General features: G+C 40.4%; 47 protein-coding genes and 1 riboswitch (2 of these 48 cut by a window edge). Of the genes, 33 read left to right on the plus strand and 14 right to left on the minus strand.

All coding sequences use genetic code 11. The features are described 5' to 3' along the window. Positions 1–1,029, minus strand: partial view of an MFS transporter gene (locus tag DX933_RS13900; protein ID WP_190279530.1) — the 5' portion only. Its footprint begins 237 nt before the window's first position; 1,029 of the gene's 1,266 nt are visible here — the first part of the coding sequence; it begins with the start codon at positions 1,027–1,029; its stop codon lies beyond the left edge, outside the window. A gap of 411 nt (positions 1,030–1,440) precedes the next feature. Between DX933_RS13900 and DX933_RS13905 the strand changes: the two genes are divergently transcribed. From DX933_RS13905 to opp4C, 19 genes are all read left to right on the plus strand, one after another. Further along, positions 1,441–1,632, plus strand: coding sequence for a DUF4177 domain-containing protein (locus tag DX933_RS13905; protein ID WP_123317035.1), 192 nt, complete (start codon positions 1,441–1,443; stop codon positions 1,630–1,632). 341 nt (positions 1,633–1,973) lie between these two features. Continuing rightward, positions 1,974–2,888: a DUF1002 domain-containing protein gene (locus DX933_RS13910; RefSeq protein WP_123317036.1), complete on the plus strand. Its 915-nt coding sequence runs from the start codon at positions 1,974–1,976 to the stop codon at positions 2,886–2,888. Between the two features lie 193 nt (positions 2,889–3,081). Further along, positions 3,082–4,617 carry an MFS transporter gene (locus DX933_RS13915; protein WP_123317037.1) on the plus strand — a complete coding sequence of 512 codons (1,536 nt, stop codon included), beginning with the start codon at positions 3,082–3,084 and terminating at the stop codon, positions 4,615–4,617. 360 nt (positions 4,618–4,977) lie between these two features. Further along, on the plus strand, positions 4,978–6,633 hold the full coding sequence (locus DX933_RS13920; protein ID WP_123317038.1) for a peptide ABC transporter substrate-binding protein: 1,656 nt from the start codon (positions 4,978–4,980) through the stop codon (positions 6,631–6,633). A gap of 369 nt (positions 6,634–7,002) precedes the next feature. Further along, a complete protein-coding gene (locus tag DX933_RS13925) occupies positions 7,003–7,938 on the plus strand; it encodes an ABC transporter permease (protein ID WP_123317039.1) in 936 nt (311 codons plus the stop codon). Next, complete coding sequence (locus tag DX933_RS13930) at positions 7,938–8,858, plus strand: ABC transporter permease (protein WP_123317040.1); 921 nt, start codon at positions 7,938–7,940, stop codon at positions 8,856–8,858. Before DX933_RS13925 ends, DX933_RS13930 begins: the two co-directional genes overlap by 1 nt. 53 nt (positions 8,859–8,911) lie before the next feature. Next, the gene (locus DX933_RS13935) at positions 8,912–9,940 is read left to right on the plus strand and encodes an ABC transporter ATP-binding protein (protein WP_123317041.1); all 1,029 of its coding nucleotides are present in this window, start codon (positions 8,912–8,914) and stop codon (positions 9,938–9,940) included. Next, a complete protein-coding gene (locus DX933_RS13940) occupies positions 9,933–10,937 on the plus strand; it encodes an ABC transporter ATP-binding protein (protein WP_123317042.1) in 1,005 nt (334 codons plus the stop codon). The genes DX933_RS13935 and DX933_RS13940 overlap by 8 nt, the downstream gene beginning before the upstream one ends. 748 nt (positions 10,938–11,685) lie before the next feature. After that, positions 11,686–13,377 (plus strand): peptide ABC transporter substrate-binding protein, encoded by a 1,692-nt coding sequence (locus tag DX933_RS13945; protein WP_123317043.1) that lies wholly within the window; start codon positions 11,686–11,688, stop codon positions 13,375–13,377. A gap of 274 nt (positions 13,378–13,651) precedes the next feature. Then, positions 13,652–13,810 carry a hypothetical protein gene (locus DX933_RS18500; RefSeq protein ID WP_190279531.1) on the plus strand — a complete coding sequence of 53 codons (159 nt, stop codon included), beginning with the start codon at positions 13,652–13,654 and terminating at the stop codon, positions 13,808–13,810. A gap of 35 nt (positions 13,811–13,845) precedes the next feature. Continuing rightward, complete coding sequence (locus DX933_RS13950) at positions 13,846–14,778, plus strand: ABC transporter permease (RefSeq protein ID WP_123317044.1); 933 nt, start codon at positions 13,846–13,848, stop codon at positions 14,776–14,778. 3 nt (positions 14,779–14,781) lie between these two features. Beyond that, a complete protein-coding gene (locus DX933_RS13955) occupies positions 14,782–15,702 on the plus strand; it encodes an ABC transporter permease (RefSeq protein ID WP_123317045.1) in 921 nt (306 codons plus the stop codon). Between the two features lie 37 nt (positions 15,703–15,739). Continuing rightward, on the plus strand, positions 15,740–16,768 hold the full coding sequence (locus DX933_RS13960) for an ABC transporter ATP-binding protein (RefSeq protein ID WP_123317046.1): 1,029 nt from the start codon (positions 15,740–15,742) through the stop codon (positions 16,766–16,768). Continuing rightward, positions 16,761–17,759, plus strand: a complete 999-nt coding sequence (locus DX933_RS13965; protein ID WP_123317047.1) for an ABC transporter ATP-binding protein — start codon at positions 16,761–16,763, stop codon at positions 17,757–17,759. The genes DX933_RS13960 and DX933_RS13965 overlap by 8 nt, the downstream gene beginning before the upstream one ends. A gap of 561 nt (positions 17,760–18,320) precedes the next feature. Next, positions 18,321–19,352, plus strand: a complete 1,032-nt coding sequence (locus DX933_RS13970) for an ABC transporter ATP-binding protein (protein WP_123317048.1) — start codon at positions 18,321–18,323, stop codon at positions 19,350–19,352. Continuing rightward, positions 19,349–20,368 carry an ABC transporter ATP-binding protein gene (locus DX933_RS13975; RefSeq protein WP_123317049.1) on the plus strand — a complete coding sequence of 340 codons (1,020 nt, stop codon included), beginning with the start codon at positions 19,349–19,351 and terminating at the stop codon, positions 20,366–20,368. Before DX933_RS13970 ends, DX933_RS13975 begins: the two co-directional genes overlap by 4 nt. Before the next feature lie 33 nt (positions 20,369–20,401). After that, positions 20,402–22,144 (plus strand): oligopeptide ABC transporter substrate-binding protein, encoded by a 1,743-nt coding sequence (opp4A, locus tag DX933_RS13980; RefSeq protein WP_123317050.1) that lies wholly within the window; start codon positions 20,402–20,404, stop codon positions 22,142–22,144. A 57-nt stretch (positions 22,145–22,201) separates the two neighbouring features. Then, complete coding sequence (opp4B, locus tag DX933_RS13985) at positions 22,202–23,167, plus strand: oligopeptide ABC transporter permease (protein ID WP_123317051.1); 966 nt, start codon at positions 22,202–22,204, stop codon at positions 23,165–23,167. A gap of 14 nt (positions 23,168–23,181) precedes the next feature. Beyond that, positions 23,182–24,081 (plus strand): oligopeptide ABC transporter permease, encoded by a 900-nt coding sequence (gene opp4C / locus DX933_RS13990; RefSeq protein ID WP_123317052.1) that lies wholly within the window; start codon positions 23,182–23,184, stop codon positions 24,079–24,081. Between the two features lie 139 nt (positions 24,082–24,220). Here opp4C and DX933_RS13995 read toward each other — a convergent pair whose 3' ends face one another. Beyond that, positions 24,221–24,832: a G protein-coupled receptor family protein gene (locus DX933_RS13995; RefSeq protein ID WP_123317053.1), complete on the minus strand. Its 612-nt coding sequence runs from the start codon at positions 24,830–24,832 to the stop codon at positions 24,221–24,223. Between the two features lie 620 nt (positions 24,833–25,452). On the opposite strand from DX933_RS13995, the gene DX933_RS14000 reads away from it, so the two are divergent. The 4 genes from DX933_RS14000 (at position 25,453) to DX933_RS14015 (ending at position 29,186) form a co-directional block, all read left to right on the plus strand. Beyond that, positions 25,453–26,244, plus strand: coding sequence for a 3D domain-containing protein (locus DX933_RS14000; protein WP_123317054.1), 792 nt, complete (start codon positions 25,453–25,455; stop codon positions 26,242–26,244). 137 nt (positions 26,245–26,381) lie between these two features. Further along, complete coding sequence (locus tag DX933_RS14005; protein ID WP_123317055.1) at positions 26,382–26,750, plus strand: hypothetical protein; 369 nt, start codon at positions 26,382–26,384, stop codon at positions 26,748–26,750. Between the two features lie 268 nt (positions 26,751–27,018). Next, positions 27,019–28,209 (plus strand): glycine C-acetyltransferase, encoded by a 1,191-nt coding sequence (locus DX933_RS14010; RefSeq protein ID WP_123317056.1) that lies wholly within the window; start codon positions 27,019–27,021, stop codon positions 28,207–28,209. 32 nt (positions 28,210–28,241) lie between these two features. After that, positions 28,242–29,186, plus strand: a complete 945-nt coding sequence (locus DX933_RS14015) for an L-threonine 3-dehydrogenase (RefSeq protein ID WP_123317057.1) — start codon at positions 28,242–28,244, stop codon at positions 29,184–29,186. Between the two features lie 167 nt (positions 29,187–29,353). Here DX933_RS14015 and DX933_RS14020 read toward each other — a convergent pair whose 3' ends face one another. From DX933_RS14020 to DX933_RS14030, 3 genes are all read right to left on the minus strand, one after another. Beyond that, positions 29,354–30,985: an ABC-F family ATP-binding cassette domain-containing protein gene (locus tag DX933_RS14020; protein WP_123317058.1), complete on the minus strand. Its 1,632-nt coding sequence runs from the start codon at positions 30,983–30,985 to the stop codon at positions 29,354–29,356. A 205-nt stretch (positions 30,986–31,190) separates the two neighbouring features. Then, entirely contained in the window at positions 31,191–33,623 is a 2,433-nt protein-coding gene (locus DX933_RS14025) for an ABC transporter permease (protein WP_190279532.1), read from the minus strand. 2 nt (positions 33,624–33,625) lie between these two features. Then, positions 33,626–34,294 (minus strand): ABC transporter ATP-binding protein, encoded by a 669-nt coding sequence (locus tag DX933_RS14030; RefSeq protein WP_123317060.1) that lies wholly within the window; start codon positions 34,292–34,294, stop codon positions 33,626–33,628. Positions 34,295–34,861: 567 nt separating this feature from the next. Here DX933_RS14030 and DX933_RS14035 point away from each other — a divergent pair. Together DX933_RS14035 and DX933_RS14040 are read left to right on the plus strand one after the other, a co-directional pair. Continuing rightward, the gene (locus DX933_RS14035) at positions 34,862–35,494 is read left to right on the plus strand and encodes a hypothetical protein (RefSeq protein WP_123317061.1); all 633 of its coding nucleotides are present in this window, start codon (positions 34,862–34,864) and stop codon (positions 35,492–35,494) included. Positions 35,495–35,549: 55 nt separating this feature from the next. Then, on the plus strand, positions 35,550–36,536 hold the full coding sequence (locus DX933_RS14040) for a helix-turn-helix transcriptional regulator (RefSeq protein WP_223805973.1): 987 nt from the start codon (positions 35,550–35,552) through the stop codon (positions 36,534–36,536). Between the two features lie 38 nt (positions 36,537–36,574). Here the strand turns inward: DX933_RS14040 and DX933_RS14045 are convergent, their stop codons facing one another. From DX933_RS14045 to rarD, 6 genes are all read right to left on the minus strand, one after another. Then, entirely contained in the window at positions 36,575–37,207 is a 633-nt protein-coding gene (locus DX933_RS14045) for a YpmS family protein (protein ID WP_123317062.1), read from the minus strand. 5 nt (positions 37,208–37,212) lie between these two features. Beyond that, positions 37,213–38,106 carry an SGNH/GDSL hydrolase family protein gene (locus tag DX933_RS14050; protein ID WP_123317063.1) on the minus strand — a complete coding sequence of 298 codons (894 nt, stop codon included), beginning with the start codon at positions 38,104–38,106 and terminating at the stop codon, positions 37,213–37,215. A 243-nt stretch (positions 38,107–38,349) separates the two neighbouring features. Continuing rightward, the gene (gene metX, locus DX933_RS14055; protein ID WP_223805974.1) at positions 38,350–39,399 is read right to left on the minus strand and encodes a homoserine O-acetyltransferase MetX; all 1,050 of its coding nucleotides are present in this window, start codon (positions 39,397–39,399) and stop codon (positions 38,350–38,352) included. Between the two features lie 27 nt (positions 39,400–39,426). After that, complete coding sequence (locus tag DX933_RS14060; RefSeq protein WP_123317064.1) at positions 39,427–41,160, minus strand: PLP-dependent aspartate aminotransferase family protein; 1,734 nt, start codon at positions 41,158–41,160, stop codon at positions 39,427–39,429. A 94-nt stretch (positions 41,161–41,254) separates the two neighbouring features. Beyond that, a riboswitch (SAM riboswitch) is annotated at positions 41,255–41,374 on the minus strand. Positions 41,375–42,154: 780 nt separating this feature from the next. Continuing rightward, the gene (locus DX933_RS14065) at positions 42,155–42,595 is read right to left on the minus strand and encodes a hypothetical protein (protein ID WP_123317065.1); all 441 of its coding nucleotides are present in this window, start codon (positions 42,593–42,595) and stop codon (positions 42,155–42,157) included. Further along, a complete protein-coding gene (gene rarD, locus DX933_RS14070; RefSeq protein ID WP_123317066.1) occupies positions 42,561–43,466 on the minus strand; it encodes an EamA family transporter RarD in 906 nt (301 codons plus the stop codon). Before rarD ends, DX933_RS14065 begins: the two co-directional genes overlap by 35 nt. Before the next feature lie 158 nt (positions 43,467–43,624). On the opposite strand from rarD, the gene megL reads away from it, so the two are divergent. From megL to hutG, 7 genes are all read left to right on the plus strand, one after another. Beyond that, positions 43,625–44,821, plus strand: coding sequence for a methionine gamma-lyase (gene megL / locus DX933_RS14075; RefSeq protein WP_123317067.1), 1,197 nt, complete (start codon positions 43,625–43,627; stop codon positions 44,819–44,821). A 211-nt stretch (positions 44,822–45,032) separates the two neighbouring features. Beyond that, positions 45,033–46,475 carry a cardiolipin synthase gene (gene cls / locus DX933_RS14080; RefSeq protein WP_190279533.1) on the plus strand — a complete coding sequence of 481 codons (1,443 nt, stop codon included), beginning with the start codon at positions 45,033–45,035 and terminating at the stop codon, positions 46,473–46,475. Positions 46,476–46,524: 49 nt separating this feature from the next. Next, on the plus strand, positions 46,525–47,046 hold the full coding sequence (locus tag DX933_RS14085; protein WP_123317068.1) for an acyl-CoA thioesterase: 522 nt from the start codon (positions 46,525–46,527) through the stop codon (positions 47,044–47,046). Between the two features lie 251 nt (positions 47,047–47,297). After that, positions 47,298–48,824 carry a histidine ammonia-lyase gene (gene hutH / locus DX933_RS14090; protein WP_123317069.1) on the plus strand — a complete coding sequence of 509 codons (1,527 nt, stop codon included), beginning with the start codon at positions 47,298–47,300 and terminating at the stop codon, positions 48,822–48,824. A 20-nt stretch (positions 48,825–48,844) separates the two neighbouring features. Beyond that, entirely contained in the window at positions 48,845–50,497 is a 1,653-nt protein-coding gene (gene hutU / locus DX933_RS14095) for a urocanate hydratase (protein WP_123317070.1), read from the plus strand. A 40-nt stretch (positions 50,498–50,537) separates the two neighbouring features. After that, on the plus strand, positions 50,538–51,791 hold the full coding sequence (gene hutI, locus DX933_RS14100; RefSeq protein WP_123317071.1) for an imidazolonepropionase: 1,254 nt from the start codon (positions 50,538–50,540) through the stop codon (positions 51,789–51,791). Further along, positions 51,788–52,735 carry a formimidoylglutamase gene (gene hutG / locus DX933_RS14105; RefSeq protein ID WP_123317072.1) on the plus strand — a complete coding sequence of 316 codons (948 nt, stop codon included), beginning with the start codon at positions 51,788–51,790 and terminating at the stop codon, positions 52,733–52,735. Before hutI ends, hutG begins: the two co-directional genes overlap by 4 nt. A gap of 102 nt (positions 52,736–52,837) precedes the next feature. Here hutG and DX933_RS14110 read toward each other — a convergent pair whose 3' ends face one another. Next, positions 52,838–53,167: a winged helix-turn-helix transcriptional regulator gene (locus tag DX933_RS14110; RefSeq protein WP_123317073.1), complete on the minus strand. Its 330-nt coding sequence runs from the start codon at positions 53,165–53,167 to the stop codon at positions 52,838–52,840. 186 nt (positions 53,168–53,353) lie between these two features. Between DX933_RS14110 and DX933_RS14115 the strand changes: the two genes are divergently transcribed. Then, positions 53,354–54,598: an aminopeptidase gene (locus tag DX933_RS14115; RefSeq protein ID WP_123317074.1), complete on the plus strand. Its 1,245-nt coding sequence runs from the start codon at positions 53,354–53,356 to the stop codon at positions 54,596–54,598. A gap of 55 nt (positions 54,599–54,653) precedes the next feature. Here DX933_RS14115 and recQ read toward each other — a convergent pair whose 3' ends face one another. Together recQ and brnQ are read right to left on the minus strand one after the other, a co-directional pair. Continuing rightward, positions 54,654–56,804, minus strand: a complete 2,151-nt coding sequence (gene recQ / locus DX933_RS14120; protein WP_123317075.1) for a DNA helicase RecQ — start codon at positions 56,802–56,804, stop codon at positions 54,654–54,656. Between the two features lie 307 nt (positions 56,805–57,111). Beyond that, a protein-coding gene (gene brnQ, locus DX933_RS14125; protein WP_123317076.1) for a branched-chain amino acid transport system II carrier protein crosses the window boundary here: on the minus strand, positions 57,112–57,671 show its 3' end. Its footprint extends 742 nt past the window's final position; 560 of the gene's 1,302 nt are visible here — the last part of the coding sequence; its start codon lies beyond the right edge, outside the window; its stop codon occupies positions 57,112–57,114.

The raw sequence follows: 57,671 nt of genomic DNA on the forward strand, positions 1-57,671 counted from the left end.
ATAGGCAATCCGAAGTGGAATGATTCCACCGATAGCCACCCCGAGCAACAGCCGGAGAATAATAAGCTGCCATATATTCGTGACAAATGCGGCAGGAAAATAAACAATTCCAGCCATGAACAAAAGTACAATAAGTACCTTAATATAGCCAATGCGATCTCCAAGTTTACCTAGTCTGCGTGTCATAAGTAAATTACCAAGACCCGCAGCTGAAAAGGCCATACCTGAAAATAGTGCAATATTTTCCATGCCATTTAAATCAGCAACATAGAGCGATAGAATAGGCTGAATGCTGAAGTGTGCCACCTGCACGAGCATGGAAATTAGCATGACAATTAATAACACAGGATTTTTAGCTATATGCATGAATACTTCTTTACGCGTATAGCTCTTTTCATCTGCTTCATTCGTTTGAGCGAGCTTAAACTCTCGAATACCGAATGTCACAATGATGGCAGAAATAAATATTGTAATGGAAGTAAATTTAAAGGTTGCCGAGAATCCGTACATGTCGGCAAGCACGCCACCAATCATTGGTCCCATCAATGTACCAGTGATACTTCCTGTTTGAAGTGTGCCGAGCACCTTGCCGGCCACTTTGCTTGGCGTCTGGGTAGAAATCAGCGCCTGAGACATCGGGATAAACCCAGTAAATACACCGGTTGCTAATCGCAATAAAAAAAGCTGCCATACCGATGTGGCAAACCCCATAAGAAATACGGATAACCCGAGTCCAGTAGCGAAAATAATCAATAGTTTTTTACGACCGTACTTGTCGCCAAAACGACCCCAAATCGGCGCAAAAGCAAATGCAGCTACGAAAGTAATACCAAAAATCCATCCAGACCATGTTTGCACATATGCATCTGAGAAATTGCCAAATGTTTCTATATATAATGAAATAAAAGGCAATACCATGGTCATACTACCAGCGACAAAGAAATTGGCAAACCACATGATTACCAAATTCCGTTTTACTAAATCATCGTTTGTTTGAATACTAATTGAAAAAGCCTTCCTTCTGTACATATACTTCGATACCCTAAATATATCGAATCCCAATGAAAATCTAAAGTATTCTGCTCATAAAGCGTCTTGGCAGGATGAAGATATGAATGATCAGCCCTTAAGCACGCTTACATAAGTGTTGCAGTTACTTATAAACAAGTTTTTCCCCTCGCTTAAGTTTCGAGTGGAATTTTCAGCTGATTCTCTTGGATTTTTGCACTCGTCCATGGTTCGAGTTAAATTTTCATCAGGGTTTCGCTTATTTTTTGCACTCGCGCATGGTTCGAGTCAAAATTACGCACTGTATAGCTCTCATTTTTTCACTCGCGCGACTTTCCAGCTACATTGTAAACATAGGAAAATTTACAAAAAGCTGTTATAACGATAGGATAATATGCAATCGTAAAATCAATCCAAATTGGGGGTATTATCATGTATGAGCATAAATTTGTGAAGATTGAGCTTGCTGCCTTTACCTATAAACCAAAGGAGGACTATCACGAAATAGTGTATGCGCATGAGAAAGAGGGCTGGGAGCTGGTGCAAATTTTTGTGCCGGGAATTAAACAAGTCGGCTTACCAGATGTATTTGAATTGATTTTTAAACGAAAGATAAAAGAATAAGTAAACCATTCATCCGCACCTCAAGCGTTGATTCGGATGAATTGTCATGAATATAGATACCCCGTTGATGGGGAAGGGTTTGACGATGAAAAACGTATCCTCCTTAGTGAAAAAATAGTTGTTTTATCCTTTAATTGCTTTATAATTTAACGTATCATGTCCATGAAGTCTTGGACATATCTTATAGAGGGGTGCTCCGAATTCGGAAATCCGTATTGGACACCGTTATCACAAAGCGTTTGATCAACAATCTTTGCTGGCTCGTTCTTTTATAGATGGCGACAATGGTAAAAGCATGATCAAAGGCAAGAAAACGACGTATAAAAGGGGATATACCTATTATGAAACGAATATCAAAAATAACGATGATATGCTTATTGCTGCTTGGTATGCTGGCAGTCCCGGTTTCAGCTGTGCTTGCGGATGATGGGGATGGGAATTCGGGTAGTATCAATGAAAAGCTAGGTGTGCCGATTGCAGTATTTGGTGAAACATTAACAGATGAACAAAAAGAAGAAACCAGACAGATGCTGCGTATTTCCGGATCCGATGCCGTTGAGGAATTCACCGTAACTGGACAGGATGTATCTACTTATATTAATGGTAATCCGAATGCTCGTTTGTTTTCTTCCGCAAAAATTACGCGTGAAGAAAGTGGAAAAGGATTAAATATCAATATCGTTACACCGGAAAATATAACGGAAGTAACGAGTGAGATGTATGCCAATGCTTTGTTAACCGCAGGAGTGGAAGATGCGACAGTGGATGTAGCTTCCCCTGTAAAGGTAAGTGGCCATTCCGCATTAACTGGAATCTATAAGGCATATGATGTGACGGGTGTTGAGCTCGATAAAGAGCGTATGGAACTGGCAAATGAAGAATTAGATGTGGCAACTGATTTATCCAAAAAAGAGGGATTAAGTCAGGAAAAGGTTTCCGAGCTGCTGACAGAAATTAAAAAAGCTATTGCGGAGCAGAAACCAGCAACGAAGGAAGATGTCGAAAAAATTATTGAAGAGCAGCTGAATAAGCTGGAAATATCTTTAAGTGAAGCGGATCGCCAAATGCTAACGAATCTATTTGAGAAAATGCGTGATCTGGACATTGACTTTGGCAAGGTAAAAGATCAGCTGGAAGATCTTACAACGACAATTAAGGATAAAATGGATGAACTAGGCTTAGATGCAGGATTTTGGGAGAAAGTACAGAACTTTTTTAAAGAGTTATTCCAAAAACTAGCAGACCTATTTAAGTAATTCATTGACGTTCAACGAGGAATAATACTATGATGAAGGAGGCTCCTAAATGGAGCCTCTTTTGTTTATCCTATAATGGATTATCATGATGAATTAGCGGATGCAGTAAGCGCTCATCTTTCAACTAAAACGTATAAGAGAAAGGGATTGAGCAAGCAGGCTTCGTCCCAATCTAGAAAATGGAGCTGGAAGTATGGAAGCAACGAATAAACAATTTTCGCAGAAGTGGGCAATTACTTTATTTACGATTGGTGTTTTTATGGCAGGCTTGGATAATGGAATCATTAGCACTGCACTGACAACCATTAATGATTCTTTCCATGTATCTCCTTCCTGGGGGGCATGGTCGATTACGTTATATACACTTGGTATAGCCATAAGTGTGCCAATCATCGGCAAGTTATCCGATCGATATGGTCGTAGAAGATTATTTATCATAGAAATTGCTATCTTTGGTATTGGATCGTTGCTCGTTGCACTCAGTCCGAATTTTGTATTTTTGCTGATAGCAAGATTTATCCAATCCATTGGTGGGGGCGGAATTTTTATTATTGGTAGCTCACATATATTAACTACGTTACCGAAAAATAAGCAAGGAAAAGCACTGGGAATGCTTGGTGGGATGAATGGACTGGCAGCGGTGATTGGTCCAAACCTGGGTGCTGTCATATTGAATGTAACTGGATCGTGGCATTGGATGTTCCTCATTAATATTCCAATTGCAATCTTTTTGGTCGTGTTTGGCTACTATAAAATTCCAGAATCTAAGCCCGGCGAGGCAAAGCCAATGGATCTAAGGGGAACCATTTATTTATCCTTAGCTATTTTGGCATTCATGTATGGATTAACGAATATTGATGCGCTGCATTTGGTTGGAAGTTTGTTTGCGATGCAGGTTTTACCATTTTTGCTCATTGGCTTCATGCTATTTATCGTCTTGCTTGCCCATGAGAAAAAATTAGAAAGCATCGGTGGAGATCCGATTATTTCCTATACATTAATGAGGCAGTCGTCCTTTCAGTTAACCTTATTTCTCGGATTATTATCAGGCGGTTTTTTAGCAGGGATTATATTTATTCCGGCCTATGTCCAGCAGGTGTTACAGGTGCCAGTTGAAAATGCAGGTTACTGGTTAACCCCTCTTGCTGTGGCATCTGGTATTGGCGCTGGGCTTGGTGGTGTCTTGACCGATCGAATGGGAGCGGCGAAATCAATTATCATCGCTGGAATTGTTGGTTTAAGTGGTTTTATGCTATTTCCTTTTTGGGTATCCGGATTCCCATCTTTCTTTGTGGCAAGTGTACTGGCGGGAATTGGATTGGGCTTTCTGCTTGGTGCCCCACTAAATGTATTAGTTGGTGAGTGTGCAGGGGAGGATGGACAAGGCGCTGCACTTGGTACTTTATCATTGGTGCGGCAAATCGGCTTGACCCTGTTTCCTACATTATATGCCGGCTTTATGACGGGGGCTTTCAATCGAGTAGAATCAGCTGTAAATAATGAAATTGGTGAGCAAACGTTAGATTTGCCAGCTGCAGCACAGGATAACTATCAGCTTATACAGGAGCAGGTACAGCTTATTCAAGACCCACAAGTACGGAATCATGCAGCTGATATGATTGCTACTGTATTTAAATCGGGATTTTCACAAATGTTTATCACGACGGCAGTGCTTTCGTTTTGTGTACTGATGGCGGGAATTTATTTAACAAAAAAATCCAAGCTATAGTAAAAGAGACAAACCCAGTTTTTAACAATAAAATTGGGATTGTTATCATTCGGCGTATATATTTACCTACCAATGTCGCTAAATAAACAATTTTTTAACTTTTTGCCATTTAACAATTTCTAGAAAATTTATATCAAATGATATATCATGTAAAAACGGTGTAATATATTGAAATAACAAGGCTTTCACGAATGTTGTTTACCCGAATAATCTTATAATGAAACCACCATTTTGTGACTATTTCTAAAAAAGAGGATGCAAAATATGTCGAAAGGTTGTATAATGTTCAACACAGATAAATTTTATATAACACTAAATTATCTGAATAATTAAACGTACACCATGAGGAGGTTTATACGTATGAAGACAAAGAAATGGTCCCTGCTGGCAATTATGCTGTTGGCATTAGGGATGATTCTTGCTGCCTGCGGCGGTGGAGACGACAACAAAGATAAGGACAACGCGGGCAAAGAAGATAGTGGAAGCGAAGAGCTTGCAAAGGATCAGACACTTAATTTAAACATTAAGACAGAACCACCTACCCTTGATCCGGGTCTTGCAACAGATACGACTTCCTCAGCTGTTCTTTATCAGACTTTTGAGGGATTAATGCGTGTCGATCAAGAAGGCGAAGTAAAAGAAGCAATGGCGGAATCATATGAAGTATCTGATGATCAGCTGACTTATACTTTTAAAATTCGTGAAGATGCCAAGTGGTCAAATGGTGACCCAGTTACAGCTCAAGACTTTGAGTATGCGTGGAAATGGGTATTGAACCCAGATAACGCAGATGCAGACTATGCTTACCAGCTATATGTAATTAAAGGTGCACAAGCTGCAAAAGAAGACGAAGGTTCACTAGATGATGTAGGTGTGAAAGCAGAAGACGACCATACATTAGTTGTTACGCTTGAACAACCAACACCATACTTCCTAGAATTGACAGCTTTCTACACATACTACCCAATTAACCACAATGTTGCGGAAGAAAACGGTAAATGGGCATTGGAAGCTGGAGAAGATTACGTAACAAACGGTCCATTCCTAATGGAATCTTGGGCACATAAAGATAAAATTGTTCTAAAGAAAAATCCGGAATACTGGGATGCAGAGACAGTTAAATTAGAAACAGTTAATTTATACATGATTGATGATGAAAATACATCCTTGCAAATGTTTGAAAGAGGCGAGCTTGACTGGGCTGGTTCTCCAACAGATGCATTGCCTTTAGCTGCAATTCCTGCTAAGAAAGATGAAGGCAGCTTAAACATTTCACCGAATGCTGGTGTTTACTACTATGCATTCAATACAGAAGCAGAGCCTTTTGATAATGCAAACATTCGTAAAGCATTCTCTATGGCAATTAACCGTAAAGGTATTGTTGAGAATATAACAAAAGGGGAGCAGCAGCCAGCTATGGCATTGGTGCCACCTTCCATCTTTGAAGAAAATGAAAAAGGCTATTACGAAGATAATGACGTAGATGAAGCGAAAAAGTATTTGGAAAAAGGCTTGGAAGAGCTAGGCTTAGACAAGCTTCCAAAAGTGAAGCTTTCTATTAACACAAGTGAAGCACATGCTTCCATCGCACAGGCTATTCAAGATATGTGGAGAGAAAATCTTGGTGTCGATGTAGAATTGAATAACGAAGAGTGGAACGTATATTTGGATTCCCTAGGTGAAGGAAACTTCCAAATCGGACGTATGGGATGGAACGCAGACTTTAACGATGCGATCAACTTCCTTGAAATCTTTGAACATGTAGGTGGAAACAACTACACAAACTGGGAAAATGAAGAATATGCAGCATTGCTTGAAAAGTCTAGAACAGAAACTGATGAAGACGCGCGTAGAGATATTTTACGTCAGGCAGAAGAAATCTTCATGGATGAAATGCCTGTTGCACCAATCTATTTCTATACAAACGTGTGGTTGAATCAAGATTACGTAAAAGGTATTAACGTATCACCACTTGGTGGCATCCAGTTGAAATGGGGCTACGTAACAGAGCATTAATCCTTTTAAACCAATAGCAAATATAAGGTATATGGAGAAGTCCGTGTACCTTATATTGCTACTTTTTATTGTAATTTCTATCAGCTTGTGATCACTCCCCAATTTTCACTTCGGCCTGCATAAAGGCTGCTGTTTAACCATTCCCTCATTCTGATAAACTGCGATAAGTTTATTAGAAGGAGTAAATGGTTAGCCGATGAATCGTGTTTTTCCATACAAATAAAGAGACGATATATTCGGTTATTACTTGTAAGCAGGCGTGTGCGTACTTCGAATGAGAGGCAAGCAGCTATTGCGGCTAGCCGTCTTCTAACGAAAGTCCAGCGATGTGTGCTTCATTTTATTTAAGGAATACGGAGGTGCAAACCCTTGGCCAAATACTTATTAAAGCGGCTAGGTTATATTCTTGTATCATTGTTTTTTATTGTAACAATTACTTTTTTTCTCATGAAGGCTGCACCGGGCGGACCATTTGCGTCTGAGCGAAAGCTTCCGCCAGCAATTGAACAGCAAATGAATGAGGCATATGGCTTGAATGATCCAATCATTAAACAATATGGAGACTACTTGGTCAATGTTGTTAAATTTGATTTCGGACCATCCTTTAAATATACAGGCCAGGAAGTAAGTGACATTATTAAAAGAAGCTTTCCTTATTCTTTAATACTAGGTTTGGAAGCTATCTTTCTAGCATTAGCAGTTGGTGTGTTATTAGGTGTTGTTGCTGCGCTAAAGCATAATAAATTCGGTGATTATATCGCCATGGTGATAGCGGTGCTTGGTATATCAGTCCCAAGCTTTATCATGGCAACGATATTGCAATATATCTTTGCCATTAAACTGCAAGCATTGCCTGTAGCGCGGTTCGAATCCTTTGCTCACACGATATTGCCGGCAGTAGCACTTGCTACAACTCCGCTTGCATTTATCGCTCGACTAATGCGCTCCAGTATGCTGGAAGTTTTAAATGCAGATTATATTAAGACCGCTAAATCCAAGGGGATGAGCGAACGAGTCGTCACCTATAAACACGCATTGAGGAATGCTATTTTGCCAGTTGTATCCTATCTGGGACCACTTGTTGTCGGTATTTTAACTGGTAGTTTTATTATCGAGAAAATCTTTGGTATTCCTGGACTCGGTAACGAATTTGTCGTCAGTGTAACAAACCGTGACTATACCGTTATCATGGGTACGACAGTATTCTTTAGTGTCCTTTTACTATTTTCAATCTTGGTTGTTGACCTAATTTATGGTCTAGTTGACCCTCGCATCAAAGTGACAGACGGAGGTGGGAAGGAATAATGGAGCAGTTGAAGTTGAATAACGCTGATTTCGAACCGATTTCAGATAAGAAATTTGACACAGAAAAGATCGCCGGTGAAAGTACCTCCTACTGGAAGGATGCTTGGCGCCGCTTTCGTAAAAATAAACTAGCATTAGCAGGTGTTGTTATTATTATCCTGCTGGGAATTATGTCATTTGCAGGTGGCCCGATTTCGGGTCAAAACTATTATCAAAATGATTTGATGAATGCTAACCAAAAACCTTCCGCCGAGCACTGGTTTGGGACGGATAACCTTGGTCGTGACGTGTTTGCTAGAACATGGTATGGAGCAAAAATTTCCTTGTTCATCGGGCTAATGGCCGCCCTGATTGACCTTATCATTGGGATTATTTGGGGAGCTGTTGCCGGTTTCTTCGGTGGCAAGGTGGATGAATATATGATGCGGATTGCCGACATTTTATATGGCGTGCCGTATTTATTGGTCGTTATTTTATTGATGGTTATTATGCCTCCTGGTTTATGGACGCTCATTATCGCGATGACCATTACCGGGTGGATTAACATGGCAAGGATTGTACGTGGACAAGTAATGCAGCTGCGTTCGGAGGAATATGTGATGGCATCACAATCATTAGGTGCCAGCAATTCTCGTCTGTTGTTTAGACATTTGGTTCCAAACACGATGGGACCGATTCTTGTTACCCTGACTTTAACGATTCCAAGTGCTATTTTTACCGAGGCTTTTCTAAGCTTCCTCGGACTTGGTGTACCGGCTCCTTTAGCGAGTTGGGGTACCATGTCATCTGATGCACTCGGATCTTTACAATACTACCCATTCCAGCTATTCTTCCCAGCCTTCTTTATTTGCCTAACGATGCTGGCATTTAACGTAATTGGAGATGGTATGCGAGATGCACTGGATCCGAAGGGACGCTAGAACGGCGCAATCAACAAGGGGATGATACTTGTTGAGAAAGGAGAACGTAAGTGATGAAAAAATTACTGGAAGTGAAAGATCTTTCCGTTTCATTTGATACATTTGCTGGCGAAGTGAAAGCCATTCGCGGCGTAACCTTTGATCTGGATAAAAACGAAACACTCGCCATTGTTGGTGAGTCTGGCTCTGGTAAAAGTGTTACAGCGCAATCACTCATGCGTCTGATTCCGATGCCTCCAGGCAAGTTTACTGGTGGATCCATCCATTTTGAGGGAGAGGACCTGACGCAGAAATCAGAAAAACAAATGGAATCCATTCGGGGACAGGAAATTAGTATGATTTTCCAAGACCCGATGACATCCTTAAACCCGACCATGACTGTTGGGAAACAAATCGCTGAGGGCCTAATCAAGCACCAGAACATGTCTAAAAAAGCTGCGCATGACCGTGGAATTGAACTCTTGAAGCTTGTAGGTATTCCTAACCCAGAAGCGCGGATTAAACAATATCCACACCAATATTCCGGTGGTATGCGTCAACGTGCCATGATTGCAATTGCACTTGCTTGTAATCCAAAAATCTTGATTGCTGACGAACCTACGACAGCATTGGATGTAACCATTCAAGCACAAATTCTGGACTTAATGCGTGAACTTCAGGAAAAAACCGGAACAGCCATTATTTTAATTACCCATGACCTGGGTGTAGTGGCAAATGCTGCTAGTCGTGTTGCGGTTATGTACGGTGGAAAGATTGTTGAAACCGGTAATGTGGATGAGATTTTTTACAATCCAAAACATCCATATACATGGGGATTACTAGGCTCCATGCCAAAGCTGGATAATGAGGATGAAGAATTACAGGCCATCCCAGGGTCACCGCCAGACCTTTTGGATCCACCGAAAGGCTGCCCGTTCGTAACACGTTGTCCGTATGCGATGAAGGTATGTGAAAATCATATGCCTGAATATACAGAGCTATCGGATACGCAGAAAACTGCTTGCTGGCTTCTGGATGAACGTGCACCTAAGGTTGACCCACCGGAATCTGCAAAAGTGGGAGGCTCGAAGGTACATGGATAATCGTGAGAAACTATTAGAAATTAAGGATTTAAAGAAACACTTCAAGATTGATCGTTCGAATGTGTTGAAAGCGGTCGATGGAATTTCCTTTGATATTTTCAAGGGAGAAACCTTTGGACTTGTTGGAGAATCTGGTTGCGGTAAATCAACTGCAGGTAGAACCATCATGCGTTTATATGAAGCGACAGCTGGAGAGGTTAATTTTCATGGTGAAAATGTCCATGCAAAAAAATCAAAAAAAGAGCTGAAGCAGTTTAACCAGCGTATGCAGATGATTTTCCAGGATCCATATGCATCCTTGAACCCCCGCATGACAGTAAAGGATATCATTGCGGAGGGAATCGATATTCATGGCTTGGTTAACACGAAAAAAGAACGAACTGAACGCGTAAACCAACTATTGGAAACGGTAGGCCTGAACACAGAACATGGTAACCGTTACCCACATGAATTTAGTGGTGGTCAACGTCAGCGTATCGGAATTGCCCGTGCATTGGCGGTTAATCCCGATTTTATCGTTGCTGATGAGCCTATTTCAGCATTGGACGTTTCCATTCAGGCGCAGGTTGTAAACCTTTTGAAACGACTGCAAAAAGAACATGGCCTCACCTATTTATTTATTGCCCATGACCTATCCATGGTAAAGCATATAAGTGATCGCGTTGGGGTAATGTATCTAGGAAGCATGGCAGAAATTGCTACGAGTGATGAATTGTATGCAGAACCTTTGCACCCATATACACAGGCATTGCTCAGCGCCATCCCACTAGCAGATCCGGAAGTGGAACGCTCCAGAGAACGAATTATCGTTGAAGGTGACGTACCAAGTCCTATCAATCCGCCAAGTGGTTGCCGTTTCCGTACGAGATGTCCATTTGCAACCGATATTTGTGCACAAGCCGTACCTGAATTTAAAGAACATAAAAAAGGCCACTGGGTAGCATGTCATTTATATGATGAAAAATATAAAGACAATTTTCCAGCAGCCCAAAAATAAAAAGTATAGATAGAATGATAGAGATGTTTCCAAGCGATGAACCTCGCAAGGAAACATCTCTTTTTATTTGGCAAAAATAGGGTCGAACGAACATCCGTTAAAAAATCAGAGTAGAGTTGCTGGAAATTGGATGAAGGAGTCTGAACTGTCAAAAGATCCTAGTCCGAACGCCGGAAACTAAACGGTAGCAGCTGAACCGTCAAAAAATCCTGGTCCGAACGCCGGAAACTAAACGGAAGCGGCTGAATCGTCAAAAAATGCTAACCCGAACGCTGAAAACTAAACGAAAGCAGCCGAACCGTCAAAAAATCCTGGTCCGAACGCTGGAAACTAAACGAAAACAGCTGAACCGTCAAAAAGTCGATACCTGAAAGCCGGAAACTAAACGAAAGCATCGGAACCTTCCATGTAATCCAGTTGGGATATCCAACTACCCTTTTCGTATAAACTTTTTGCTAGAATCTAAGGAAGCTGCACTACTTCATCAGGAAAATCACTCCCCAAAAGGTTAATCTATGAAAGAATTGTCGTTTTATCTTGACAGCAATTACCTTCCCCTACAAGGAGCAAAAGAAAGGTTTCCTCAAAATGTAATAGAGAAACGTATGCTAGAAGGTTTTACAAAACTAGAAAAAAATAGTTGATGCAAATTTTTTGAATTCATAGTATAATGAACGACAAGGAAAGTTGATAGATAATTCATTCTTTCCTAAAAAATAAAAAAGTATTAATAGGAGGGTCAATACGTATGAATTGGAAGAAGTGGTCATTGCTTCTGGCACTTGTATTTGCCTTAAGTCTTGTCTTGACTGCATGTGGTGGAGACAAGGATGATGGCAAGGATAAAGAAGAAGGAAATGGAACAGAGCAAACAGATAATGGCAAGGACGGCGAAGCAAGTGATGGCGAGGAAAACCTGGCAGCCGATCAGACGTTAGACGTAAATATTAAGTCAGAACCACCATCCTTACACCCAGGTATGGCATCTGACACGACCTCTGGTGCAGTGCTGAATAACGTATTTGAAGGTTTGGCACGCGTGAACCAAGAAGGTGAAGTGGAAAAGGCAATGGCAGAGGACTGGGAAGAGTCCGATGATTTGTTAACGTATACATTTAAGATTCGTGAAGATGCTAAGTGGTCCAATGGTGACCCAGTAACTGCACATGATTTTGAATATGCTTGGAAATGGGTTTTGGATCCGAATAATGCGGATACAGACTATGCTTACCAGCTTTATGTTATCAAGGGAGCGGAGGATGCTAAAGAAAATGGCGGCTCTTTAGATGATGTTGGTGTAAAAGCAGAAGATGATCATACTCTAGTCGTTGAGCTAGAACAACCAACTCCATATTTCTTGGAGCTGACAGCTTTCTATACTTACTTCCCAGTTAACCATAATGTGGTTGATGGAAATGATAAATGGGCAAACGAAGCTTCAGAGGAATACGTAACAAACGGCCCATTCTTGTTTGATTCTTGGGCACATAAAGACCAAATTGTATTAAAAAAGAACCCAGAATACTGGGATGCTGATACAGTTAAACTAGAAACAGTTAACATGTATATGATTGATGAGGAAGATACTGCAAAATCCATGTACGACCAAGGCGAATTGGACTGGCTTGGATCTCCAACAGATTCCATTCCATTAGCTGCAATCCCATCTTTGAAGGATGAAGGCGTATTAAATATTTCACCACAAGCTGGTGTTTATTACTACGCATTTAATACAGAAGAATCACCTTTTGATAACGTGAATATCCGTAAGGCGTTCGCATTGGCAATTAACCGTCAAGGAATTGTAGACAACATTACAAAAGGGGAGCAACAGCCAGCAATGGCACTCGTTCCACCTTCCATCTTTGAATCTAACAACGAAGGTTACTTCAAAGATAATGATGTTGAAAAAGCGAAAGAATATCTAGAAGAAGGTTTGAAAGAATTAGGTCTGGATAAACTTCCAAAGGTTAAGCTTTCTTACAACACAAGTGAAGCGCACGGAGCAATTGCTCAGGCTGTTCAGGACATGTGGAGAGAGAATTTGGAAGTCGATGTTGAGTTGAACAACGAAGAGTGGAACGTTTACCTGGATTCCATGGGTGCAGGTAACTTCCAGGTTGGTCGTATGGGTTGGGTAGCTGACTTTAACGACGCAATTAACTTTATCGAGATCTTCCAGTCCGTTGGTGGAAACAACTATACGAATTGGGAAGATGAAGAATATGCAGAGCTGATCGAGAAGTCACGCGTGGAAACGGATGACGCAGCTCGTGAAGAATTGCTTCACAAAGCAGAGGACATTTTTATGGATGCAATGCCTATTGCGCCAGTTTACTTCTATACAAACGTATGGGTAAACAAAGAAAATGTTAAAAATATTGAAGTATCACCACTTGGTGTGATTCAGTACAAGTGGGGCTATATTGTAGAAGAATAAGATTGCGATAATAAGTGAATCAAATAGAGGCTGGAACAGAACCGGGCAAGTCTGCTAAATAGAAAGACAATTTGCTTTGGAAATCAATCACATATTTTGTGAGAACCATAAGTAGATAAAGCTGCTTGGCAACATAAAAGAAAGCACATGGTCTTAATGGCCATTGGACTAACTTTCATGTAGCCAAGCGAGCTAATCTATCGTTCGTATATTTCCGATGCAGTTAATTGTTGTTTTATTCTAGCATGATTATGGGGATGCTCCAGTCTTTATCTTGATGTTTGTTAAAAGTGAATCTGCTTTTCCAATACTGCGACTGGATAATCGTAAAAAGGTAGTTGGGGTGAATGATCTTCACTCCTTTTTTAAAGTGAAGAATGCGTTTGGGTATGAAAAGTATATCAAATTATTGGGAAATGGTGTTATTGGATAGGAATGAATGAATTGTAGATTTGGAGGTGCGAACATATGGCCAGATATCTTTTAAAAAGAATTGGCTTTATTCTTATTTCCCTGTTTTTTATCATTTCCATCACATTTATCTTGATGAAGGCTGCTCCAGGTGGTCCTTTTGCTTCGGAACGAAAACTACCGCCTGCCATTGAACAGCAAATGAATGAGGCATATGGTTTGAACGATCCAATCTATAAGCAATATGCGGATTACCTCATTAACGCAGTGAAATTTGATTTTGGTCCGTCATTTAAATATACCGGACAAGAAGTAACAGATATTATTTCCAGGAGCTTACCCTATTCCCTCATTTTAGGGCTGGAAGCAATATTTTTAGCACTTTCAATTGGGGTCTTACTTGGGGTAATTGCGGCACTAAATCATAATAAATTTGGTGATTATATTGCGATGGTTATTGCGGTACTCGGAATCTCAGTACCGAGTTTTATCATGGCCACAATTTTACAATATATATTTGCGATTAAACTGCAGGCACTGCCTGTGGCACGGTTTGAATCATTTGCCCACACAATATTGCCAGCAGTAGCACTTGCGACGACACCACTTGCATTTATCGCAAGGCTCATGCGCTCCAGTATGCTTGAAGTGCTGCATGCGGACTATATAAAGACCGCAAAATCGAAAGGTCTAAATGATCGTGTTGTTACATATAGGCATGCACTTCGAAATGCAATTATGCCGGTGGTATCTTACCTGGGGCCACTCGTTGTGGGGATTTTAACAGGTAGCTTTATTATTGAGAAGATTTTTGGTATTCCAGGGCTCGGAAATGAGTTTGTTGTAAGCGTTACAAATCGTGATTATACCGTAATTATGGGCACAACCGTATTCTTTAGTGTGTTGCTGCTCGTCTCCATCTTAGTAGTCGATTTAATTTATGGATTTATTGATCCGCGAATTAAGTTGTCTGGAAAGGGGAGTAAATAAACCATGCAGCGAACAGAAATTAAACAGTCTGATTTTGAAGCACTCCCATTAGATCGTATGGATGCGGAAAAAATTGCTGGTGAAAGTACTTCTTATTGGAAAGATGCTTGGCGCAGATTCCGAAAAAATAAATTAGCACTTGCAGGTGTCGTAGTTATTATTTTACTCGGTATCATGGCATTTATTGGTGGTCCAATTTCTGGCCAAAACTATTATCAAAATGATTTGATGAATGCCAACCAAAAGCCTTCATCTGAGCATTGGTTTGGTACAGATAACCTGGGAAGAGATGTATTTGCACGAACGTGGTATGGTGCTAAAATCTCTTTATTTATTGGTTTAATGGCTGCACTAATAGACTTGATTATTGGGATTATTTGGGGAGCAGTCGCAGGTTTTTTCGGCGGTAAAGTGGACGAATATATGATGCGAATTGCAGATATTCTATACGGTGTTCCGTATTTACTGGTCGTTATCCTTTTAATGGTTATTATGCCACCAGGTCTGTGGACACTCATCATTGCGATGACGATAACAGGATGGATTAACATGGCGAGGATTGTGCGGGGACAGGTTATGCAGCTTCGCTCAGAGGAATATGTGATGGCATCTCAATCATTAGGTGCGAGTAATTCACGACTCATGTTCCGGCATTTGGTGCCAAACACGATGGGTCCTATCTTGGTAACACTTACTTTAACGATTCCAAGTGCTATTTTTACCGAGGCATTTCTAAGCTTCCTTGGGCTCGGTGTACCGGCGCCACTGGCTAGTTGGGGAACCATGTCATCTGATGCACTCGGTTCGTTGCAGTATTATCCGTTTCAATTATTTTTCCCGGCATTCTTTATTTGTTTAACGATGCTGGCATTTAACGTTATTGGTGACGGAATGCGAGATGCATTGGATCCGAAAGGGCGCTAATAACTGAAAGGGATGTTGTAGAAAGGAGCGCATAGCAGTGAAAAAATTATTGGAAGTAAAAGATCTATCCATATCTTTTGATACGTATGGAGCTGAAGTACAAGCAGTTAGAAATATTTCCTTTCATTTAGATGAAAAAGAAACATTGGCAATCGTTGGAGAGTCAGGTTCTGGGAAAAGTGTAACCGCACAATCCTTGATGCGCCTTGTGCCGATGCCTCCTGGGAAATTTGTTGGTGGTTCCATCATTTTTGATGGGGAGGATATCACGCAAAAGTCAGAGAAACAAATGGAATCGATTCGAGGAAAAGATATTAGTATGATATTTCAGGACCCGATGACTTCATTGAATCCAACGATGACAGTTGGTAAGCAAATAGCTGAAGGTCTTATCAAACACCAAAATCTTTCCAAAAAAGCAGCGCATGACCGTGGTGTAGAATTGTTGAAGCTCGTAGGTATCCCAAATCCTGAAGCACGTATAAAGCAATATCCACATCAATATTCAGGTGGAATGCGGCAAAGAGCAATGATTGCTATTGCGCTTGCCTGTAATCCTAAAATATTAATTGCGGATGAACCAACAACGGCATTGGACGTTACAATCCAAGCACAAATATTGGATTTAATGCGTGAATTACAGGACAAGACAGGAACCGCTATTATTCTTATTACCCATGACTTAGGAGTTGTAGCGAATGCAGCAAGTCGTGTGGCAGTAATGTATGGTGGGAAAATTGTCGAAACAGGTACAGTAGATGAAATTTTTTACAATCCAAAGCATCCATATACATGGGGACTACTGGGCTCTATGCCGAAATTAGACGCGGAAGGGGAGGAACTTCAAGCCATTCCTGGTTCACCACCAGATTTAGCGGATCCCCCAAAAGGCTGTCCATTTGTCACACGTTGTCCCTATGCAATGAAAGTCTGTGAACAGCATATGCCGGACTATAAAGAATTATCTTCCACACAAAAAACAGCTTGTTGGTTATTGGATGAACGTGCACCAGATGTTGAGCCGCCAGAATCAGCAATCGTAGGGGGGACAGAGGTTCATGGCTGAAACAAGAGAAAAACTGCTGGAAATAAAAAATTTAAAAAAGCATTTTAGAATTGATCGCAAGCACACATTACGAGCGGTTGACGGTATTTCTTTTGATATTTACCGTGGTGAAACCTTTGGACTCGTAGGTGAATCTGGTTGCGGTAAATCAACTGCGGGCAGAACCATATTAAGATTGTACGATGCTTCCGATGGTGAAGTGAAGTTTCATGGCGAGAATGTTCACGCCAGAAAGTCAAAAAAAGAATTAAAAAGTTTTACACGCAGCATGCAGATGATTTTTCAGGATCCATATGCTTCTCTCAATCCGAGAATGACTGTAAAGGATATTATTGCTGAAGGCATTGATATACATGGCTTAGCTAAGAATAAGAAAGAGCGGACAGAACGAGTAAACAGCCTATTAAAAACAGTAGGTCTAAATACAGAACACGGAAATCGTTACCCTCATGAATTTAGTGGTGGTCAGCGTCAGCGAATTGGTATTGCACGGGCATTAGCAGTTGACCCTGATTTTATCGTGGCGGATGAACCAATCTCAGCATTGGATGTATCCATTCAAGCACAAGTCGTAAATTTACTCAAACGACTGCAAAAGGATCATGGACTCACTTACTTATTTATTGCCCATGACCTTTCCATGGTGAAGCATATTAGTGATCGCGTAGGCGTGATGTATCTTGGAAATATGGCGGAAATTGCAACAAGTAAAGAATTATATGAAAACCCGATGCATCCGTATACCCAAGCATTACTTAGTGCGATACCACTTGCAGACCCTGAAGTAGAACGTACAAGAGAGCGGATCATTGTTGAGGGAGATGTACCAAGCCCAATCAGCCCTCCAAGTGGATGCCGGTTCCGAACAAGGTGTCCATTTGCAACGGACATTTGTGCGAAGGTAGTACCTGAATTTCAAGAATATAAGAAGGAACATTGGGTAGCCTGTCATCTTTATGATGAACGGTATGCAGATCAAATGAAACAATAGAGGTAAGATGAAAAAAAGAAACTACCTACTCTAGTATGCTAGATGACAGGGAGTTTCTTTTCCTATGTAAACCCTACTAGCAGCAGGCGTAAATAACAAATTATTATTAGAATGGAAAAAATAGACTTGAAATCTAGTACAACTTTCACTTATAATAAGATTCGCACGATAATTGTAAACGCTTACAGGTTTTTCGTTGCTTTTAAATGATGAATGTCGGTTAAAACATTTAAAATTGTTATGGTACAAGACTGTAAAACAGGTAAATTGTCATACATCACATAAAAAGATGTAAAAAGGACTGGTTAATTAGACATGGGGCTGTGAAGCCTTGAAACTGCTATATTTGTCTATAAATCGCGCCATGTTCAATTCGGGGCGGGCATCCAAAAATGTAAAAAAGACCTTGTAAAGTTACAGAAAATAATATATACTTTAAAAAATTGCTATTATATTACAGTCTCGTGTCAGATGATTAACAATACATAAATTAACCGTAAATTGTTGGAATTTTTAAAGAAAGAAAACAATTTGCTTCATTTTTGGAGAGGGGGAGAGCAGTTGACAACAAAGCATCAAGACACCAATCTGCTCAAAGTTGAAAATTTACATACAGGTTTCTTTATAAATAATGAATTACATAATGCAGTAGCGGGTGTCAGTTTTGACGTGAAAAGAAAAGAAGTTGTCTGTGTCGTAGGGGAATCTGGTTGTGGTAAGAGTGTTATGAGTTTGTCCATTATGAAACTACTACCTGAAATGAACTCTAAAATAAGTGACGGAGAAATTCTTTTTGAAGGTAATGACCTAGTGAAAAAGTCGGATAAGCAAATGCGAAAGGTCCGGGGTAAGGATATCGCAATGATATTCCAGGAGCCAATGACGGCATTAAACCCGGTTTTTACTATTGGTTATCAATTGCAAGAAGTATTATTTAACCATATGAAAATTTCTAAGAAAGCAGCGAGAGAGCGTGCAATTGAACTATTAAAAGAAGTCGGAATATCCCGACCAGAGAGAATTATTGATGAATACCCACATCAGCTATCTGGTGGTATGAGGCAAAGGGTTATGATTGCTATGGCAATAGCTATTCACCCTAAATTACTCATTGCGGATGAACCAACGACTGCACTAGATGTAACAGTTCAAGCGCAAATTCTAGATCTTTTGAAGGATATCCAAGAAAAAGAAGATATGGCAATCATGTTAATTACCCATGATCTTGGTGTTGTAGCAGAAATGGCAGACCGTGTTCTTGTCATGTATGCAGGACAAATAGTGGAATCTGGAGTAGTTACGGAGCTATTTGCGAATCCGTCACATCCATATACCGAATCCTTGCTGCAAAGTATACCAAGAATGGATGAAGTGACAGATAAGCTAAATACAATTGGAGGGGTTGTTCCTTCTTTAGAAAATATGCCTAAAGTCGGGTGTCGTTTTGCTGACAGATGTCCTAAAGCATTTGGAGATTGTACGAAGATCACCCCACAGCTTGCTGATGTTGGAAATGGACATCAAACTCGATGCCTTCTTTATGATGCTTGCTACCCAGATAAGACCTCGAAAAAGGAGGAAGTAAAGCAATGACCAAGCAATTGGATACCGTGAAAGAACCTAAACAGGAAACGAAAGATGACGTTCTTGTTGACATTATAAATTTAAAGAAATATTATCCCGTTCATGCTGGATTCTTCAAGAGGAAGGTTGGAGATGTGAAGGCGGTTGATGATATTTCTATATCCTTAAAACGAGGAGAAACTTTTGGACTTGTTGGTGAATCCGGCTGCGGTAAGTCTACTGCAGGAAGAACAATTTTAAGATTAACGGACGTTACAGAAGGAAAAATTATTTTTGATGGCAATGATATAACGAAACTTAGTGGAGCTAAACTGCGTAAATTTCGCGAAAAGTTTCAGATGGTGTTTCAAGATCCATATGCATCTTTAAATACAAAAATGATGGTTGGACATATCGTAGATGAACCTTTACGAAACTTTTATAAAAAATCTAGTAAACAATTGAAGCCGGAAGTGATGGCATTATTAAACCGGGTTGGACTACGCGAAAGTGACTATTATAAATATCCCCATGAATTTTCAGGTGGGCAAAGACAAAGAATTGGAATTGCAAGAGCATTGGCATTGAAACCGCAACTAATTATTGCGGATGAGCCAGTCAGTGCATTGGATGTTTCCATTCAGTCACAGGTTCTAAATCTTTTAAAAGAACTACAAGATGAATTTAATTTGACTTATTTATTTATTGCGCATGACCTAAGTGTTGTGAAGCATATGAGTGATAGAATCGGCGTAATGTATCTTGGTAATATGGTTGAGGTTGGAGATAACGAAGAAATATATAAGGAGCCGCTGCATCCTTATACCCAAGCACTTATCTCCGCAATACCAGAACCAGATCCAACACTAAAAAAGGAACGCATCGTCTTGCAAGGAGATGTTCCTAGTCCTCAAAACCCACCTTCTGGTTGTGTATTCCATACACGCTGTCCGGTGGCTATGCCTAAATGTAAGGAAATTGTTCCACAATTGAAGGAGGTGAGGCCTAACCATCAGGTCGCATGTCTCTTATATGATGAGGATTAAATTTAAATTACAATATTAAAGGGGGAAATTTTGTTGAACAAGAAATTATGGTTTTTACTAGTATTACTTTTGTCGCTAGTACTAGCACTAGGCGCTTGCTCTAGTTCTTCAGGTGATGGCGATGATAAGGGCAAAGATGATGGCAAGACAGAAGACACGAATAAAGGTGATGACGGTGAAGCTGCTGATGGGGAGCCGCAAGAAGGTGGAACATTGGTTTATGCGCTTGACTCAGCACCAGACGGTGTTTTCAACATCAACTTCTATGGTACTGCAACAGATGCAGAGGTAATTGGTTTCTTTGATGATGGTCTAATTAAGTATGATGATGAATTAAAGCCAGTACCTAATATTGCTGAATGGGAAACAGACGATAATAAAGTATTTACTTTTAAGTTTAAAGAAGGCGTAAAATGGCATAACGGTGAAGAATTAACCGTTGATGATTGGGTATTTGCTTTGGAAACAATCGCACATCCTGATTATGATGCATCCCGCTATGCAAACGTAAAAAATATTGAAGGTGCAGAGGCTTTCCATGAAGGTGAGGCAGACAGCATCTCCGGTTTGAAAGTTGTAAATGATTATGAAATTGAAATTACATTTGATAAAGCACGTGTAAACAACTTGGAAAACCTATGGACATATCCTATGTCTCGTAAAGAATTTGAAGGCGTGGAAGTAGCTGACATGTCTGAATCCGAACAGGTTCGTACAAATCCAGTTGGAACAGGTCCATTTAAAGTAACAAAGATTGTTCCAGGTGAATCTATTCAGTTTGAAGCTTTTGAAGATTATTGGCAAGGTAAACCACATATCGATAGCATTGTTTTGAAAGTTATCGATCCTAGTCTAGTTGTTGAGGAACTAAGAGGTGGTACGCTCGATATGACTGCATTCCACCCAAGTAACTATGAAGAAATTAATGCTTTGGACAATGCTGAAGTACTGCGTGCTCCGGGTCTAAGCTACTATTATGTTGGATTTAGACTGGGATCGTACGATGGTAAGAAAGCAACAATGGATTATGAAAAATATCAGAACCAAGATCTACGTCTTGCAATGGCACACGCTATTGATCGTGAAGCTTGGATTGATGAGTATTTCTACGGTCTAGGTGAATCTTTGAACCGTGTTGTACCTTCTGCACACTGGATCGCTGCAGATGATGCAGATCTCGAAAATCATTTCGAATTTGATCCTGAATTAGCAAAACAGATCTTGGAAGATGCTGGTTACGTGGATACAGACGATGATGGTTTCCGTGAGGATCCAGACGGTAATAAATTTGTTGTTAAGTTCAGTCACTATGCAACAGATAACCCAGACTTTGAAGCACGTGCAAAAGCGTTGACGCAGTACTGGAATGATGTTGGATTGGAAACAGAACTTGAAATGACTGACTCTGGTTTGTATTATCCACTTCTGGAAGAAGGGGACGATAGCATGGAAGTCTTCTTCGGTGGTTGGTCAACTGGAGCAGATCCAGACCCGACAGCACTATGGCAGTCTGATATGGTTTGGAACTTCCCACGTTGGGTTGATGAAGAAAATGACCAGCTAATGGAAGATGCTTTGGATATCGAAATTGTTGGTACAGACCAAGATAAGCGTAAAGAACTTTACGTTGAATGGCAGCAGAATATCAATGAATTCATTCCAATGATTCCAGTTGCTGAATTGGAAGAAGTTCTAGCTATCAGCTCACGACTTCAGAACGTAACCATGGATGTATCTGGTACAAACAGTCCACATGAGTGGTGGATTCAACAATAAAGACTAATTAACTTACGTTGCGAATGAATGACGTAATAAGATAAGGAGTACTGCATTATGTTGAAATACAGCCTTAGAAGAATTTTAGGCATGATTCCAATGTTGATCCTTATCTCCATTGTGGTATTTACCCTGGCAAAGCTTATGCCAGGGGATGCCCTCAGTGGAGAAATTGATCCGACCAACACAAACCCAGAGTATATTGAAAACATGCGCGAGAAACTTGGTTATAATGATCCTTATTATAAACAATACATACGTTGGATTACGGACTTTGCTCAAGGTGACTTCGGAAAGTCGGTTCGGTATAAAACGAAGGTTTCATCCATCATCGCTGAAAAACTTCCAAATACGATCTTCCTTGGAGTTGCCTCACTAGTTATTACATATATTTTGGCATTTATTATGGGAATTTATGCTGGTAGAAAGCCATATACACTTGGTGACCATGCCATTGGTGGTTTCAACTATTTTGGATTGGCAATCCCGTCCTTTGTTGCTGGTGTTTTTGCTATTTATCTGTTTTCCTTTAAATTAGGCTGGTTTCCATCCAATGGTTCCGTAGACATTATGGTCCAGGAGGGAACATTGGAATATTGGCTTAGCAGGATTCATCATGTAATTTTACCTGCACTCGTGCTTGGCATGCTCAGTACTGCCAGTTACACACAGTTTTTAAGGAATGATATCATCGAAAATAGCAGAAAAGACTTTGTTCGTACGGCAAAGGCAAAAGGAACGTCGCAAAGTAAGATTTATAATGTCCATATTTTGCGTAACTCCATCATTCCACTCGTAACGTTTCTTGGCTTTGATATCGTATCCATCATTGGTGGTGCAGTCATTACAGAAACTATCTTTACATATCCAGGTATTGGACAGTTGTTCTTAACCTCCGTACAGGCAAGAGACTATTCTGTTTTGATGGCAATTACCATGATGTTTTCATGTCTTGTTCTTGTAGGGAATTTAGTCGCTGATATATTATACGGAATTGTGGATCCGCGGATCCGTCTGGAATAGAGAGGAGGAACATCATGAATGCGGTTGAAAGAACAGAAGTAAAGCAACCTAGAACAAATGCCTCTCCATGGGCAATTGCACGCAGGAAATTTTTGAAAAATAAGCTTGCCATGACTAGTTCCGCCTTTCTCTTGATTGTAATTATTCTATCCTTTTTGGCACCTTATATTACAACAGTAGACATTAGTCGAGTAAATGTTGGCTATTCAGGTTTGCCACCCTCATCGGAAAATTGGCTAGGAACTGATACAAGTGGCAGAGATGTATTTACTAGGTTACTTTATGGTGGTAGGGTGTCCTTAACAGTTGGGATGTCTGTAACAGCGATTGTAATTTTTATTGGAACATTAATTGGTTCCGTAGCTGGCTATTTTGGTGGATTTGTAGATTCTGTCTTGATGCGCTTCACAGATTTTATTTTAAACTTCCCATTTTTGATTTTTGTTATCGTACTAAATGCGATTTTATTCAATAAGGTATCGGGTGTGTGGGTACTTATTGCAACCATTAGTGTGCTAAGTTGGGGAGGAATAGCCCGAATTGTCCGTAGTAAAATTTTAGCAGAAAAAGAGAATGAATATATTCTTGCAGCGCAATCTATTGGAACCCCTGCTTCAAAAATTATCGTAAAGCACCTTCTTCCTAACGTGCTTTCGGTTATTATTGTACAGGCTACCTTAACATTTGCGGGAATGATTATTGCAGAGGCTGGACTAAGTTTCCTAGGTTTTGGGGTACCACAAGAAGTACCGAGCTGGGGTAACATGCTGTCGTCTGCTAATAAGTCAGATGTACTCCAAAATAAACCGTGGATTTGGATGCCACCCGCAACCATTATTACAATTACCATTCTTTCCATTAACTTTATTGGGGAAGGTTTGAAGGATGCCTTTAACCCACGTTCATTTAAATAAAACGCTGTATGTTGATGTAATGAAGGCTAGCCCTCTATATCAACATGCAGTTTTTTAATTTTCACTCACAGATTAAACACCCATTTCAAGTCGATTGAAATGGGTGTTCTAAATCGTAACGTTAAGCTGAAATTTTATATCAATTATCTTCCTCTACTTGTTTTTCCACATGCTGCACTTCCACACCTACTTGTTCTAATGCAGTTTGGATTCGACCGCGGTACATACGAAGTTCATCATTAAATGGATATTCAATCGTTTTACCGTTTTTTAACTTTACCTCCATATAGGATAACTTTTTCACATAACCAGTAACCTCTGATATAAAGGATACTCCTTGCATATCTGACCAAGCATATAATTCTTCATTGGTACCGGTAAGTGAACTTTGATGTATCCCTTGGTCATTAAAGTAATAATACTGATTAACTGCCATGCCAATCGCAATTAATGAAGGAATCGTAATGGACATCATCCCCCAAGTTTTCCAATTCTCTTTTCGAGATTCCATTTTACTGAGTATGTATGCAGTAATACAAAAAATAGCACCAATTATAGCGACTGCAACCCCTACAATAATGTAGCTAGTTATCGGGGCCTGAAATAGCCAAAAACTGTCTTCTGGTCGATAAAATATGTCTTGACCAATTGTGATCACTAAGAACGGTACAAAGGTGCTGGATAGTAAAACAATAATACCAATTACCAGAAAATAGATTGCATAATCTGATGGTTCTTTCTTTCTAAACAATTGATTCCCCTCCATTCTTCAAAAAAAGTATTAAATGAGTGCTTTTAAAAAAGAAAAAATAAACTTGGTCTCGGTATTTAAAACTCGAATAGATTCATCCACTTTTCCGGCTGTCTCTTCTTTTTTCTTTTCAACACTAATCTCATCCCCCTTCATAATAGTACGTAAAAATAAATAAATAGTTTCAAAAAAGTGGAAAAATTAACTTCATTAAAAATTCCCGTAATGAAAAATAAGAATGATATGGGGCTTAAGCTTTATTTGATTAGAAAGCAAATATGTCATTTATAAACCAACGACAAACCTAATTATACCAAATAAGGGCAGCTGATTGACAAAACTTTCTATGTTTTACTAGGCAAAAATAAGGGAAAAATACTTATTCTTGCTAAGTCACCAGTCCCAAATACTGTAAGAAAAATGGTGCTTTATATTTCAAACCGTTGTCTTTACGTCCTTTCCATGTCAAACATCCGACTTTTGTCACGATTCTATTAAACTTGTAATAATTCTAGCGGAATTGGTAATGCTTGTAATGGACTTTTAAAAGTCTTGTAACTGCATTGCCTATTTTCTTGTGCTAACATAGGCAATGTCAGAATTTCAAGGAGGGACAACCGATGAGAAAATTAGTAGCAGCTCTTGCTACGGGTGTCATATTTACTGGCATCGCTGCAACATCTGTTTCAGCGGAGGAATACGAGGTAGAAAAGGGAGATAGCCTTTGGGCCATAGCAGAGGCATATAATACAAACGTCGATAATTTGATGGAGTTGAATGGATTAGAGGATCCAGTTATCCATCCAAAACAAAAGATATTTATCAATGAAACATATACAGTAGAAAAAGGCGATACATTAAGTGATATCGCGAAAGAATTCGATGTATCTGTCAAAGACATAAAAAAATGGAATGACTTAGATTCCGATTTAATTGTCATTGACCAAAAGTTAGAAATTAAGGGAATGAATGCTGAAACTGTAAAAGAAAAACAGCCGAAAGCAAAACAGACCAAAGCAGCTACAACAACAAAACCAGCTGCTAAAAAACAGGCGGCTACAAAACAAGCGCCTGCTAAGAAAGCTTCCGCTAAAAATGAATCAACCAATAAAGCATCTGAAGGTAAAACATTGACAGTTACAGCAACAGCATACACAGCAAAATGTGATGGATGCTCAGGTGTTACTTCAACAGGTATTGACTTAAATGCAAATCCAAATGCTAAAGTTATTGCTGTTGATCCGAGCGTTATTCCACTTGGCTCTAAGGTGTATGTTGAAGGCTATGGTGAAGCTATTGCTGGTGATACTGGTGGTGCAATCAAAGGTAATAAGATTGACCTACACGTACCAACTAAAGACAAAGCATATAGCTGGGGAGTTCGTACTGTAAAAGTTACAATCCTCAAATAAATGAATAATCGACGAAAAGAGTACCTGAAAGGGTGCTCTTTTTTTTGCCCTTCCACTTTCCTTTACGTTATTGGTAGACCAATGCCAATAAAACAATTAAGATAGATAGTATATTAATAGGAAGGGAGAGAATCCCAATGCAAAAAATTGGCCGTGGCGGTATGTTAATCATTACTGCGACCATACTGTTTATTGCTTCTTTATTCTTGCCCTGGACAAAAATTTTAAATGTCCGGATGAGTGGATTTGCACAAGAAGGATTCTACGTGCTCATCCTGTATTTATATCCGGTGTATACGGTACTAGCGAAACGAAAAGTCCAAGCGTTTGCTGGTATGCTGTGTGCCATCATTGCACTTGTATTTTTAATTTATTTTCTATTTTACATGTCAGGAAATTTCATGGGAACAACCTTCAGTACAGCAAGCCTGGGACTTTATTTAGCCATTATATCTGCTTTATTATTACTAATTGGTGTTGTTTACAAAGCCAAGCAAGTAGACTAAATCCTTTTCAATTCATGAGAAGGATTTTTCTTTTGTTCCTTTTTCTATATTTTACTTTTTCCCGATTGTTTCCATCCTTAAACGGGAAATGTATGGTAATTGCTAAACTTGTAAATGATAAATATAATGCAATAAATGTGTTTTTCAAGTAAACATCTATAATGAAGTGTGCTATAATGTTAGCAAATATAGCTTTTATAACATTCGTTTGTACACCCCGTATGGACAACTGTTTATAAAGCGTTTACACAAAATGGGAGGCAATACAATGTCAAGCAACGTATTGGATACTTTTTTGAATGAAGGGCTATCAGAACTGAGGGATCAGGGGTTATATAATGAGATTGATCCGGTCACAGGGGCAAATGGACCGACCATTGAAATTGATGGGAAGCAGCTTATTAACTTATCATCTAATAACTACCTTGGTTTGGCAACTGATGAAGTATTGAAGCAGGTTGCCAAAAAAGCGATTGATACGCACGGTGTTGGTGCAGGTGCAGTACGTACAATTAATGGAACACTTGATTTACATGTGGAGCTGGAAAAGAAGATTGCCGCATTTAAAGGGACGGAAGCAGCAATTGCATTTCAATCTGGCTTTAATTGTAATATGGGAGCTATATCTTCTGTAATGGACCGTAATGACGCTATTTTATCAGATGCATTGAATCATGCATCGATTATTGATGGATGTCGTTTATCACGTGCCAAGATTATCCCGTTTGAGCATTCCAATATGGAAGATTTACGTAATAAAGCAAAGGAAGCAGTAGAATCCGGCCAATATAAGAAAATCATGGTTATTACAGATGGTGTATTTTCGATGGATGGTGATGTTGCTAAGCTTCCGGAAATCGTGGAGATTGCAGAAGAGTTTGATCTGATTACTTATGTGGATGATGCGCATGGTTCTGGAGTAATGGGAGAGGGTGCTGGAACGGTGAAGCACTTTGGCCTTCAGGATAAAATTGATTTCCAAATGGGAACTTTATCTAAAGCAATAGGTGTTGTTGGTGGATATGTTGCAGGGAAGAAGAATTTAATTGATTGGTTAAAGGTACGTGCGCGTCCATTCCTATTTTCAACTGCTGTAACACCAGCTGATGCAATTGCAAGTACGAAAGCAATTGATATGCTTATGGAAAATAGTAGGCTGGTAGATCAGCTTTGGGAAAACGGCAACTACTTGAAAAAAGGCTTGAAAGAACTCGGTTTCGATATTGGTGAAAGTGAAACACCAATTACGCCTTGTATTATCGGGGATGAAAAGGATGCACAGCAATTTAGTAAACGTTTGTTTGAAGAAGGCGTTTATGCGAAGTCCATTGTATTCCCAACTGTGCCAAAAGGAACAGGACGTGTTCGAAATATGCCGACTGCAGCACATACGAAGGAAATGCTGGACGATGCCATTGCGATTTACGAAAAGATTGGTAAGGAAATGAATATTATCTAAAATCCTGTAACAGATAAGTGAGGTTTTTTTACATGAAAAAAATACTTGTAACTGGTGCCCGGGGACAAATTGGCTCAGAGCTTGTAACGAAGCTTCGTAGTCAATACGGCACAGACCAAGTGATTGCAACTGATATTCGTGAAGCAAATGATGAGGGACCATTTGAAGTACTTGACGTTACAAATCCAGAACAATTTTTTTCTGTGGCTAAAAAGTATGAGGTCGACACAGTCATGCATTTAGCTGCATTACTTTCTGCAACGGCAGAATCCAACCCAAAACGTGCCTGGGATATCAATATGGGCGGTTTAATGAATGCATTAGAGGTTAGTCGTGAATTGGAGCTGCAATTCTTTACACCGAGCTCTATTGGTGCATTCGGTCCAACTACACCAAAGGATCAAACACCACAGGATACATTACAGCGACCAACGACCATGTATGGAGTAAATAAGGTTGCTGGTGAATTACTATGCGATTATTATCATGAGCGCTTTGGAGTGGATACGAGAGGGGTTCGTTTCCCAGGCCTCATTTCATATGTTGCTCCACCTGGAGGCGGTACGACAGATTATGCAGTTGAGATTTATTATGAGGCTTTGAAACAGCAGAAGTATACCTCTTATATTGCAGAGGGTACCTATATGGATATGATGTATATGCCTGATGCATTACAAGCAATTATTGATTTGATGGAATCCGATCCTGCAAAACTCGTACACAGAAATGCGTTTAATATTGCAGCTATTTCTGCAGCACCTGAGGATTTTGCTGCCGCTATACAAAAGCATATACCAGACTTTCAAATAGATTATGAGGTAGATCCGGTTCGCCAAAAAATTGCCGACAGCTGGCCAAATAGTATTGATGCGACGGCAGCTACTGTAGAATGGGGCTTTAAAGCGAACTATGATATAGCAGCAATGACAAAGGATATGCTGGAAAAAATTAAGCAAAGCGAACCAGCAAAGTCATAACATGAATTTTTAACCGTGGGGGTTTTCATTCATCCTCCACGGTTTATTCATTGAACGAATCCGTGGGGGGAGCATCCGTTATCTATCTACGTAAACTTCCTGAATAAGATGATTTCATCAAAAAAATTCCGCGTTCCCAATAATGGGACGCGGAATTTTTTTATCTATTAAACATTGGCACTTTCATACATCGTACGAATTTGTGCTTGAAGTTTGTGATCACGTACATAATCATCATAGCTCATTTCCTTATCGATGATACCAGCTGGTGTGATTTCAATTAACCGATTTGCAATAGAGTTAATAAATTGATGGTCATGGGACGTGAATAGAATGGAACCCTTGAATTTGATTAGACCATTGTTCAATGCAGTAATGGATTCCAAGTCCAAATGGTTTGTCGGCTCGTCTAGAATTAGCACATTAGCATTGCTGAGCATCATTTTAGAAAGCATGCAACGGACCTTTTCTCCACCAGAAAGCACGTTTGCTTTTTTCAGTGCTTCTTCGCCAGAGAAAAGCATCCGACCTAGGAAACCACGTAAAAAGGTTTCTGTTTCATCTTCCGGTGAATATTGACGAAGCCAATCCACAAGCGGCAGCTCATTGTTTTCAAAATAAGCGGCATTATCCTTGGGAAAATAGGATTGGGAAGTGGTAACACCCCATTTAAAGGTACCAGCATCTGGTTCCATTTCTCCCATTAGAATTTTGAATAGTGTCGTTTTAGCAATATCATTTTTACCAACAAAAGCAACCTTATCATCCTTATTCATCGTAAAGCTGACATTGTCTAATACTTTCTTGCCACCAATTGTTTTGGTCAACCCTTCTACACGCAGCAAATCATTACCAATCTCGCGCTCAGCGGTAAAGGCAATATAAGGGTACTTTCGTGAGGATGGTTTAATATCATCCAGTGTAATGGAATCAAGCAACTTTTTACGAGAGGTTGCTTGTTTCGATTTGGAAGCATTCGCGCTAAATCGGGCAATAAATGCTTGCAGTTCCTTGATTTTTTCTTCCTTCTTCTTATTCGCTTCTTGTGCCATTCTAGAGGCGAGCTGACTGGATTCATACCAGAAATCATAGTTACCAACATAAACTTGTATTTTTCCATAATCAACATCGGCAATATGTGTGCATACTTTATTTAAAAAGTGTCGATCATGTGAAACGACAATAACGGTATTTTCAAAGTGAATTAAGAAGTCCTCCAGCCATTGAATTGCCTGGATATCCAAACCGTTTGTCGGCTCATCCAGCAGCAGAATATCCGGATTGCCAAATAAAGCCTGTGCCAATAGCACTTTCACTTTTTGATCCCCGGTCAATTCAGACATAGGCAGGCTATGCAAGGATTCATCAATGCCAAGACCTTTCAATAGTACAGCAGCATCTGACTCAGCTTCCCAGCCATTCATTTCCGCAAATTCACCTTCCAATTCAGCGGCACGCATGCCATCCTCCTCGGAAAAGTCCGGCTTCATATAAATGGCATCCTTTTCTGCCTTTACCTGGAACAAACGCTCATGTCCCATCAAAACCGTTTCCAGTACTTGATGCTCTTCATAGGCAAAGTGATCCTGCTTTAACACAGCTAGACGATCCCCAGGTGTGAAAGATACATTGCCAGATTGTGGCTCTACTTCACCTGATAATATTTTTAGGAAGGTAGATTTACCTGCTCCATTTGCTCCAATTAACCCATAGCAGTTACCAGATGTGAATTTTAAATTAACATCTTCAAACAGCTTTTTATCTCCATATCGTAATCCAACATTCGTAACGGTAATCATTGTGTGAAAAATCCTCTCCAAAATAATGCAATCATGCTTATCTTAAGGGATAAGAAGGGTTTCGTCAATGTGAAAAAAATACACAAACAATATTTTTAAACGATTACACTTCACTTTTACGATATCTTTTTTTCTCGTTATTCTTTTGGATTGATGCCGACGTAACTAGGACGAAAGTGTTCTCGTTTCAGCTTTTTAATCTGTGCTAATCCTCCACCCTAATCATGGAAAATATAGATTGACGTTTCATCACCTTATTTAAAACAATGCTTCCAATTAAGAGTAGTGTATATAAAAATAGAATAACAAAACAGTAATATTTGAGATAGAAAGGAATTGGATAAAGATGCTCTAGAAACTTCATCGCAATTAAAAAAATCGATAAACTGATGACAATCGCACTTCCAATATAAATAATCATTTCCAATATAAGATATTGGAATACTTGCTTTCTTGTCATTCCCAATGATAAATATATCCCCCACCGTCTTTTTTGGCTTTGGTATTTACTAAAAAAAATTACAATGATACTAATGACAGTAAGGGTAATTGAGACAGCATAGGCTAGCTTTCCTAAATAGCCAACATAAAAAGAAATTTTGGTATCTTCTTCCCTAAAGTCATTTAAATTTTGATATAAACTACCGGGCATAAGAGATGACATACGTTGAATAAGCTCATCTATATGTTTAGCATCTTTATTAGATAATGCATCATCTGTAAAAATCGTTAGCTCTAGATAACCTGGTAAAAGATTATGGTCAAAGGCAGTTTGTTCATCCATGATTATCGTAAGTGCATTGGATTGATCCGTAAGAAATGCTAAGTTGGAATTGTTGCCTGAAATAACATCGTATACTTCAAATGTCCATTCCTGTGTTGTAATTTCTTCGCCTGAACCTTGAGATTTTCTAACAAAGCTTAAATGCTCCCCTATTAGGGAATCGTTAGGATTACGAGATTCAGAGGGAGGAGAAATGATAATCTTTCCCTTAAAATCCTGGTAATCATTGTTTACATATAATTCATTAAAGTTTTGTTCATTTATTAACACGTACTTCACATGAGGTATAATGAGTTGTTTATGATATTTATGTTTTTCCGGATTAAATTGGCGAATCCAATCTTGAATTGCAGGCGTGACAATATTTGAACTAATTAATGGATGAATATCCATCATGAAAGGAGTTTTATTTATATATGAAATGCCAGAAGTTTTTTCAAGTTTCTCTACATCCTCTCGTGAGAAAAAAGATGCTTTATTTATTAACATATCCAGATGCTCCACTTGATCCATCATCGTGAACTCGCTTGCCGACAGAAAATAGTCTTCATCAGCTTCCCAAATCCCCGCAGACTCATTTTGTAGATAAATAGAAAATAAAACCATTAATATACTAAATACAACAGTGGATAAGGCTAATATAACCTTTTTGGGATATTCTAATATTTGCAACGCGAACTGTGTTATTGCAAAGGATTTAATTTTTGCTATCCAGCCTTTTAAATGTTTTATTTGAAAATCTTCCCGTCGTAATTCGTTCGTGGAGTATTGGTCAATTTTTCTTATCGAATAAATAGAATTACCTAGTATAATGAAGAAAATTATAGCAAGCCAAATGGTAATTACAGTTATCATAAAAACAATATTGATTCCAGAAAAATTATTTTGAATAAAAGAACTTTTGATAATACCATGGTAAAAGATAACTTGTAAGGGCAAGGATAGCAATAGGCTAAAGAAAAAAATAATAATAGATTGCGATATATATATTCTGAAGATATCCTCTTTCTTTGCTCCTACTGATCTTAATACAGCAATATTTTTCCGCTGATTTGAATGAAGGTATGAAAACAACGTAAAGACACAGCATATTGAGGTAATTATGATAAGTGTCTGGAATATAAATGCTGAAGTTGAAATTGTATTAAAATCTATTAACCCTTCAAATAATAATTTTTGATTAATAAAACCGCTCATGGTATATGGCTCTAAAAATTCCCGTGATCTTTTTTCAACTTTATTTTTATTTCCATTAAATTTAAAAAGAAAATTTGTCTCCCCACGGTCTACGTGTTTTTGTGAGATGAATATATTCGGGAAATCATTTCTGCCTATATCTAAATCATATGGCACGGACCATTTTGCGGAATAATCTCTCACAATCCCAGTTAATAGTACATTAACATCTTGGTTATTGAGATGCAGACTTTTCTCCTCCCCAACCTTCCAATTGGGATCAATCAAATATAAATACGATGATTCAATAGCGACCTCATTTTCATCGATGGGAAAGCTTCCTTCGAGTAAGTCTATGTGACCTAATTGCAACGCATCCTTATCCATCCATCCAATTGTAGCTGTTTTGTTTACATCAATCTCGTATTGATTAACTATTTGATATTGTCCTGCCCCATCTGTTTTAGCACTAACTTCCTCCTTTGTAGCATCTATACCAATTAGCACACCAGAATGTTCACCATATAATTGATAAGCGTTTTCTTGTAAACTGGCTTTTATTGCCTCTGAAGAAGTAAAAATAGAGATGGTGGAAGCCATAATAATTGCAATGGAAAATGTCGCAAGAAACAACCATCTTTTTCTTGCGAATAATAGCTTCTGTCCAAAATGAAACATACTCATGACTCCTTTAACCTGCCATTCTGCATGACATACAAGCGGTGGGGGTGTTGAAACAATTCTTTCTCATGAGTTACCACAATTAATGTAAGTCCTTGGTTTTGATTTAAACCTGTCAGTAATTCTATGATGACTTTTGTAGTTGAGGGATCCAGGTTTCCTGTTGGTTCATCGGCAAATAATATTTTAGGAGAAGTAATTAATGCGCGTGCTAGTGCAACCCTTTGCTGTTCTCCACCAGATAGAGCATAAGGTTTCTTTTGCAGATGTTTTTCAATTTCCAAAACACGTGCCAATTCCTCCGTATCCCATTTTTTGTTTTTATTATTTATAAATTGTAATGGTAGTTCTATGTTTTCCAATACTGTAAATTCTGGAATCAAATTTAATGACTGAAATACAAATCCGAAAGCTTCTCCCCTGATGTTAGCTTGTTGTTCTTCAGTTAGGTCGTAAAAGGACGCATCTTTATAATATACTTTACCACTCGTGGGAGTTTCCATTCCGCCTAACATACTTAATAAGGTAGATTTACCAGATCCGCTCCTCCCTTGAATAACATGTATGTCTCCTTCTTTTACCGATAGTGTAATTGACTTAACAACTTCATGATTTGAATTCCTGTCATACGTTTTTATTAATTGGTTGGCTTTTAAAATACTTCGCAAATGTATTCCTCCATACAAATGTGTGATTATAATTTTAAAATTAAAAATATTGTGTGCATAAAGCTATTAGTCATATTGTCTTATTCCTATTATAAAAGCTATTATAGCTTACTGTTAGTTCGATTGTTAGGTCATATAAGCTATTATAGCTTACTGTTAGTTCGATTGTTAGGTCATATAAGCAATTAGAGAATAAAGTTCATATAATTTACTATCGGTAATGTTAAACTTTTTAACAAAATTAATTTTATATCCCCATTGAATGGGTAAATAAAATCTCTACTTTCTGTACTAGTCCAACAATTGGACCCGGCTTGTAATTATGAAAAAAAGGAATAAATCGTTAGCTTTTATTGTCAATTGCTTCCAATATATTTCCAACATTCGAAAAAACACTTGTATGTTGTGCTGTTTTTGGGTAAAGTTTGATTATAGCCACGTGTTAACATCAAGTAATCATTGCAACAGCAAACGGATAGGATATACGTGTATTGGTCTTTTAGTGAGGCTGGGCAGCTTTTGAATAGAGAGAAAAAGATCAAGCGAAGCGCAGTGAGGGGGAATGTTATGAGGGATAAGGCTATTTATTTTATATTTACAGATACTGGAACGTATTTATCTCGGCTTATCAATTATTTTACCAATCAATCATTGAATCATGTATCGATTGCCATGGATGCTGATCTTCGTGAAGTGTATAGCTTCGGCAGGATACAACCTCAGAACCCGTTTAGTGGCGGATTTGTTCGAGAGGATGTACGTGGAAAGTTTTTAAAAAATGCTCGGTGTGCAGTTTATAAATTTTATTTTTCTGAAGCTGAGTTAGAACAGATTATGACTAGAATTAAGCAGATTGAAGCGGAAAAGTGTCATTATAAATATAATTTTATTGGTTTAATAGGAATTTTATTTAATATAGAGATAAATCGTAAACATGCTTTTTTCTGTTCCCAGTTTGTTGCTTGGGTATTACGGGATTTACGTACATTTCATGTCGAGAAGCCGATTTGTTTTACGACTCCAAGTGATATCCGCTCTCATGCTGGCATGCAGCTTATTTATCAAGGTATTTTAAAGGATTATGAAGACGCTACTGCTGTACAACTTAAACCACTGGCGGAAGTAACCAATCCAGTCTTGGCAAAGCCTTCGATGTTCTTTACATTGTCCAAGAAAGTAAAGCAGTTTGTGATACGATAAGGAGCTGTACGAATCATGTGCTGCTCTTTTTTTGTCTATGTTAGGAGGAAATAGAATGATGGAGCGGGGGAATAGCTATCGGCTTTTGCAGCTGAAGCAAATTCTATTTGATAATACGGATGAAAATAATGAGCTAAGTATTAAAGATCTAGCGGAACATTTAAAGCAGGTGTTTCCAGAATCGACCTTTGATAAGCGAACCCTTCGCAAAGACATGGAGCTCTTGGATGATATGGACTTTGAAGTCATTCAAAATAAAGGGAAGTACGGAAAACTATTATATAGTCATCAATCCCGACTTTTTGAAACATATCAACTGCGACTCATTATCGATGCAGTTTTATCCGCACGATTTATTACGACGAAAGAAAAGAAGCATTTGATCAAAAAACTGAAGCAGCTAACGAGCAAGCATATCGCAAAAACCTTTCCGAACCCTGTGCTATTCAGCCAGTCTGCCAATATGGATTATGAATTGGTGAAGCTGAATATTGATCGTGTACACCAGGCGATTTCTGATCGGAAAGTGCTGGCTTATCATTATGGTAAATACAATGTGGAAAAAGAATTTGAATATGGTCGCGACGGAGAACAGTACCGTGTGGAGCCATATGCTTTAATTTGGCAAAATGATAATTATTATTTGATTGGCCGATTTATTGAAACGGATGAAATGCGACATTATCGTTTAGATCGTATTCGTAATATTGAGATAGAAGAATGTGGTTTTACGAGGCGGGAATTTCATTTGCAGGAATATGTTGATCAAAGCTTTTTGATGTTCTCAGGCGATGAGATTCGTATACAGATTCGTTTTCATAACGACCTGGTCAATGTCGTGTTAGATCGCTTTGGCCATCAAGCAGATATTAGGAAGGATGGAACAACGCATTTCATTCTTCATACGAAGGCAAAGTATTCGGATGGCTTGGTCAATTGGATACTTTCATTAGGGACGAAAGCGACTGTTTTATCTCCCAATTATTTACGAGATAGAATGCAAGAAGAAATCAATGAAATGAAAGCATTGTATGAAGCATGAAATAAGGCTCCCCAACGAATAAAAGGGGAGCCTTATCTTTATTTTTCTAATGGATAGGGTGGGTCGATGCCAAGCGTTGCATAGGGAACTTTTATTTTAAATGCTAAATTATTTGCTTCTAAATCAATATGATCTACTGTAACCTCAAAGTTACTCTTAATATCCATTTTCGTTACAGCCACATAGATCTCTTCTTCCTTTGGATTGACAATGACCCACTCAGGCATCGGTAAATACTTTTTTATATATTCCATGATTTTTTTATTCGGTAATTCCAATAGCCCAATCGATATCGAGCGCTGTTTTAGCACAACGTCCCCATTATCCTGTACGACTGGCTCCAAATGAATAGATAATGGAACAGTACTAGAGAAAACTGGCAGCTCTCCAATAAGGTGCACGTCATCCTCCAAGGAGACTGTATATTGATGTCGTGTATCCTTTAATAGTTTATCCAAATAAGCATTCACAAGATCATTTAAGTTTTCCTTTGTGGTACGTATGGTGAATTCCGAGCTTTGCTGTTCAGGGGGAACATAGGGCTCAGGGACCTTCGTTTTTGAAACTGGCCAAAATAGAAGTACTGCAAGAACAGCGACAACCAAGATATTACATGTGAGCAGGATGATAAACATACGCTTCCATTTATGATTTGTTTTTTTCAATTGCATACAGCTCACCTTTCTTGTTCTGTTAAGTATTCCAGCACGCGTTTTGCCATTCTTTGATATCCTTCATCATTTGGATGAAAATGATCATCAGCGAATAATTCGACATCTGCATCCAAAAAGAGATCCTTTGTCGGAATAAAATGTACATCGTCGAATTCCTCTGTAATCTTTTTTCCCGTTTGATTCCAATCATCGACAATCAGTCCCAGCTCTTTAATTTCTGGAAAGTATTTTGTAAAAGGATTATAGAACCCAATTAAATAAATGCTAGTATCCTTATTGATATCGCGAATGGTTTGGAAAATGGTTTCCAATCTGCTTTCATATCCGATTCGCTCTTGGGCAAATTGATTATAAGTTAAATTAGAGAAGTTCTCTTTCACGACTTGCATAATATCATTTGCGCCAATAGTAATGAGCACCATATCTGCATCTTCTATTGCCTCGATAACCTGGGGCAGTTCAAGCTTGGTAAGTAATTGATCTGTTCGGTCGCCTCGTCGGCCGAAATTATTGAATTGTACGAGCTGTGCACGCTCATTAATTGTACGGTCGAGGATGCCAACATAGCCGCCTTGACCGGTACTATCGCCGACTCCTTCTGTGAGTGAATCACCGATGGCTACTATGGACGTTTCTTTATTGGTAAAAAATTCAAATGCACTTTGTACTGCACCGCGAAGTAGTGTACGAAGAGATTGCCCTTCTTCCTCTTCTGGTGGCTCTGTGCTTTTGTCTATATCCTCGTTTGCTTCCGTATCCTGATCTTCTTCCGTAGATGGTTGCTTCGGATGAGCCGTTTTTGGCACATCCTTAGAATCATTGACCAGATAAAATAATAAGGCTGCTCCAATAATTGCAATCAAGACTGCTGCTATGATGAGAGCCGCTTTCTTCATGTTAACCACACCCAAGTTGAAATATTCCACAAAAAACCGATTATCTTACATTAATTATATGTTTACCCTACTCTAATTGATTTAAAAAGGATAATTTCCATTATAACGTATTCATTACGATTATCCCAATAGGGAAATTGAGTTCAACAGTTGGGGATTTGTGTGCTTTTGCCATTGAGAGATTTTATTCCACAAAAAAACTTGCGACGAATGAAGACAATCGCAAGTTTTTAATCTTCTATTTCAAATATCGAATTGTAAGAATTGTTCAATGTATCCTGCCCATTTATCATATTCTGTTAGAAAACCATCGTGGCCGAAAATAGTGTTCACATGATGGTACGTTGCATGTGGCAGCACACTGGAAAAATCTTTGATGGTTTCGGGATGATATATGAGATCTTTTTCATAGCTAATCGTTAGAACAGGAAGTTGCAAACTAGCTAAGGCCTTATTACAACTCTTACGCCCGGCACCGATGTCATGATGATTCATGGCATCAAGCAGACATAGATAGCTATTCGCATCAAATCGGTCTGCAAGTTTTTCACCTTGATAATTTAGATAAGAAGAAATGGCATATGCATCCCCAGTTTTATCACGATTAAACCGCGCCGAAAAAAGCTCTGCACTGCGATAAGTGACCATACCAATCATTCTAGCGATTTCCAGACCATTTGGCTGCTGATTAGGTAAATAATAACCATTATTCCAGGATGGATCATTTTGAATTGCAGCTGCTGCAATGTGATTAAATGCAATTCCATAGTCAGATAAAGCAGGGGTTGCTGCCAATACAATGAGTTTGTTCACTGCCTCCGGAAACAGCAATCCCCATTCCAAGGTTTGCATCCCACCTAATGAGCCGCCAATAACCGTGTCAATATGCTGGATATTGAGCTTTTGCAATGCTCCATGCTGGGCGCGAACCATGTCACGAATGGTAACCGAGGGAAAGTTAGAACGATATGGCTTCCCATTAGGCTGGAGGGAAGCAGGACCAGTTGACCCACTACAACCACCTAATACATTAAAGGTAATGACTTGATAATGCGCTGTGTCAATCGTTTTTCCGGGTCCAATGAGACCACTCCACCAACCAGGTTCTGCTTCGGTTCCGACAGTCAGATGGTTTCCTGTTAAAGCATGACACACGAGAATAACAGGTGCATCGCTAGGACCTACCCGCTCATAACGTAGTGTGACATCCTCCAAAACCGCTCCGGATGCTAACGTAAATGAACCGATGGAAATATCAGCAGTTGTGGTTTTAGTTTGCTGGCTAATCATCATGAACCCGCTCCCTTCTAGTATTTTTACTTATGCCTTTATGAGCGCTGGCTTCCAATTTGGATTGCGTTGCTGTTCAAATGCTTCAACGAGCTGGTGATTCGAAATAACTGATATACCTTCTGCCTTTGCCTTAGATAATAGGTCTTGGTCGGTGTTTGCTTGCTCTGTCCAAATAATTTTAACTTGTTTTTGAATGGCTGCTTGAACAACCTCTTCTGAAAGTGAATTATCCGCTAATAATACGACATCTATTTCGTTCGACACCTCAGCTAGTGTAGCATACACTGTGTCGGATTGATTTGCGGTATTTCCAATTGTAATGATGTCAAAACCCGCACGTTTAAGTGGGTCCAACCCTTCTGTGACAGCGTCATAAGTGACAATTGTCTTTCTACGTGGTGCACCAGCACTTCTGTCAAACGGCGATTCTAGTAACCAGCTAATGACATCAGCTTCTGTTTCTTCTAATACTCTGGATTCACCTGTCGCTTTTGCAATGGCCTGATCTAAATCTCTTAAAATGTCTGTCGTTGACTCTAAGCCAATCGACAAACGAATTAATTCTTCTGATACGCCGCTTTTCTTCAAGTCTTCAGCACTTAACTGTTGGTGTGTTGTTGTTGCTGGATGAATAATAAGCGATTTGGCATCCCCAACATTTGCAACGTGAGACCAAAGCTTTATTTCATCAATAACGCGTCGGCCAGCTTCACGGCCACCTTTAATTCCAAAAGTAATCATAGACCCAAAGCTTTGATTGAAATATTTTTTGGCCAACTGATGTGATGGGTGGTCAGGTAGACCAGGATAATTTACCCACTCGACTGCTGGATGATCAGCTAGAAACGCAGCTGTTTCTTCCGCGTTTTTGGCATGTTTTTCAATACGCAAATGCAGAGTTTCCAGGCCCTGTAAGAAGGTAAAGGCATTTTGTGGGCTGAGACATGCTCCAATATCCCGTAAAAGCTGCACCCGTAGTTTAATAGCAAATGCTTGTGGACCTGCATCTACATAGCGCAACCCATTATAGCTTTCATCTGGTGTGGTAAACGCTGGGAAACGTTCATGATTCCAATTGAAGCGTCCACCATCTACTATGACACCACCGATTGCCGTTCCATGACCGCCAATCCATTTGGTAGCGGAGTGGATAACAATATCTGCACCCCAAGTAAGCGGTTTGAAAAAATACGGTGCAAACGTATTGTCAATAATAAGCGGAATGTTATGCGCATGGGCAATCTTTGCCGCTTCCTCGACATCAAATACATATAGACTTGGGTTAGTTATACTTTCCGCAAAAATAGCTTTCGTTTTTGGGGTAATTGCCTGACGAATTTGTTCTAAATCCGTGCCGTCCACGAACTTCACGTCAATACCATAGTTTGGCAATGTATTCGCAAATAAATTAAAAGTACCTCCGTATAAATTACTATCCGCAATAATCTCATCACCCGCACCGGCGAGGTTTAGGATTGCTAGTGTAATCGCAGCCATTCCTGAGGATGCTGCAACTGCAGCCACGCCATCCTCAAGCAAAGCGACACGCTGTTCAAATGCATCTACAGTCGGGTTTCCGATTCTCGTATAAATATTCCCCGGCTCCGTTAGTCCAAAAAGATTTTGCGCATGCTCCGTATCATTAAATACAAAGGATGTCGTTTGATAAATCGGTACCGCCCTTGCACCTGTCGTCGGATCTGGTTGCTGCCCACCGTGAAGCAGCACTGTATTTGGGTGTTGAAATGAAAAATTTGTCATCGTTCATCGTTCCTCCTTTTATTTGGGATCTGGAGGAAGAGGAGAAAATAAAAAGACCTCTTCCTAAGAAGAGGGCGTATGTACAACGATCCTCCTCTTATCTTCCAGACCAATACCTGATCTGTAGGATGTAGCACCTTAAAAGTAAGTCATTCCTCACTTTTTGGTTGCCGGGCTTCACAGGGCCTATTCCCTCCGCCACTCTGGATAAGAGTTTTAAATTTAATCGTTATTATATAATGATTATGATTTGTCTGTCAACTATAAATTGTTTTTCTTTTTGATAAATAGGGAGTGGGGGGCGTTGGGGAAGCGCTGTAGCAGGGATGTATGAACTAAGGTAGATTATTTTTATTCTTGGAATGATTTTCGGAGGATAGCCCTGTGAGTGATAAAATCTTGCGGATCGTTTTGTGACCGTGACTGGCTGAAATGAAAAGATGAACCCTGAACCGTTTAAAAAACTTGCTGGGGCAGCGGAAAATTAAACGCAAACGGAGGAATCGTCAAAAAATCTTGGCGGGACAGCAGAAAACTACACGCAAACGGTGGAACTGTTAAAAAATCCTGCTCTGGAAGCGGAAAACTTTACGCAAATGGAGGAACCGTCAAAAAATCCTGGCGGTGAGGCAGAAAACTAAACGCAAATGGAGAAACCGTCAAAAAATCCTGCTCTGGAGGTGGAAAACTAAACGCAAATAGAGGAACCGTCAAAAAATCCTGGCGGTGAGGCAGAAAACTACACGCAAACGAGAGAACCGTTAAAAAATCTTAGCGGGACAGCAGAAAACTAAACGCAAATGGAAGAACCGTCAAAAAATCCTGGCGGTGAGGCAGAAAACTACACGCAAACGAGAGAACCGTTAAAAAATCTTAGCGGGACAGCAGAAAACTAAACGCAAATGGAAGAACCGTCAAAAAATCCTGGCGGGGCAGCAGAAAACTAAACGCAAATGGAGGAACCGTCAAAAAATCCCGATGACTCATTGGAATTTTAAACGCAACACGAAGCCGAGTGATCCAATGGAGCCATCCCAAAATTCGCCTTGCCCTCCAGTCGAGTGAAAAAATCCAATGGGATCATCGAAAAATTCGCCTCGCCCGCCATTCGAGTGAAAAAATCCACTGGAATCATCGAAAAATTCGCTTCGCCCACCATTCGAGTGAAAAAATCCACTGGAGTCATCGGAAAATTCGTCTCGCCAACCAGTCGAGTGAAAAAATCCAGTGGAATCAGTCGAAAATTCGTCTCGCTCACCACCCGAATCAAAGGATCCACTGGAGTCAACCGAAAAATCGCTTCGTCTGCCGTCCGAATCAAAAAATCCACTGGAACCATCCGAAAATTCGTTTCGCTCACCACTCGAATCAAAAGATTCCTGTCTCGCCTACCTGGGGGATCATTGTCGTCTTCGTGTTTTTCTGGCGGTTGCATAAATGGATCCCATATACATCATCAATGCGGTCCAGATGCAAATAAATGCAATGAGATGAGCGGTTGTGAATACTTCGTGGTACATAAACACACCGATGATGAGCATGAGTGTTGGCGCAATGTACTGTAAGAAGCCGAGGGTGACCATCGGAATGATTTTGGCACCAAAGGCAAATAGCAGTAGAGGAACGGCTGTTGCGATTCCTGTTCCAATGAGTAATATATTTGTTGTTGAAAGGCTCCAATCAAATGTTATCGATTGGTTTGGCAGTGCAAATAAATAAATCAACGCAATTGGAAATACAATCATCGTTTCGACAGTAAGGCCGAACATGGCGGAAATATCGACTGTTTTTTTTAACAGTCCATAAAGTGCGAAGCTTAGGGCTAGCACAAAGGATATCCATGGAAACACACCAAAGCTGAAGGTTAAATAAATCACGCCGACACCGGCAAGTGCAAAAGAAAGAATTTGAACCTGGGATAGTTTTTCCTTTAAAAATAGGACTCCCATCGCTATGCTGACCAATGGATTGATGTAATATCCCAGGCTTGCTTCCACCACATGGCCGGCATTGACTGCCCATATATAGACGAGCCAGTTTAGACTAATGACAACAGCAGCAAGGGTAATTCCGGCTCGTTTCTTGCGGTCTGTCATGATGGCACGAACCTCCGTCAAAAAAGCTCGGGACTTACGGGTAATAGTGACGATACATATCATGAATAAGAATGACCAAATAATACGGTGGGCAAGAATTTGTCCGGCGGGAACGTCGTCAACGAGCTTCCAATAAATAGGAAGGACACCCCAGATTAAATAAGCAGTTGCCGTATAGAAAATGCCAAGTTGTGTGTTTGATTGTTTCATAAAATACCTTCTTTAATTTGTAGTAGGTGCAATAAATAAACCAATTCTAGTAGCAATTGGAGAAAAAATCAATAGAATGTTATTGGGACCGCTTTCAATAACTGGGGATTTCGATTAAAATGAAAGAAGGAATACATCATTTCAAAGGGGGATATTATATGTCTCGTAAATATCGACATATCGAAACAGCAGTCATTCACGAGGGCTATGATTCAAAGGATATGCTTGGCAGTCTTGCTACACCACTTTTTCAAACTTCTACCTATGCATTTGATTCAGCAGAACAAGGAGAACGACGCTTTGCGGGGGAGGAAGATGGTTATATTTACTCCAGGCTCGGTAATCCGACCGTTGCTGTATTGGAGGAGCGGATCGCTGCGTTGGAAGGTGGAGAACGTGGTCTGGCATTTGGGTCAGGTATGGCCGCCATTTCAGCGGTGCTTATAGCGTTGACAAAGGCAAATGATCATGTGCTTTGCTCGGAAGGCTTATATGGATGTACCTTTGGATTATTATCGATGATGAAAGAGAAATATAATATATCCAGTGATTTTTCTGCCATGGAATCGAAAGAGGAGATTCGTGCCCTCATTCGACCGGAAACGACTTGCATTTATGTGGAAACCCCGATTAATCCAACGATGAAATTAATTGATTTAGAAATGGTGGCAGCGGTAGCGAAGGAATATCAAATACCAGTCGTGGTCGACAATACGTTTTCTTCACCTTATTTACAACGTCCATTGGAGCTTGGCTGTGATGTTGTGATTCATAGTGCGACAAAATATATTGGCGGGCATGGAGATGTGATTGCCGGTCTGGTTGTAGGTAAGAAAGAATTTTTAGATGGCGTGGCAATGACGACACAAAAGGATATTGGTGGCATCATATCCCCATTTGATGCTTGGTTATTGATTCGTGGGTTAAAAACATTGCCAGTTCGAATGGATCGACATTGTGACAATGCGGAAAAATTATTTGAAAGGCTACGTCAGCATCCGAAAGTTGCAAACATTTATTTCCCTGGCGATGTAGATAGTCCGGATGATGCGATTTATCAAAAACAGATGAAACGGGGCGGAGGTATGATTTCCTTTGAGATTGATGGTACAAAGGAGGACGCCCAAGAGTTGATGAATACATTGAAGTTTGTCAAAATTGCAGTAAGCCTTGGAGATGCGGAAACATTAATTGAGCATCCGGCAACCATGACCCATGCCGTTGTCCCGGAGGAAGCACGCGGTAAGATGGGGATTACCGATCAACTCATTCGCCTCTCTGTCGGACTGGAAGCGTGGGAGGATATTTGGACAGATTTAGAGCAAGCTCTAAATAAATTAAAGGTACATGTTTAATGAAACAATCAAATAAATTGTAATGTCATGCATCTGAAGTGGTGGAACACGTTTCAGATGCATGTTTTCTTTTGTGTCTTCTACTTTCATGATGGGACGTGTTTTTCTTATAACTAAAAATGAACTATGGTATATTATTGTATGATGGAATGCTATAATAACGAGTTATAAAGTAAATCGTACGTATTATTTCAAGAGGGGAGAGTCAAATGTGGAAATCATGCCTTATTTATTAGTCTTTATCATCATATTAAACATCGCATTGGGGTTTTCCATTATCTTTTTGGAACGAAAAGACGCTAGTTCTGCTTGGGCATGGTTAATGGTCTTGCTCTTTATACCAATTGCTGGATTCTTCTTATATCTTATTTTTGGCAAGCCAATTAGTAAAAGAAAAATTTTTACCTGGGATACAAAAAGCAGACTTGGGGTGAAAAAAGCAGTTCAAGCACAGCTGCGGGCAATTGAAGATGATCATTTTCCTTTAAAAAATGAAGAACTGATGAAGTATAAGGATTTATATTATTTGCATCTGCGCAATGATGATGCCATCTTTTCTCAGGATAATAATGTAGAATTATTTACAGATGGTAAGGATAAATTTGACTCCTTAATTAAGGATTTACAAAAAGCGAAGGACCACATCCATTTGCTGTACTATATTTTACGGCATGATGAATTGGGACAGCGAATTGCAGATGTGCTGATCAAAAAGGCCAATGAAGGTGTTGAAGTCCGGGTTCTTTACGACGATATGGGATCACGCAGTCTTAGTAAAAGATATATTCGCCGACTGCGCCAGTCAGGGGCATTGGTCGAATCCTTTTTTCCACCGAAGATCCCGAAGATTAATTTTAAAATTAACTACCGTAACCACCGTAAACTGGCTATTATTGATGGGGTAGTTGGTTATATTGGTGGATTTAATATTGGGGATGAATATTTAGGGGCAAGTAAAAAGTTTGGTTATTGGCGTGATACGCATCTGCGCATTGTTGGAGATGCAGTGAAGCATATGCAAACACGCTTTATTTTGGACTGGAACCAAGCGTCGCGAAATCATATTTTATATGAAGAGCGATATTACGCTGCCAAACCAGCAGGGGATGTTGGGGTACAAATTGTTTCTAGCGGGCCGGATTCTGATTGGGAACAGATTAAAAATGGCTACATAAAAATGATTATGTCCGCAAAAGAATATGTGTATATTCAAACACCATATTTTATCCCGGATGAAAGCTTACGCGATGCGGTGCGCATTGCTGCATTATCAGGTGTCGATGTAAAAATTATGATTCCGAACAAACCGGATCATCCATTTGTATATTGGGCAACCTTCTCACATATTGGTGACATGCTGGAGGCTGGGGCAGATGTTTATATTTATCAAAAAGGCTTCATGCATGCCAAAACCATTGTCATGGATGGAAAAATTGCCTCGGTTGGAACGGCGAATATTGATGTGCGCAGCTTCCGATTAAACTTTGAAGTGAATGCATTTTTATATGATGTTGGACTTGCTCAACGATTGGTGGAGGCCTTTGAAAATGATGTGATGCATTCCACACAAATGACGCGGAAATTATATCAACAGCGTTCCTTGCTCATTCGTTTCAAGGAGTCTATTTCTCGGTTATTGTCACCAGTATTATAATAAAGGGGTATGTACAGCTTGGGTTAAACAACAAGGGAGGATATAAAGGATGGAAAGAAAAACATGTACCAATTCACTGGCGGTTAAAACATCGCATGTGCTACCGCCAGATACAAATAGTCATGGCACATTATTCGGTGGCGTTCTAATGGCTCATGTCGATGATGTAGCGGCAATCGCTGCAGAACGTCATGCACGCAAGCCGGTCGTCACTGCCTCAACCGATTCCGTAGACTTTTTGGAGCCGGTGAAGGAAGGGGACTCGATTTGTGTAGAGGCTTTTGTAACGTGGACGCATCATACGTCGATGGAAGTATTTGTGAAAGCCGTGACAGAAAATCTTCTTACTGGAGAAAGAAAGGTTTGTACTACTGCATTTCTAACCTTTGTTGCTGTTGACGATGATGGAAGACCTGTCCCGGTCGAAGAAATTTATCCGGAAACAGAACAGGAAAAAGTGTTGCATGATGGTGCCCCGATCCGTGCGGAACAACGTCGGGAACGTAGAAGACATTCGAAGGAGCTAGCCAAAAACTTTGGAACTGCATATCCTTGGATTAATCGTACTTGAAAAATAAACGCAAGTTGGATGGGAACGATACCATTCAGCTTGCTTTTTTTACGATTCCAGTGGCTATTGCAAAATATACAGAAAACGCTTACAATTAAATATAGTGAGAATCATAAATGTAACGGGGTGCAATGAAGATGAATCATCATCAGTGGCAAAGTGATAACCGTTTTGGAGGCATGGTATAAAACCATCGCCTCCTTTTTATTTTCTCGCTTTATTCTAGTAAAGCAATGCTCTGGAGGTGCATCATGGTTGTATTAACGGGAAATTCACTAACCTTTGAAGAGGTTCAGCGGGTTGTATTGGATAAGGAGAAGGTGGAGTTGGCCGAGCGGTCCATCGAAAGGATACAGAAAAATCGGCAAACAGTAGAGGAATTAATTGAAACTGGCCGAACAATGTATGGAATTAATACTGGCTTCGGAAAATTTAGTGATGTGATTATTGCGCAGAATGATTTAGAAGAATTGCAGCTTAATTTAATTTATTCACATGCATGTGGTGTTGGCAAGCCATTTTCAGAGGAAATCAGTCGTGCCATGCTATTGCTTCGTGCCAATGCTCTTTCTCAAGGCTATTCCGGAGTACGCGTCGCATTGGTGCAGCAATTGATTGATTTTTTAAATGCGGGAATACATCCAGTCATTCCGGAACAGGGATCACTTGGTGCGAGTGGTGATTTGGCACCTTTATCCCATTTGGCTTTGGCATTGCTTGGTGAAGGGGAGGTTAACTATCAAGGTATCCGAATGAAAACGGCAGTCGCCTTGGAAAGTGCCCATCTCGAACCATTGACATTAAAGGCTAAAGAAGGGCTGGCGCTAATCAATGGTACGCAAGCGATGACGGCAGTTGGTGTGGTAGCTTATCTGGAAATGGAAAAGCTGCTGTTACAAAGTGAAATGGTAGCAGCGATGACATTAGAAGGATTGGAAGGAATTATCGATGCCTTTGATGTTGATTTACACCGTGTGCGGGGCCATCAGGAGCAGATAGATGTAGCACAAAGGATTCGACAGCTTTTAAAGGATAGCAAGCTTACGACAAATCAAGGGGAAAAGCGTGTACAGGATGCCTATTCCTTGCGCTGCATTCCACAAGTGTTAGGAGCGGCTTGGCAGACTGTACATTACGCAAAAGAAAAGCTAACGACTGAAATGAATGCGGTGACAGATAATCCACTCATTTTCTCCGAGGAAAACAAGGTGATATCTGGAGGGAATTTTCATGGACAGCCAATTGCGTTTGCGATGGATTTTTTAAAGCTCGGTATTGCGGAAATGGCGAATATGTCAGAGCGGCGGATCGAGCGACTTGTTAATCCACAGTTAAATGATCTGCCACCATTTTTAAGCCCGAATCCAGGATTAGAGTCAGGTGCGATGATTTTACAATATAGTGCAGCATCACTCGTATCGGAAAATAAGACATTGGCACATCCGGCAAGTGTGGACTCCATCCCGTCATCTGCGAATCAAGAGGACCATGTCAGCATGGGAACGATTGCAGCCAGACACGCTTATCAAATGCTGCAAAATGCAAGACATGTCATAGCGATTGAGTTGATTTGTGCGCTGCAGGCCGTAGAATATCGTGGTGTGGAGCGAATGGCCGATTTAACACGAGATTTTTATAACCATGCTCGTAAGCTCGTGCCAAGTATTACCGCAGATCGGATTTTTTCACAGGATATCGCTCGAGCAGTGAACTGGCTGAAGCATGATGAAACAAGTCGTGTTTCCAACGCATGTGACGCAGGGATTTTTCAATCATAAAAAAGGAAGGTGGAATTGAAATGGATAAAGTGATGGTTAAGGCAAAGAAGGGCATGCAATTAGAATGTAAAGGCTGGGAGCAGGAAGCAGCATTACGGATGTTATTTAATAATTTAGATCCGGAAGTGGCTGAGAAGCCAGAGGAGCTTGTCGTATATGGTGGGATTGGGAAGGCGGCTAGAAATTGGGATGCCTTTCACGCTATTGTGGAAACATTAAGAAATTTGGAAAATGATGAAACCATGCTCATCCAATCTGGAAAGCCTGTTGGGGTATTTAAGACACATGCGCACGCGCCACGGGTATTATTATCCAATTCTGTTTTGGTTCCGAAATGGGCCAATTGGGAGCATTTTCATGAGCTGGACCAAAAAGGATTGATGATGTACGGGCAAATGACAGCTGGGAGCTGGATTTATATCGGTACGCAGGGGATTTTGCAGGGAACATATGAAACATTCTCTGCATTGGCGAAAAAGCATTACAATGGCTCGTTAAAGGGTACGGTTACATTAACGGCTGGTCTGGGCGGTATGGGTGGTGCACAACCGCTAGCCGTGACAATGAATGAGGGAGTAGTGATTGCGGTAGAGGTTGATCGCAGTCGAATTGAAAAAAGACTACAGACGAAATATTGTGATGTCATGGCAGAATCAGTCGATGAAGCGATTCGACTAGCGAAGGAGGCGAAGGAAGCAGGGGAAGCACGCTCCATTGCATTACTGGGAAATGCCGCTGAAGTGCATCAGGAATTATTGGAAAAAGATATTGAAATTGATATTGTCACAGATCAAACATCTGCACATGACCCATTAAATGGCTATGTGCCTGTTGGTTATTCCGTTGCGGAGGCGGAGGAATTTCGGAAACAGGATCCTGATCGCTATGTGATGGAGGCGAAGCGGGATATGGCTATCCATGTGCAAGCGATGCTCCGCTTTATGGAAAAGGGTGCAATCGTATTTGACTATGGTAACAATATCCGTCAGGTAGCCAAAGATGAAGGGGTGGAAAATGCCTTTGATTTTCCAGGTTTTGTTCCAGCATATATTCGCCCGCTTTTCTGTGAAGGAAAAGGGCCATTTCGTTGGGCAGCTTTATCAGGGGACCCCGAGGATATTTATCGGACTGACCAATTAATTCGTGAATTATTTCCGGAAAATGAAGCATTACTTCGTTGGATTGATATGGCACAGGAACAGGTTTCTTTTCAAGGTTTGCCATCCAGAATTTGCTGGCTTGGCTACGGTGAGCGGGTGAAAATGGGGCTCGCAATCAATGAATTGGTTCGAAAGGGCGAATTGAAAGCGCCTATCGTTATCGGGCGTGATCATTTGGATTGTGGGTCTGTTGCTTCACCAAACCGGGAAACAGAAGGAATGAAGGATGGTAGTGATGCGGTTGCGGACTGGGCAGTTCTGAATGCACTGATCAATACTGCTGCAGGTGGTTCTTGGATTTCATTCCACCATGGTGGTGGCGTTGGAATGGGTTACTCGCTACATGCTGGAATGGTTGTCGTTGCAGATGGAACGGAATTGGCAAAAGAACGTTTGGAGCGGGTTTTAACGACAGACCCGGGAATGGGCATCATTCGACATGCAGATGCTGGCTATGAAAAAGCGGTAACATTTGCTGATGAACATGATATTACGATCCCAATGAAACGCTAAAGCTTAATTGGGGAAATGATTCGGAGAGGATGTTGTATCCATGCAGGTAGATGTAATGATTAATCATATCGGGCAGTTGCTTCCGATGAATCGTAAAGGACCAGCCAAAGGGGAAGCAATGAAGCAGTTGGAAGTCAGAGAGAATGTTGCCATTGGTATCAAGGATGGGGATGTTGTTTGGATTGGCAGTAATGCGGACACGAGTGAGCTTGTTGCAGCGCGTGTCATCAATGCAAGGGGGGCACTCGTAACACCAGGCTTGGTGGAGCCACATACCCATCTTGTTTTTGGTGGGTCACGAGAACAGGAACTGGCCTTGAAGCAGCAAGGTGTCGAATATTTGGAGATACTAAAGCAGGGCGGAGGAATCCTGTCGACAGTTCGAGCGACAAAAGAGGCAAGCAAGGAAGCGTTATTGGAAAAAGCATTGTTTCATCTCGATCGGATGGCCATGCATGGAATAACGACAGTGGAAGCGAAAAGTGGCTATGGTCTGGACAGAGAAACCGAAATGAAACAGTTGCAGGTTGTCAAAGAAGCACAGGAAAAACATCCAGTTGATTTGGTGTCGACCTTTCTTGGAGCGCATGCGATTCCGCCTCAATATCAGGATAACCCGGATGCTTTTTTGGATGAAATGCTCGCCATGCTCGATGATATTCAAGCAGAAAACTTGGCGGAATTCGTTGATATTTTTACAGAAACAGGTGTCTTCGATATCGAACAATCACGGCGCTATTTACGAGCAGCGAAGGAAAAAGGTTTTCAAGTGAAAATCCACGCCGATGAAATTGACCCGTTAGGCGGTACAGAATTGGCAGTGGAGGTTGGTGCGATTAGTGGCGATCATTTAATGGTAGCGACAGATGAAGGGATTGCCAAGCTGGCTGCATCCGATACGATTGGTGTCATTTTGCCAGGGACGAGTTTTTATTTAGGGAAAGAGACATATGCTCGTGCACGTGACATGATTGATGCTGGTGCAGCGCTTGCTATTTCAACGGATTTTAATCCAGGTAGCTCAGTAACAGAGAATTTACAATTAATCATGTCTATTGCAGCTTTGAAGCTGAAAATGTCTGCGGAAGAAATTTGGCATGCGGTGACAGTAAATGCAGCCCATGCGATTGGTCGAGGTGAGGAAGCGGGAATGATTGCGGTTGGAAAAAAAGCGGACATTGTGATTTGGGATGCACCCAATTATTTATACATTCCATATCATTACGGTGTCAATCATTCCAGGGTCGTTATCAAGCATGGAAAAGTAATTTATGAAAGGCCGGAGATTCGATGAAGCCTATACGCCATTTACAGCCTGCAGGGGAGGCTATTTTTAAAGATCGTTATACGACCAAGGCTAAAGAAATGCTTACATCCTGGCATGCAGGGATGACAGGGGATTATGCAGTGGTTGGATTGCCCCTATCCAAGCCTTCTATTAGTCATTCGGGAGCTTCCTTTGCACCTGGAGCCATTCGTAATGCATTACAGGGATTCTCAACGTATTCTGGAGAATTGGGCAAGGACCTAACCACATCTATATTGGATTTTGGTGATTTTTATATGGATCCGACAGATGTGATTGGTAATCAGCACCGGCTGTATGAAGGGATGACGGATGTTTACGCTACAAAAGCGAGCGCGAATTGGTTTGTGCTTGGAGGGGACCATTCGATTAGTCACGCATCCATTCGCGCATTTACAGAGCAATATGGGGATGTCGGTGTCATTCAGTTTGATGCCCATCATGATTTACGGAATACCACTGATGGTGGACCGACAAATGGAACGCCATTTCGTCGTTTATTAGAGGATGGAAGTCTGAAGGGAGAGCAGCTTGTTCAAATTGGAATTCGTGATTTCAGTAATGCAAAAGCCTATGATCAATTTGCGAAAGACAATGGAATCCAAGTGTATACGATGCAGGATGTGCTTAGTCAATCATTACATTCTATCCTGGAGAAGGAATTATTACGTTTATCCAAGCTAACATCCCATATCTACTTGTCCCTTGATATGGATGTGCTTGATCAAGCATTTGCCCCCGGATGTCCCGCCATTGGACCAGGCGGAATGGACAGTATGACCTTATTACAAGGAATTGATTATGCAGCACAACGGAAAGAAGTAAAAGCGATGGATATTGTCGAAATTGATCCAACCATCGATATCCGTCATATGACAAGTAAAATTGCAGCCTATGCCATGCTGCAGTATATGAAGGGAAAGCAGCGATAATGATAAAAAGGGCTGCTCCAATCTGTGGAACAGCCCATTCGCTCACGCGGAAATAAAAGCTCAAATGACTTGCTGACATGTGACGATTCCTTCCGTGCGGCTTTACGCTTCGTTTTCAACTGTTTCGTCTCGTTCAACCCAGTCCTCTGCCCAATGTTCGATTTCTCGAATAACGGGCGCAAGTGCCTTACCTTTCTCTGATAAGGAATATTCAATCCGTACTGGGAATTCGGAATAAATATTACGAATGACAATGTCTTCTTTTTCCAGCATTTTTAGTCGATCAGATAATAAACGGCCACTTATCGGCAACATGGATTCCATTTCGGAAAATCTTTTTTCACCTTTAAGCAATTCCGAAAGAATCAGGCCGACCCAGCGCTTGCTTAACAGCTGCATGGCATGCTCAAATTTGGGACATAGCTTTTCCATCCTAATCACCTCACTCGATGATACCAATAGAGGCTTACAAAAAGTAACCTACTACTATCATAGCATAGGTCATTAGATGTGTAAATGGTAGCGTTCCCTTATGACGCATATGTGATTATAGTTGGTATTATTTTAAATTTGTGAAATAATAACGGTAGTCGAAATAATTCTATGGAGGTATAGATGATGGTTACAGAACAAACGATGGAAAAATACGCTGAACTGGCACTTCGTACAGGAGTTAATTTACAGAAGGGTCAGGCGTTGATGATTAATGCACCGATTGAGGGAGCAGATTTTACAAAAATCGTAGTGAGAAAAGCCTATGAGCATGGTGCGAAGGATGTACATATTAATTGGGTAGATGATGAACTAACCTTGCTGCATTACGAAAATGCACCAGATGAAGTGATTGCTACGTATCCAGAGTGGAAGGTGAAATTGCATAATATGTATGCAGAGGATGGAGCAGCCGTATTATCCATTCGTTCTACCAATCCGGATTTATTGAAGGACATTGATCCGTCCCGAGTAGCAAAAGCAAATAAAGCCGCTGCAGAAGCAATGACAACCTTCCGCAAATATACGATGAACGACAAAATTACTTGGTCAATTATTTCCATTCCAACAGGGGATTGGGCACAGAAAATCTTCCCGGGTAAGTCAAAGGAAGATGCAATAGAAGCGCTTTGGGATGCTATTGTTAAAATCGTCCGTGTAGATCAGGACGATCCTGTTGCCGCGTGGGATAAGCATAATGAAGGCTTGCGTATTGCACGTGAAGTGTTGAATGAGAAAAATTATAAAAAACTCATTTTCAAAGCTCCAGGAACAAATTTAGAAATGGAACTCCCAGAAGGTCATATTTGGAAGGGTGGCTCTGCTGAATCGGAGAAAGGCATTGTTTTTAACCCTAATATGCCTACGGAAGAAGTTTTTAGTGTACCACATAAATATGGTGTGAACGGTACAGTTGCGAGCACGAAGCCATTGAATTATGGTGGCAGTCTGATTGATCATTTCAGCCTCACCTTTAAAGATGGTAAAGTCGTTGATTTTAAAGCGGAAGAAGGCGAGGACACGTTAAAGCATTTGCTGGAAACGGATGAAGGTGCAACTCGTTTAGGTGAGGTTGCATTGGTACCACATGAATCTCCAGTGTCCCAATCTGGTTTGATTTTTTACAACACGTTATTTGATGAAAATGCATCCTGCCATATTGCGCTAGGAAAAGCATATCCGACGAATCTAGAAGGCGGCTCTGCAATGAGCAATGAAGAGCTGGATCAACATGGTGTTAATGATAGCTTGACACATGTCGACTTTATGATTGGGTCTGAGAAGCTTGATATCGATGGTGTTCACGCAGATGGCACTACTGAGCCGGTATTCCGTAATGGAACATGGGCATTAGACATGTCCGGTAAATAAGAGATAGAATAAAAGCGACAAACCTTTGTGGGATGTCGCTTTTGTTCTGCATTGTTTAATTAAATAATTCATGTTTTACGAGTACGGCTTTGATTAACGTATATGAATAGTCCTCAGGCAACAGTTCTCGCAATGGCTTTAAACCTGGTTCTTCCACCTTTTCGTACGCAGCTAACACAGCTGCTTCCTCCGTAGGGGAGAAAAATATCTCCCATGCAAGTGGATGCCCTTGTTGCGCGGCTTTAAATAAATGATTTTCAATCGTTTGTGGAGATAATGCTCGCATGGCCGCGATATCCTTCAGCGATTTCCCTGACTGAAACATTTGATACGTAACCATATGACTAGGCCTATCATCCGCTGTATGCTTTGGCTTCGGAGCAGCAGGTGCGCCTGTGGAAATCTTCACCTTCGTTTTCACTTCTGGATGTGCTTCTCTCCAGGATCGAATAACCTCTAAGAAGGCTTCCCCATACTGCTCATATTTTTTCTCACCAATTCCTTTGATGTCCAACATTTCTGCTTTAGACGTTGGAAAGTAACGGCTCAGCTCTTTCAAGGTCATATCTGAGAATAGAACATATGGTGGAACTTGGTGTTCATCCGCCATGCTTTTTCGTAATGTACGCAGCTGTGTAAATAGACTTTCCTCATAATCTATTTCTCCTTGCACCGGGATTGGCGCTGTATGCATCAGTACTTTACGCTTCCCCGTCAATACATCGACGGAATGCTGATTCAATTTTAAAGTAGGAAACTTTCCTTCTTCCGTTGCAAGCAGCTGTTCGGCAATCATAAACTGAATCCATTCGGTTAGTTCACGCTCCGTATAGGCTGAAAGGATGCCATAGGTAGACAGAGAATCCAGCCGGAAGTCACGAATTTTTTTATCCTTTGACCCACGGAGTACCTTAGCGGTCATTCCAACGCCGAATTTTTCGCCCATTCGTTTCACACAGGATAGAATCATTTGCGCTTCCTCTGTCATATCTGTCGTTTCCTGCCGTTCCAAGCAATTGCTGCAGCGCCCGCAGCTGCCTTCAGAAGCTTCCCCCTGAAAGTAATCCAATATAAAGGCGGTTAAACAGCTATGCGTATGGCAGTAATTGACCATCGCCTGCAGCTTCCGATATTCTTTTTGCTTTGCAGATTCATCCATTTGTGACTGCTCAATCAGGAATTTCTGCAGCTGTACATCCTGCGGGGAGAATAATAAAATACAATCACTTGGCTCCCCATCACGGCCTGCTCTGCCTGCTTCCTGGTAATAGGATTCGATATTCATTGGCATTGCATAATGAATGACATAACGTACATTCGATTTATCGATTCCCATACCAAATGCATTGGTAGCAATCATGATTTGTTTTTCATCATGGATGAAGGCGGATTGGGCTTCTTTTCTTTCCTGCTCGGATAAACCCGCATGATATTTTGCCACCTGTAGGCCGCGATTTGCTAATTGTTCATATAGACTATCCACTTGTTTTCTTGTTGCTGTGTAGATAATGCCGGATTCCTCATGATGCTCCTGCAAAAAGGAACGCAAATAGGCTTGTTTATCTCTCCCTTTGACAAGATGAAAGGATAGATTGCTTCTTTCAAAGCCAGTGTGAACAACATGCTGGTTAGCAATGTGCAGCATGTCTTGAATATCCGCAATGACTTCCTCTGTCGCGGTAGCGGTCAAGGCCATAAATACGGGTATATTGCTGAATTGTTTTAACTGTGGCACGATGCTTCGGTAGCTGGGTCTAAAATCATGTCCCCATTGCGAAATACAATGTGCCTCATCGAAAGCGACAAGGGAAATCGGAATCCGCCTTACCACATTGGAAAAAGTAGTAGAGTCAAAACGTTCTGGTGCGACATAGACAAATTTATATTGGTTTGCAGCCATTTGTTGCAGTCGACTTTGCTGCTCTTCTGGAGAAAGCGAGCTATTGATGAAGGTTGCCGGAATCCCTAGAGCAAGGAGTGCATCAACCTGATCCTTCATTAATGAAATAAGGGGTGAAATAATAATTGCCGTTCCATCCAGGGAAAGTCCCGGGATTTGATAGCATAATGACTTTCCGCCACCTGTTGGCATCACGGCTAATGTTGGCTGTTTATGTATAACTTGATGAATAACCTCGCGTTGACCGGGACGGAAGGTTTCATAACCAAAGTAGGTTTGTAGGATTTTTTCTTGTTCCGCGATCATATTCTCCCTCCTCGTTATCCATCCTACCATAAAGTGAAACTTCAATCAGCAGGGATTTTCCTTCCCTTCCACTGATTGTTAGTTGAATGGATTGAGGTGCTAGCGTCCGTAAACGCTAGTCCAAAGTTTATTGTATGACTAATGTTTTGATGTGTGAGTTTTACGGACGGATACACTGGGATAAATACAGACAGAATGGCACGCTCATCAATGGGACACTACTTCGATGGCGAGGAAGATGTGCGGGGCACCTTTGTGACAAATAAGGCTGATCCCTTGATAGGACCAGCCGATATGAAACGTTCTGCTATTCGGTTGTTTTTTTATTCCCGATGACTGCGATTAACCCACCGATTATTGCGCCGATACATGCTGGGATGAGCCAGCCAAGGCCAATATCAAATAATGGCAAGCGTTCCATCCAAGCTTTTATCGCTGTTAATTCAATTCCATTAAATTCGGTGAGCCCTTCATAAAAACTAACAATGGCCGTGAACAGAATGGCTCCACGATAAACTGCCTTAGCGCCACCGAACAAGGGATGCAGTAGGGAAAGCGTAATTAAAACTATTGTAATTGGGTAAATAAATACAAGAACCGGGACGGAAAATTCAATAATACGATTTAATCCCTGATTGGCGATGGCAAAGCTTCCTAACGTAACCACAAGAATAATCCATTTATAGGGAACCCCGGTGATCTTTGTAAAAAATTGCCCCGCCGCTACGACCAAGCCGACACAGGTTGTAAAGCAGGCCAAAGTAACGATAATACCAAGCAACAGAGAACCATATGAGCCAAATAACATATGGGATGCACTGGATAAGATATCGCCGCCATTATCAAAAGGTCCCTGGTTTGCCAGCT

Origin of the sequence: Ornithinibacillus gellani (assembly GCF_003730295.1) — a bacterium.
Classification (GTDB): Bacteria; Bacillota; Bacilli; order Bacillales; family Amphibacillaceae; genus Ornithinibacillus_A; species Ornithinibacillus_A gellani.

Coding starts and splice junctions, on each gene's coding strand:
- DX933_RS13905 (WP_123317035.1), top strand. CDS start 1,441: ATGTATGAGCATAAATTTGTGAAGATTGAGCTTGCTGCCTTTACCTAT.
- DX933_RS13910 (WP_123317036.1), top strand. CDS start 1,974: ATGAAACGAATATCAAAAATAACGATGATATGCTTATTGCTGCTTGGT.
- DX933_RS13915 (WP_123317037.1), top strand. CDS start 3,082: ATGGAAGCAACGAATAAACAATTTTCGCAGAAGTGGGCAATTACTTTA.
- DX933_RS13920 (WP_123317038.1), top strand. CDS start 4,978: ATGAAGACAAAGAAATGGTCCCTGCTGGCAATTATGCTGTTGGCATTA.
- DX933_RS13930 (WP_123317040.1), top strand. CDS start 7,938: ATGGAGCAGTTGAAGTTGAATAACGCTGATTTCGAACCGATTTCAGAT.
- DX933_RS13935 (WP_123317041.1), top strand. CDS start 8,912: ATGAAAAAATTACTGGAAGTGAAAGATCTTTCCGTTTCATTTGATACA.
- DX933_RS13940 (WP_123317042.1), top strand. CDS start 9,933: ATGGATAATCGTGAGAAACTATTAGAAATTAAGGATTTAAAGAAACAC.
- DX933_RS13945 (WP_123317043.1), top strand. CDS start 11,686: ATGAATTGGAAGAAGTGGTCATTGCTTCTGGCACTTGTATTTGCCTTA.
- DX933_RS13950 (WP_123317044.1), top strand. CDS start 13,846: ATGGCCAGATATCTTTTAAAAAGAATTGGCTTTATTCTTATTTCCCTG.
- DX933_RS13955 (WP_123317045.1), top strand. CDS start 14,782: ATGCAGCGAACAGAAATTAAACAGTCTGATTTTGAAGCACTCCCATTA.
- DX933_RS13965 (WP_123317047.1), top strand. CDS start 16,761: ATGGCTGAAACAAGAGAAAAACTGCTGGAAATAAAAAATTTAAAAAAG.
- DX933_RS13975 (WP_123317049.1), top strand. CDS start 19,349: ATGACCAAGCAATTGGATACCGTGAAAGAACCTAAACAGGAAACGAAA.
- opp4B (WP_123317051.1), top strand. CDS start 22,202: ATGTTGAAATACAGCCTTAGAAGAATTTTAGGCATGATTCCAATGTTG.
- opp4C (WP_123317052.1), top strand. CDS start 23,182: ATGAATGCGGTTGAAAGAACAGAAGTAAAGCAACCTAGAACAAATGCC.
- DX933_RS14000 (WP_123317054.1), top strand. CDS start 25,453: ATGAGAAAATTAGTAGCAGCTCTTGCTACGGGTGTCATATTTACTGGC.
- DX933_RS14005 (WP_123317055.1), top strand. CDS start 26,382: ATGCAAAAAATTGGCCGTGGCGGTATGTTAATCATTACTGCGACCATA.
- DX933_RS14010 (WP_123317056.1), top strand. CDS start 27,019: ATGTCAAGCAACGTATTGGATACTTTTTTGAATGAAGGGCTATCAGAA.
- DX933_RS14015 (WP_123317057.1), top strand. CDS start 28,242: ATGAAAAAAATACTTGTAACTGGTGCCCGGGGACAAATTGGCTCAGAG.
- DX933_RS14020 (WP_123317058.1), bottom strand. CDS start 30,985: ATGATTACCGTTACGAATGTTGGATTACGATATGGAGATAAAAAGCTG.
- DX933_RS14025 (WP_190279532.1), bottom strand. CDS start 33,623: ATGTTTCATTTTGGACAGAAGCTATTATTCGCAAGAAAAAGATGGTTG.
- DX933_RS14035 (WP_123317061.1), top strand. CDS start 34,862: ATGAGGGATAAGGCTATTTATTTTATATTTACAGATACTGGAACGTAT.
- DX933_RS14040 (WP_223805973.1), top strand. CDS start 35,550: ATGATGGAGCGGGGGAATAGCTATCGGCTTTTGCAGCTGAAGCAAATT.
- DX933_RS14045 (WP_123317062.1), bottom strand. CDS start 37,207: ATGCAATTGAAAAAAACAAATCATAAATGGAAGCGTATGTTTATCATC.
- DX933_RS14050 (WP_123317063.1), bottom strand. CDS start 38,106: ATGAAGAAAGCGGCTCTCATCATAGCAGCAGTCTTGATTGCAATTATT.
- metX (WP_223805974.1), bottom strand. CDS start 39,399: ATGATGATTAGCCAGCAAACTAAAACCACAACTGCTGATATTTCCATC.
- DX933_RS14060 (WP_123317064.1), bottom strand. CDS start 41,160: ATGACAAATTTTTCATTTCAACACCCAAATACAGTGCTGCTTCACGGT.
- DX933_RS14065 (WP_123317065.1), bottom strand. CDS start 42,595: ATGCAACCGCCAGAAAAACACGAAGACGACAATGATCCCCCAGGTAGG.
- rarD (WP_123317066.1), bottom strand. CDS start 43,466: ATGAAACAATCAAACACACAACTTGGCATTTTCTATACGGCAACTGCT.
- megL (WP_123317067.1), top strand. CDS start 43,625: ATGTCTCGTAAATATCGACATATCGAAACAGCAGTCATTCACGAGGGC.
- DX933_RS14085 (WP_123317068.1), top strand. CDS start 46,525: ATGGAAAGAAAAACATGTACCAATTCACTGGCGGTTAAAACATCGCAT.
- hutH (WP_123317069.1), top strand. CDS start 47,298: ATGGTTGTATTAACGGGAAATTCACTAACCTTTGAAGAGGTTCAGCGG.
- hutU (WP_123317070.1), top strand. CDS start 48,845: ATGGATAAAGTGATGGTTAAGGCAAAGAAGGGCATGCAATTAGAATGT.
- hutI (WP_123317071.1), top strand. CDS start 50,538: ATGCAGGTAGATGTAATGATTAATCATATCGGGCAGTTGCTTCCGATG.
- hutG (WP_123317072.1), top strand. CDS start 51,788: ATGAAGCCTATACGCCATTTACAGCCTGCAGGGGAGGCTATTTTTAAA.
- DX933_RS14110 (WP_123317073.1), bottom strand. CDS start 53,167: ATGGAAAAGCTATGTCCCAAATTTGAGCATGCCATGCAGCTGTTAAGC.
- DX933_RS14115 (WP_123317074.1), top strand. CDS start 53,354: ATGGTTACAGAACAAACGATGGAAAAATACGCTGAACTGGCACTTCGT.
- recQ (WP_123317075.1), bottom strand. CDS start 56,804: ATGATCGCGGAACAAGAAAAAATCCTACAAACCTACTTTGGTTATGAA.